We start from the raw sequence: 53,639 nt of genomic DNA, 5'->3' as shown, positions 1-53,639 counted from the left end.
ACGACCCGAAAAGCCTGCCGGCGGCGCTGGTCGCGACTAGCAACGATCACTATACACGCGCCATGGTCTCGGCGCTGCAGACGACCGGCTATTATCGCTTCGACCATGTCGCCGAGAACGCTGCCGAGGCCGAAGCGCTGATGGCCAGCGGCAGCGTCGCCTTCGTGGTGACGATCCCGTCCGATTTTGCCCGCCGGGTGGAGCGGGGCGACAACCCGCAATTGCTGATCGAAGCCGACGCGACCGACCCGGCGGTGGCGAGCGGGGCGATCTCGACGCTCGGTACGGTCGCCGCCAATGCACTGCTGCGCGAACGCGGGATGGAGGCAGCGGCGGCGGAGAATGCAAGGAGCCAGCTCGAGGTGGTGGTGCACCGGCGCTACAATCCCGAAGGCATCTCACAATACAACATCGTGCCCGGCTTGCTCGGCGTGATCCTGCAGATGACCATGGTGATGATGACCTCGATCGCGCTGACCCGCGAGACCGAACGCGGCACGATGGAAAACCTGCTCGCCATGCCGGCAAGCCCGCTCGAGATCATGCTTGGGAAGGTGCTGCCCTATCTGGTCGTCGGGGCTGTGCAGGTCGTCGTGGTGCTGATCGCGGCAAAGCTGCTGTTCTCGGTGCCCTTCATGGGATCGCTGCCGCTCCTGCTCTTCGCCATTCTCGTCTTCGTGCTGTCGCTGGTTCTGCTCGGCTACACCATCTCGACCATGGCGCGCACGCAGATGCAGGCGCTGCAGCTGACGTTTTTCTTTTTCCTGCCGTCGATCCTGCTTTCCGGCTTCATGTTCCCCTATCGCGGCATGCCGGACTGGGCGCAGATTTTTGGTGAGATTTTTCCGCTGACGCACTTTTTGCGCATCACCCGCGCGGTGATGCTGAAGGGCGCCGAATTTCCCGCTATCGCGGGTGAAATCGGCGCGCTGACGATTTTCGTCGCGCTGTTTGCCGGGGTGGCGCTGCTCCGGTTCAGGCGGACGCTGGATTAGGAATCAAACCAACTCCGACAGGACGAGCATAACCAGGAAGCCGATGGCGACGGCGATGGCGGCGGATTGCAAATAGTGGTGGCTCTCGGCCTCCGGGATGAGATCGGTGACGGTGAGATAGAACATGCCGCCCGCGCCGACGGCCAACAGAAACCCGAGGACGCCTTCGGGCAGGCCGCGCAGCAGGAACCAACCCGCCATGGCCGAGCCGAAAAGCGACGCGCCCATCAACCCCGTCCATTTCAGTGTTCTTGCCCTGTAGTCTTTTCCGCTTTCCTCGCGCGCCAGTTCGCCGATCGAGAGGGCTTCGCTGATATTATCGATGAAGATCGCCAGGCCGACGATGAGGGCGACGGTCGGGTCAATCGCGGCGCCGACGCCGATGGTAATGCCCTCGATCAGTTCTTCCACGCTGGTTGCGCCGGCAAGTACGGTGACCTCGCTGCCGAGCGGCCGGTGACGCTTATGAAACCGCTCGACGCGCTGTCTCTGCTCGGCGCGGCTTCCGGCCACGGCGCCGCGATTGACGTAAAGGTCGAGACCGTAGACGAGCGCAAAGCCGACGGCAAAACCAGCGACCCCGACCGCGAGACCCGATAGTTTCAGCGCCTTCGGCAGCATTTCAAAAGCGAAGGTTCCAAGCAGGACGCCACCGGCAAGGCCGACCGCGATGGACAGGAACAGGCTGGAGGGCCGGACGAATATGGCGATCACGCCGCCGAGCGGCGAGGCCAGCGCGGCTGCGAGCGCCACCGAAAAGACGATCAGGAACTGGCCGTCCATCCCGCTCTCCTTGTGCAGACAGGAGCAACGTGGCGCGCGCGATACGGTTGCGTCCGCGGATGACGGGTTCCCGAGCGAATCGGGGGCCGGCCGCCCGGCGCGCAACCGTTGACGCATTGGCGGACGAGGCATAGTTTAGAATCATTCTAAACTGGATCGTTCAAGTATGCTTTCGCGCGTATTCGGCTTTGGCCGCCGCTCCTTCGATTCTCTGAGCGAGCAGGAGATACTGGCGCTGGCGATTTCATCGGAAGAAGATGACGGGCGGATCTACCGCGCCTATGCCGACGGGTTGCGCGAGGATTTTCCGCAATCGGCCAAGGTGTTCGACGGCATGGCCGACGAGGAGGACGGGCACCGCAACCAGCTCATCGAACTGCACCGCAAGCGGTTCGGCGAGCGCATCCCGCTGATCCGCCGCGAGCATGTCCGTGGCTATTTCGAGCGCAAGCCGGACTGGCTGGTGCGGCCGCTCGGCATCGAGAAGGTGCGCGGCCAGGCCGAGGCGATGGAGCGGCAGGCGCAGCGCTTCTATGTGGAAGCCGCCAAGCGCGCGGAGGACGCCTCGACGCGTAAGCTGCTCGGCGACCTCGCCGTGGCCGAGCAGTCGCACGAATCGCTCGCGCGCCGCCTGGAACTGAAACATACGCCGGAGGATGTGCAGCAGGAGGAGCGGCAGAGCGAACGGCGGCAGTTCGTCCTGACCTATGTGCAGCCGGGGCTGGCCGGGCTGATGGACGGCTCGGTCTCGACGCTGGCGCCGATCTTCGCCGCCGCCTTTGCCACCCACGACACCTGGCAGACTTTTCTGGTCGGGCTCGCCGCCTCCATCGGCGCCGGCATTTCGATGGGCTTCACCGAGGTTGCCTCGGACGATGGCAGGCTCTCCGGCCGCGGCTCGCCGGTAAAGCGCGGGCTGGCGACCGGCATCATGACCACGGTCGGCGGGCTCGGCCACGCCCTGCCCTATCTCATCCCGCATTTCTGGACGGCGACGACACTCGCGGCGATCGTCGTGTTTATCGAGCTGTGGGCGATCGCCTACATCCAGAACCGCTTCATGGAGACGCCGTTCTGGCGGGCGACGTTCCAGGTGGTGCTCGGCGGCGCGCTGGTGTTCGCGGCGGGCGTTCTGATCGGGAACGCCTAGGGAGCCACCCCCGGCCGGAATCACTCGTAGCGGAACTCAGTCGAGATGCTCCATGACCAAACCTGCCGGCATCATGGACCAGGAGTGTCGCCGCGCCTCGTAAACCGAGTGTCGCGGTTCGGGAAAGCCGGGATCGGCAAAAGCGCCGACAGCGACAGCGATAACGTCCGGCATCCCGCTGAACTCCCAATAGACCGTCGACCCGCAATCCGGGCAGAAATGGAAGGTGACGGAATTGCCGCTACCCGCCACGCGGGAGAAATGGGTCGAGCGGCCTTCGATGGCAGTGATCTGGCCACGAGGGAACCGCGCCTGAACGCCAAAAACGCTTCCCGTCCGGCGCTGGCATGCCAGGCAATGGCACATTGAAATCCTGACTGGTTCGCCTTCGCACGCGAGCTGTAATTGTCCGCACCCGCAAGACGCGCGATTGGTCATGGCACATCCTTTCGGCTGCCCGGCATTTTCCGGACAGGTTGGCTGGGGAGCAGGCGTTTGGGAGCAACTGTCCTCCGAGAATGTATCTTTCGCGGCGGATTTCGGCAACTCGAGTCCTATGCGGAAGACTCACCTTCATGCGCAGCCCGGCTATCCGCTGGAACCTCCACCCGCTCGAACATGCCGTAATCGCGCACGACATGGGCTATGCGCAGGCGGTAGTCGGCAAAGACGCCGCCGCGGCCGGCCCTCTGCGCCTGCCGGTGCTCGATTGTGTTGCGCCAGGCTTTGACCGCTTCCTCGTCGCGGAAGAAGGAGAGCGACAGCACACGATCGGGGTCCGACAGGCTCTGGAAGCGCTCGATGGAGATGAAGCCATCGATCGTTTCCAGCAGGGGGCGAAGCTCGGCGGCGATGCCGAGATAAGCGTCGCGCTTGCCCGCGGCCGGCGTGACCTCGAAGATGACTGCGATCATCTTTGCACCAGACTTGCATGCGGCCCCGAAGCGAGCTTCAGAAAAATGCGGTCCTCCTTGCGGATGAACTTTTTTGCCTGCGCGAATTCGTAATTCTCCCGGCCCATCGGGTCGGCGGCGAGCCGGGCGCGATAGGCCTCGTATGCGGCCAGGTTTTCGATGTTGTAGACGCCGTAAGCGGTCGTGGCCGAACCCTCGTGCGGGGCGAAATAGCCGATCAGGTCGGCGCCGCAACGCGGGATCGCCTGTCCCCAGTTGCGGGCGTATTCCTCGAAATCGGCCTTGCCGAACGGGTCGATCTCGTAGCGGATGAAGCAGGTGATGGTCATTTTCTTTCTCCATAGAATGCGGCGACGATAGCGAGGCCGGCGATGCAGATGCTTCCATCACGGTCGAAGCATCCGGGCGATGTTTCGGGTTAGACAATTCTCACCGAGGCAAATCGTCAGCGCTTCCAGAAGGGCCGGCATTCACGCTCGACGTCGCGGCGGGTGAGGCCGATATCGTCAAGCTGCTCGTCGGTGAGTTCGGCGAGCGCGAGGCGCTGGTTGCGGCGCTCGATCACGCGATCGAGCCAGAGGATGGCGGCGTGGGCGGCGTGTAGAGATCGCCCCAACAAAGGCAGAGCGGCCGCGGCGACGTCGGCGACAGTGCGGTGGGCGGTCATGGTCGTCTCCTCTTTTTGTTGGTGGAGATTACCACTTGCCCTACGCGGACGGTTCGATTAGCGTCGAAGTATGAGAGACGGTCCCGATATATCGCGCATCGCCAATCTGGTCGGCGATCCTGCGCGCGCCAACATGCTGACGGCGCTGATGGACGGCGGCGCTCTGACCGCGAGCGAGTTGGCGCTGGAAGCCGGCGTGACCGCGCAGACTGCGAGTTCGCATCTCGGAAAGCTGATGGAAGGCGGATTGTTGTCGCTCGCAGCGCAGGGCCGGCACCGCTATTACTCGCTTGCCGGTCCCCAGGTGGCGGCGATGCTCGAATCGATCATCGGCGTGGCGGCGGCCGTCGGCCCCCAGCGGACAAGGCCCGGCCCGCGCGATGCCGTCATGCGCGAGGCGCGCATCTGCTACGACCATTTGGCTGGCGAGCACGCCGTAGCCATGCTTGACGGGTTCCTGGCGCGGGGCGTCCTGATCGCCGACGGCGACGAGATCCGGCTCGGCAAATCCGGCCCGCCGCATTTCGCTGCGGTCGGCATCGACACCGAAGCCTTTCGCAAGCAGCGCCGCCCGATCTGCCGCGCCTGCCTGGACTGGAGCGTGCGGCGATCTCACCTCGCCGGCGCGCTGGGCGCCGCCATCCTCGACAAGATCATTGCGGAGAAATGGGCAAGGCGCGAAGCCGAAAGCCGCGCCATCGTGTTTTCGCCCAAGGGCAAGATGGCGTTCGAGAAGGCGTTCTTGGCCTAAGCGACGACGCGAAAAGGCCGGCGATCCCTCGCCGGCCCTTCAGCTTCAATTTGCACCTACTCGGCAGCCTGCAGGTTGATCTTGCTTTCGGCCAGCACGGTCAGCTTCTTGTCGGTGGCCTTCTCTTCTTCGAGGTTCTCCTTCAGCACCGAGGCGCAGTCGTCGCGGCCGAGCTGCTTGGCCCATTCGACCAGCGTGCCGTAGCGCGTGATCTCGTAGTGCTCGACGGCCTGCGCGGCGGCGATCAGCGCCGCGTCGAGGACCTGCTTGTCGTCGACGTCGCCGGCGACCTCATCGGCCTCCTCGATAATGCCATCTATGGCCGGGCAGTTCACCGTCTTGGCCGGCACGCCGTGCATCTGGAAGACCTGCTCGACGCGTTGAATGTGACCCTTGGTCTCCTCCAGGTGCTTTTCAAAACCCTGCTTGAGCTGCGGGTTGGTCGCCTTGGTGATCATGTCAGGCAGCGACTTTTCGATCTGCTTCTCGGCATAGTAGATGTCCTGCAGCGTGTGCACGAAGAGATCGTCCAGCGATTTGATGTCTTTCGAAAAAAAACCCATGGCCTTGGCCCTTCCTGTTCGTGTTGATTGGGAATGCAGGCCCAGCCAAGCCGGCCTGCCAGGCGGGAGTGTCCACGCTCTGGACACCGAACGCTCGGCACTTGGCGCGGTTCCCAAATCCGGCGCTAAAATCCCTCGGCGCGAAGGAGCAAAGAAGTTCCTTCTGTAACCTCGCCCGGAAACGAAATTCATCCCGGGCGGCATCCTCGTGAAACAGGTGTGATGCAAAAGGCACAGGCGGTGGAATGTTGCGCTTTGGCGCTCAAACGCCGCGAATCAAACGCATTTCAGCCACGAACCGGGACAAATCCTGGCGAAGATTAACATCGCGTTCACGGATCATTCACGACCGGGCGCTATGGTGACATCCAATCGGAAGGGACATCCGAGGGATTTGGGACAGGGACAATGACTATCTGGAATCACATCACGAGCTATGCGTTCGCAATCCGCGAATTCGTTGCGCCGACCTACCGGCCCGAGCGCTATTATATGCGTGGCCCCGGCCCGGCTTGCGCACGTCGCCGCGGCGGCTCATTCGAAGCCCGCGCCTCGTTTCAATAATCGCTATCGCCGCATAGTTCGAGCCTAACCGGCTCGCCTGCGGCCGCCGCGACATCGCTGCATCTTTGCCATTGCCATCCGGCGTCGTAAGGTTTTGTGACCTAACATTCGGGCCGGACCCAAGTGGCAGACACCGTTCTTCCCACCCACCAGCATACGCCCGGATACGACGGCAGGCATCCGCTGATCGTCTTTGACGGCGTATGCGTCCTGTGTTCGGGCTTCGCCCGCACCGTCGTCAGACCGGATCGGGAAGAACGATTCTGCTTCACCACTGCTCAATCGGCGCTCGGCGAGGCGCTTTATCGCCGTCACGGCCTGAGAACGGATGTCTACGAAACCAATCTCGTGATCATCGACGGCGCCGCCTACACCCGGATGGACAGCTTCGTTGCAGTGATGGATGCGCTGGGCTGGCCATGGCGCGCAGCGAAAATCGTCAACATGCTGCCGCGCCGGCTCCGCGACGCGCTCTACGGGCTCATAGCGCGCAACCGCTACGCGCTGTTCGGCAAGAAGGAGAGTTGCGAAGTGCCGTCCGCCGCATTGAGAGACCGCATCATTGGCTAGGATTCTCGTTATCGGCGGCTATGGAGTCTTCGGCGGAAGGCTGACAGAACGGCTCGCAGCAGAAACGAGCGCTGAAATCCTGGTTGCCGGCCGCTCGCTGGAAAAGGCTGCCGCACATTGCCGTCGCAAAGGCGGGAAACCTGTGCGGATCGATCGCGACGGCGACATCTTCAACGAGATCGCGCTGCTTGAGCCGACGATCGTCATCGACGCCGCGGGACCATTTCAGGCCTACGGCAAAGACCGCTACCGGATCGCCGAGGCGGCGATCGCAGCGAAGGCGCACTATATCGACCTTGCCGATGATTCGGCATTCGTAGCCGGAATTGGTACGCTCGACGATAGCGCGAAAGCGGCCGGCGTCGCGGTCATCTCCGGTGCAAGCAGCGTCCCGGCAATTTCCGCCGCAGCGCTCGACGAACTTACGCAGGGGCTTTCGGCAGTCTCGCTGGCCGGCTCGGCGATCCTGCCCGGCAATCGGGTTCCGCGCGGTCTTTCCGTCCTGCGCGCCATCGTCGGGCAGGCCGGGCGACCGCTGCACGTCTGGCGGGGCGGAAATTGGACCGACACCACCGCATGGGGCGATTTGAGACGTTTCACGCTCGAGGCCCGTGGCGTCGCTCCGCTCGAAGGCCGGCTTGCAAGCGCAATCGGTGCGCCAGACCTCATCCTCTTTCCCGAACGCTACGGCGTACGCTCGGCGCTGTTTCACGCCGGGCTGGAGTTGAAAACATTGCATCTCGGCCTCTGGTTGCTGGCCTTGCCGGTTCGCTTCGGCCTTGTGCGCTCGCTCGGTCCGCTAGCTGGGCGGCTTGGACGGATGGCCGGATGGCTTGCCCGTTTCGGCTCCGACCGCGGCGGGATGGTCGCCTACGCCGTCGGCCGCGACAGCGCGGGGCGGGCGGTGGATCGGCGATGGACGCTGATCGCCGAGGCAGGCGACGGGCCGCAGGTTCCGCCGACGCCGGCTCTGCTTCTGGCGCTCAAGCTGATGAACGGCGCCGGGCTGACGGCTGGAGCCAGCCCGGCGGTTGGGTTGCTGACGCTTAGCGAGATCGAGATCGGGCTCTCGCCGTTTCGCATTCGGTTCGACCGCAGCGAAAAACCAGCCGCTCCGCTACTGGAGCGCGTGTTGCCCGAGGGCTTCGCAACGCTTCCGCAAAGCTGGTGCAGGCTCGCTGAAATCCACGACATCGACCGTTTCGAGGGTATGGCGTCGGTCGAACGGGGCGTCGGTCTATCCGCTCGTCTGATTGGCGCGCTTTTCGGTTTCCCTTCCGCCGCGCCGGCTGTTTTCGTGAGCGTGACTAAGGAAAAAACCACCTCGGGTGAAAAGTGGACCCGACGCTTTGGCACAAAATCCTTTGTCTCGCATTTGTCGCGAAAACCGGATGACGGGCCGGGCGTGCTCCGGGAACGGTTCGGGCCGTTCTCCTTCCTGCTGAGGCTGTCCGCCGAGCGCGGTCGCGTCGCCTGGCCCGTCCAAAGCGGGCGCGTCCTTGGCGTTCCCCTGCCTCGCGCACTGATGCCGAGGAGCGAAACCGTCGAATACGAGGGAGCGGATGGCAGGTTCTGCTTCGACGTTAAAATCTCGATGCCCTTGGCGGGCCTGATCGTGCGCTACCGCGGCTGGCTGGAGCCGGCCTCCCCGCCGCACGGCTTGAGCCGCACCGGCTCGCCGGCGGCCGCGCCGAGCTCGATACATTTGCCCGCCGCGCAAAGCGACCAGCCGGCACCGGTCGCGCCCGAGGCGGCAAGCACGATTTCCGGCCGCGCCGGAATTTCGGGTACATAGACCCACCAGCCATCCTTGAAGACAGCATCCGCCGGCGGCTCCATGCCCGCGCCGGACCCTTTCACCCGCGCCGCGACGATCTCGATGCCGGCGGGCGTGATGCGCCAGTCCTCCTCCCAGCGGGTTTGTTCGACCGAGTGCGTCCAGGACAGCGTGAACGCCGTCGCGGCAAAGGTGATCGTCTTGCCGGCCGCGAGGATGCAGAGGGTAGTCATTGAACGAGGCGGCGACCGTATTTCCACCGACCCCCCTCTGTCCTGCCGGACATCTCCCCCTCAAGGGGGGAGATCAGCAGCTCCGGCCTCGCCGCATTTCCTTCGATGATGGAAAGCTCCATCGTCTATGCCGTCGCGGTAACATTCCGCGCCCGCCACCAGTGCGCCCCGATGACGATCGCCGCCAGGGCGAAGCCGAGTTCGTCCGTATAGGGCAGAGCGAGCACCAGGCTGAAGGCGGCGGCGGTGGCCAGCAGCCTTTCCCAGGCGGCCATGCGCATGAACAGGAAGCCGACCACGGCCGCGCCCCACAGGCCAATGGCGAGACAGGTCTTGACGAGGATGTAAACGACCTCGACCGGATAGCCGTAGCTCGCGGCCATCGGTCCGGCGTCCTGCAGCATCAGGGCCGGTGTATAGACCGCCATGAACGGCACCACGAAGCCGGCGACGGCCAACTTGGAGGCTTGCATGGCGATCTTCATGCCCGATGTCTTGGCCATGGGCGCTGCGGCGAAGGCGGCGAGCGCCACCGGCGGCGTCAGGTCGGCCATGATGCCGAAATAGAAGACGAACATGTGGCTGACGAGCAGCGGCACGCCGAGCTCCAGGAGCGCCGGGCCGGCCAGCGACGAAGTGATGATATAGTTGGGGATGGTCGGGATGCCCATGCCGAGCACCAGGCAGGTCAGCATGGTCAGTACCAGCGACAGGAACAGATTGTTCTGGCCGATCGCGATGATGGCGCCGATGAAGGTCGAGGCGATGCCGGTGAGTGTCAGCGTACCGATGACGATGCCGACGATGGCGCAGGCAATGCCGACCGGCAGCGCGTTCTTGGCGCCTTCGGCGAGCGATTCGATGCAGATGACCAGCGTCTCGCGGCCGCCCTTGAAGAACAGGCAGGCGGCGACCAGCGCGCCGATGACCAGCGCCAGAATGTCGACGCCATATCTCATGAAGGATGCGGCGGCGAGGCCGAGCGCGATCCAGAACACCATGCGGAAGGCGAAGGGGCCGATAAGCGCCGCAAGCGGCGTGCCGAGGATGAGCACGATCGTCAGCGCCAGGCCCATCGTGCCGGCGAAGATCGGCGTGTAGCCGGCAAACAGCAGATAGACGAGGGCTGTCAGCGGCAACACCAGCGGCCAGTGTTTTTTCACCGCATCCCAGGGGTTGGGCAGCGTCGCCTTGTCCATGCCTTGCAGGGAAAACTTCCCGGATTCGAGATGCACCATCCAGAAGCAGGCGCCGAAATAAAGCGCGGCAGGCACGATCGCCGCCTTGACCACATCGGCATAAGGAACGTTCAGCGTCTCCGCCATGATGAATGCGACCGCGCCCATGACCGGCGGCATGATCTGGCCGCCCATCGACGAGGTTGCCTCGACGCCGCCGGCGAAGGCGGAGCGGAAGCCGAACCTCTTCATCAGCGGGATGGTGAACTGGCCCGAGGCCACGACATTGGCGACGCCGGAGCCGGAAATAGTGCCCATCAGCGCCGAAGACAGCACGCAGACCTGAGCCGGGCCGCCGCGCCAGGCGCCGACCAGGCCGAGCGCGAAATCGTTGAATAGCGCGATCATGCCGGCGCGTTCGAGGAAGGCGGCGAAGACCACGAAGATGAAGATATAGGCGGCCGACACGTAGACCGGCGTGCCGTATATGCCCTCGGTGCCGAAGCCGAAATGCTCGACGATCTGCGCGAAATCATAGCCGCGGTGAATGAAGGGCGGGGGCAAATAGTTGCCGAAGAAGCAGTAGGCGAGGAACAGGCCGGCGATGACGGCCAGCGGCAGGCCCATGATGCGGCGCGCGGCTTCGAAGACCAGCACGATCAGCACCGCGCCGACGACGAGGTCGGGAGTGGTGAGGAAGCCGGAGCGCTGGATGATGTCGTTGTAGAACACCCAGTTGTAGATGCCGGTGAGGAAGCCGAGGATGGCAAGCGTCCAGAACCAGGCCTTGCCGATGGGCGTCCTGGCGCGGAGCGTGGCGATGAGCGCGAAGCCGAGCAGCAGCAGGAAGCCGACATGCATGGCGCGCACCACCTGGCTCGGCAGATTGCCGTAGGCGGCGGTATAAAGTTGGAAGGCGGAGAAGGAGACGGCGATCCAGAAGACGATCCTTCCGGCGACGCCCTCGCCGAAGCCCGGCGGCAGCCCTTCGATGGGTTCCTCGACGGACGGGGACAGGACGGTGGTGGTTGTGTCGCTCATCGGGATCGCCTCAGCCTGCGGCACGAGGCACCCCCCTCTGGCCTGCCGGCCATCTCCCCCTCAAGGGGGGAGATTGGCTGTCTCGACCGCCGTATTCCTTCTGCAATGCTTACGATTGGCGGCGACATCGATGCAGGTTGATCTCCCCCCTTGAGGGGGAGATGGCCGGCAGGCCAGAGGGGGGCGCCTCTCGCCGACATACGCGCGCCGTAGGACGGGCTGCCTACTTCAGCAGCCCGGCTTCCTTGTAGTAGCGCTCGGCAGCCGGATGCAGCGGCACCGGCATGCCGGTCAGCGCGTTCTCCGCCTTGATCCCTTTGGCGGCGGCGTGGGCGGCGGTCATCTGGTCGAGGTTTTCGAACAGCAGCTTGGTCATCTGATAAGCGGTCTCGTCGGATACGCCGTCATGCGTGACGAGGAAATTGCCCACCGCGGCGGTTTCGACGTCGGCCGTCTGGCCGTCATAGGTGCCGGCCGGAATCACCACCGAAATGTAAGGCGAGCCGATCTTTTCGACATCGGCCTTGGGCACCGCCACGACATTGATAGGCAGCGAGGTTGCGAGGTCGCGGATCGAGGCGACGCCGAGGCCGGCCGACTGCAACGTTGCGTCGAGTTGGCGGTTCTTGATCAGTTCGACCGATTCGGCAAAGGGCAGATATTCGACCTTGCCGAGATCCTCGTATTTCATGCCGGCGGCGGCGAAGATGGCGCGGGCGTTGAGCTCGGTGCCCGAAGCGGGCGCGCCGACGGACAGGCTCTTGCCCTTCAGATCGGCCAGCGTCTTGATGCCGGATTCCTGGCTGGCGACGATCTGGATGTAATTGGGATAGATAGCGGCGATGCCGCGCAGTTTGTCGAGCTTGCCGGGGAAGCCGGCCTCGGTGTTGCCCTCGGCGGCAAGCTTTACCGAATCGCCGAGCGCAAACGCGATCTCGCCCTTGCCCTGCTGCAGGAGGTTAAGGTTCTCAACCGATGCCTTGGTCGCCTGGACCTGCGTGCGCGCGCCCTCGATGCCCTTGCCGTAGATTTCCGACAGGGCGACGCCGAGCGGGTAATAGACGCCGGAAGTGCCGCCAGTGAGCACATTGATGAATTCCTGCGCCTTGGCCGATACGGCGCCAAAGCCGAGCGACAGCGCAACGGCGCCGGCAGCAAGGATCTTGGTTTTCAGGTTGAGCATGCGGTTCCTCCCGGGACAGTCTTTTCATGGATCGCGCCGCCGTGACGGCGGCGCGGGCTGGGGTGACTGTTTTAGCGGCTGCGACGGAAATGCAAAGGATTTATTGGCGGGGCTCTTTCGCGCCTGCGGATGACAGAACAAGAAGGACGGAGCATTTCGTCTCCACCCCCACCCGTCGGCTACGCCGACACCCTCCCCGCAAGGGGGAGGGATGGCGCTCCCTCCTTAACCGCCAAGCCCTTCGAACAGGATCGTCGAGAGATAGCGTTCGGCGAAGGAGGGGATGACCACGACCAGGTTCTTGCCGGCGTTTTCCGGCCGCGAGCCGACGACGATTGCCGCCTGGAGGGCGGCGCCAGACGAGATGCCGACCGGCACGCCTTCCAGTCGCGCGACGAGACGGGCGTTGGCGATGGCGTCCTCGTTGGAGACCTGGACGATCTCGTCATAGACGGTCGTGTCGAGGATTTTCGGCGCGAAACCGGCGCCGATGCCCTGGATCTTGTGCGGGCCGGGCTGGCCGCCCGACAGCACCGGCGAGGCCTCAGGCTCGACGGCCACCACATGCAGCGAGGGCTTGCGCTTCTTGATGACCTGGCCGACGCCGGTGATGGTGCCGCCGGTGCCGATGCCGGAAACGAAGATGTCGACCGCGCCTTGCGTGTCGTTCCAGATCTCCTCGGCCGTGGTGGTGCGATGGATCTCGGGGTTGGCCGGGTTTTCGAACTGCTGCGGGATGACTGCGCCGGGGATCGTCTGCACCAGGTCCTCGGCTTTGGCGATGGCGCCCTTCATGCCCTTCGGCCCCTCGGTCAGCACCAGTTCCGCGCCGAGGAGCGCCAGCATCTTGCGGCGCTCGACCGACATGGTTTCGGGCATGGTCAGGATCAGCTTGTAGCCCTTGGCAGCGGCGGCGAAGGCGAGCGCGATGCCGGTATTGCCCGATGTCGGCTCGATCAGCGTGTTCTTGCCGGGCGAGATAGTGCCGGCCGCTTCCAGCGCCTCGATCATCGAGACGCCGATGCGGTCCTTGACGCTGGCGATCGGGTTGAAGAATTCTAGCTTGGCGAGGAGGTTGGCGACGATGCCCTTCTCTTTCGCGAACTTGTCCAGCCGGACCAGCGGCGTGTCGCCGATCGTTTCGGTGATCGAATTGAAGATGCGCCCACGACCCGGTACGCGCGTCGAGGTGGCCGGCTTGTTCATTGATTTCGCTCCCACAGATTTTTCGCGCTTACCATAGTCTCGCCCCTCGAAAAATCCGAGTGGGCGGCGTGCTGAAAAGGCTGCCGGTTCGGAACTCCGTTTCCCGATCCGGCATAATCAGAGAATTATTTGGCGCGCGGCTTACTATTGCCGGGATGCGATGGCGAGTGCCGCGCCTGCCATGAAGGCAGCCGCGGTGCGGTTCAGCGCCTTCAGTGCGCGCGGCGTCTTCAGGAACCAGCGCGCCTTGGCGGCAAGCGCCAGATAAGGCACCAGCACGACGAGCAGCACCACCACGGTCAATGCGGCCAGGATCACGTAGTCGGCAAGAGTGATGGTCCTCAGATCGACCAGCGTCGGCGTCAGCGCCAGATAGAAGATCATCGTCTTGGGATTTCCCAACGTGACGGTGAGCCCGGCGAGGAAGCTCGCGAAAAGCCCGCCCTTACCCTTCCGCGCCTCGACTGTTTCCGGCGTGATGCCGCTTTTCCAGAAGCTCCAAGCCAGCCAGGCCAGATAGGCGACGCCGAGCCATTTGATCACCAGGAACACAGTGCCGAAGGTCTGCGCGACCAGAGCCAGGCCGAGCACGACGGCGGTGAGATAGGTCAAATCGCCGACGACCAGCCCGAACGACATCGCCAGCGCCGAACGGAAGCCGGAGCCGAGCGCGCGGGCGACCAGCGCGGTGACGCCCGGACCGGGAATGGCGGCGGCGATGGCGAGCGCAAGGCTGTAGGCGAGAAAACCGGCAAGGGTCATGGAACGCACCTTCGATCGTATGGCGCGCTTCTATGGCACAGGCGCATCGTTTCGGAAATACGGCACCGAGCGCTCACGGGTTGGCGCACCGAAATGCGCGGCCTCTCATATGTCGGTGATGGCGTGCTCAGTTGCCGCCTGCATAAAGACCGTCGTCAAGGCGCTTTTCCAGCGCCACGAGGTCGTCCGGCAGCGGCATGCCCATCGCGCGCAGTTCGTTCAGCTTCTCGCGCAGTTGCTCATGGATTTCATGCTCGTCCTCGGGCTGGTTGATCATCCCTTCCAAAAGCAGGCTGATCTGGGCCTTGATCTGTTCGAGCGCCATGGCGGGTTCCCCATTTACTCCGGTCGCAATACTACACCGGATGCCGAGCCGCCGCCACAGGTGGCCTGTTCAGCGAAGCGGGAGACAGGCTAATCCTAGGCACTTACGGTCAGAATCAGAGCCACCAACAAGATACCGGCGCCGCCCGCGAACCAATAGGACGAGCGTTGGACGCTTTGATGATCCTTTTTCACCGCACCTCGAATCACCAGTACCAATCCCATCGCAACAAGGGCCATGCCAAGAATCGCTGCTAGCATAAAGCCGTACAAACCGCCCATCTCAGCCCTCCGATTCAATAAGGATCTGCCTGCGCGTCTTTCAGCGCAGCATACGCGAGATGAGCTGGGCGGTGTAGTCGACCATTGGAACGATGCGAGCGTAGTTCAGCCTGGTCGGGCCGATGACGCCGAGCGCGCCGACGACACGGGCATCCTTGTCACGGTAGGGCGCCACGACCAGCGAGGAGCCGGACAGCGAAAACAGCTTGTTTTCGGAGCCGATGAAGATGCGCACGCCGGAACCTGCCTCCGCGAGGTCGAGAAGCTGAACCATGCCCTCCTTGGTCTCAAGATCCTCGAAGAGATGCCGGAGCAGTTCGAGGTCGGCTTGGGCGGTGACGTTTTCCAGAAGATTGGCGCGGCCGCGCACGATCAGCCGCGACGGCAGCCCGCTTTCGGAACCGGCCCAGACGGCGAGGCCCTTTTCCACCAGATCCTGCGATAGCGTGTCCAGGGCGGCCTTTGTCTCCTCCTTAAGACGCGCAATCTCCGCCCGGGCTTCGGCAAGCGTGCGGCCGCGTATATGGGCGTTGAGGAAATTCGAGGCTTCGTGGAGCTGCGAGTTGGTGACGCCGGCCGGCAGTTCGACCACGCGGTTCTCGACGTCGCCGTTCTGCGTGACCATGACTGCCAAAGCGCGCTCGGGCTCGAGCTGGATGAACTCGATATGCTTCAGCGGCACTTCGTTCTTGGCGGCGAGCACAAGGCCGGCGCCGCGCGACATGCCCGACAGCATCTGGCTTGCCTCAGTCAGCATATGTTCGAGCGTCGCGCCGCTGCCGGACGCCTTCAGTTGCGCCTCGATGGAGCGGCGCTCCTCGTCGGAGAGGTCGCCGAGTTCCATGAAGGCGTCGACGAAGAAGCGGAGCCCCTTCTGCGTTGGCAGGCGGCCGGCTGAAATATGCGGCGCATATACGAGGCCAAGGTGCTCGAGGTCGCTCATTACATTGCGCACTGTGGCCGGCGACAGCGACGAGGGCAGCATGCGCGACAGGTTGCGCGAACCGACGGGCTCGCCGTCGAGCAGATAGGAATCGACGATGCGCCGGAAGATTTCGCGCGAGCGCGTGTCGAGCGATTGCAGATTCTGGTCCAGCAGCGGCTTCGTCATCGAAACTCCAACCTCCAGCTAAATATAGATGGGGCCGGCGGGAACACAACGGCACGCCGGCTGGCCGGTTTTCCTTTGCGCCTCGGACGGCATGAGGTTACAAGCCGCCACAAGGCTGAAACGGCCTCCAAATTCGAATTTTGAACAGAAAGTGCCTGATGCGCCCCTCAAAACGCCTATACGACGAAATGCGCGCAATATCCTTCGAGCGCAATGTCTCCAAGCACGCCGAAGGCTCGTGCCTGGTGAAATTCGGCGACACGCATGTCCTGTGCACGGCGAGCCTGGAGGAGCGCGTGCCGGGCTGGATGCGCAATTCGGGCAAGGGCTGGGTGACGGCGGAGTACGGCATGCTGCCGCGCTCGACCGGCGAGCGGATGCGCCGTGAGGCCTCGGCCGGCAAGCAGGGCGGGCGCACGCTGGAAATCCAGCGGCTGATCGGGCGATCCTTGCGCGCCGTAGTGGACCTCCAGGCGCTCGGCGAAATGCAGATCACCGTCGACTGCGACGTGATTCAGGCCGATGGCGGCACCAGGACGGCGGCGATCACCGGCGGCTGGGTGGCGCTGCATGACTGCCTGCGCTGGATGGAAGCGCGCCAGATGACGAGCGTGTCGAAAGTGCTGAAGGACCATGTCGCGGCGATCTCATGCGGCATCCATGACGGCCAGCCTGTGCTCGACCTCGACTATCTCGAGGATTCGTCGGCCGGCACCGATGCCAATTTCGTCATGACCGGCAAGGGCGGCTTCGTCGAAATCCAGGGTACGGCCGAGGGCGTGCCATTCACCGAGGAAGAATTCGCGGCGCTGATGACGCTGGCCAAGAAGGGCATTTCACGACTGGTCAGCCTGCAGCAGATGGCGGTGGGGTAGAGGCTGAAATGACGCCCTCGGCAATCCTCGAATCCGCGCTTTACGTCACCGATCTCGATGCTTCGGAAGCGTTCTATCGCGAGGTGCTGGGGCTGGAGGTGATCGCCAAGGCTGAAGGCCGCCACGTCTTCTTCCGCTGCGGAGCGGGCGTGCTCCTGCTGTTCAACGCCGAAGCGACGCGGCATGCGCCGCCGCCGGATGCCAAGCTGCCTGTGCCGCCGCACGGCGCCGTCGGCCAGGGCCATCTGTGCTTTGCCGCGACCGCGGACGAGATCGCGCGGTGGAAAGCGCATCTCGAAGCGCGGAACATCGGCATCGAAGCCGACTTCGAATGGCCCTCCTTCGGCAAGAGCTCAGGAGGCGGCCGCTCTATCTATTTCCGCGATCCGTCCGGCAATTCGCTGGAATTCGCCGAGCCGAGAATCTGGGGTATGTGATGCGGCCGCTGGAAGACAAGAAAATCGTCGTCGCCAGCCACAATGACGGCAAGCTGCGCGAATTCGCCCAATTGATGGCGCCGTTCGGCTTCGAGGCGAAAGCGGCCGCGGAACTCGGCCTGCCGGAGCCGGACGAAACCGGAACGACCTTCGAGGAGAACGCCTACATCAAGGCGTTCGCGGCCGCAAAGGCGACTGGCCTGCCGGCGCTGTCGGACGATTCCGGCCTCTGCGTCGATGCGCTGGACGGGCAACCCGGCATCTACACCGCCAACTGGGCCGAGACCCCGGAGGGCGGACGCGACTTCGCAATCGCCATGCAGCGCACCGAAATCGCGCTCCATGAAGTGGGCGCGTCGGATCCCGCGCGCCGCACCGGCAAGTTCGTAGCCGTGATCTGCCTCGCATGGCCTGATGGCTACGCCGAATATTTCCGCGGCGAGGCCGAAGGCACGCTGGTGTGGCCGCCGCGCGGCGACAAGGGCTTCGGCTACGATCCGGTGTTCCAGCCGAATGGCTACGACAAGACCTTCGGCGAGATGGACGCCGAACAGAAGCATGGCTGGAAGCCGGGCCAGGCCGAGGCGCTGTCGCACCGCGCCCGCGCCTTCCAGAAATTCGCCCGCGCCAAGCTCGGCGCGGCGTGACGGAGAGTGCGTTGACAGGCCGCGATCCGGGCTTCGGCGTTTATGTGCACTGGCCGTTCTGCGCGGCGAAATGCCCGTATTGCGACTTCAACAGCCATGTCCGCCATCAGCCGGTGGATCAGGAGCGCTTCGCCCGCGCCTTCGACACCGAACTGAAGACGATGCGCGCCCGCACCGGGCCGCGCGAGGTGAGCAGCATATTCCTCGGCGGCGGCACGCCGTCGCTGATGAAGCCCGAGACGGTGGCCGGCGTGCTGGAATCCGTGGCGCGGCACTGGACCGTGCCGGACGGCATCGAGATCACGCTGGAGGCCAATCCGTCTTCGGTCGAGGCCGAGCGCTTTCGCGGCTATCGCGCCGCCGGCGTCAACCGGGTTTCACTCGGCGTGCAGGCGCTGAACGATGCCGATCTGCGGTTCTTAGGGCGGCTTCACAATGTTTCCGAGGCGCTGAAGGCAATCGAACTCGCGCGAGAAATCTTTCCACGGCTGTCCTTCGATCTGATCTATGCGCGGCCCGGCCAGACGCCGGAGGCCTGGTCTGCCGAACTCGAACAGGCGATCGGTCACGCCGCCGACCACCTGTCGCTCTACCAGTTGACCATCGAGGAAGGCACGCGCTTCCACACGCTTCATGCGGCGGGAAAATTCGAGGTCCCCGACGGCGACCACGCCGCCGAACTCTATGCGGTCACGCAGGAGGTTACGGCGGCTCGCGGCCTGCCGGCCTACGAAATTTCCAATCACGCCAGGCCGGGCGCGGAAAGCCGGCACAACCTCACCTACTGGCGTTACGGCGAATATGTCGGCGTCGGTCCCGGCGCGCATGGCCGCTTCATCGAGAGCGGCCACCGCGTTGTGACGATCGCGGAAAAGATGCCGGAAACCTGGGCCAATCTGGTCGAGGCCAAGGGCCATGGCATTACCGGCGGCGAGCTCCTGACTCGCTCGGAAGAGGCCGACGAGTTCCTGCTGATGGGGTTGAGGCTGGCCGAAGGTATCGACCTCGCCCGCTACGAGCAGCTTTCCGGTCGGTCGCTGTCTTCGGCGCGCATGTCTATCCTGCAGGGCGAAGGACTGGTGGCGCCGGTCGGCAATTCGCGCCTGCGCGCGACCCCATCCGGCATGATCGTGCTCGACGCTGTGGTGGCCGATCTGGCGCGGTAAGCTCGGCATCGAACTGCCGAAATTCTCTTAAGCGCTTGCGACATCATTCGTTTTGCCGGCATTCTGCGGATCAAAGTCGCAAGGAGCAGCTTATGAATTCCGCTTTCGCATCCTGGCAATTCTGGGCGCTGCTCTCCGCCGCCTTCGCCGCGCTGACGGCGATTTTCGCCAAGGTCGGCGTCGAGAACGTCAATTCCGATTTCGCCACCCTGATCCGAACGGCGATCATCCTGGCGGTGCTCGGGGTGATAATTGCCGCGACACGGCAGTTTCAACCGCTCGGCAACATTTCCGTCAAGACCTGGGGATTCCTGACGCTGTCGGGCCTCGCCACCGGGGCGTCGTGGCTGTGCTATTTTCGCGCACTGAAACTCGGCAATGCCGCCCAAGTCGCGCCGATCGACAAGCTCAGCGTCGTTCTGGTCGCGGTATTCGCCGTCGTCTTTCTAGGCGAACGGCTGAGCGGCGCGAACTGGCTCGGCGTTGTGCTGATTGCAGCGGGTGCTGTGCTGATCGGCTACAAGGCGTAACTGGACGAGCCGATCTGGCCGGTAATTCTACCGCGGTGGCTTTGGGTGTTTGACGGCGGCTGCTGCCGATTTCAGCTTCTTAGACCGTTTGGCGCGGTCGGCGAGCTGATGCTCGATTTCCTCGCGGTTCGCATCCTTGTCTTTGGCGGCCTGCTCATGCGGCATCGGGTTCTTCCGGCCGGCATAATAGGGCTCGAACACATCCTGGAACTCGATACCGCTCATCTCAATCCTCCACTGACCCGGTGAAACACGGCGAAGGCGGATTGGTTCCGCAAATTCCGAGCGCCGCGGACGGCTTTTGCAACGACCGCGCCGGCATGGCAGAAGAGTGTGAAAATCAGCGGGGATAGGCGTGCAGAAAGAGGAAAAAAGCAGAGCGTTCATAGTCGGGCAGACGGAGATCGTCGCCCGTCCGCTCGAGCCCGCGCTGTATCTCGTCGCCACGCCGATCGGCAATCTCGGCGACATCACGCTGAGGGCGTTGGAGACGCTGGCCGGGGCCGACATCCTGGCCTGCGAGGATACGCGTGTGACGCGGGTGCTGCTCGACCGCTACGGCATTCGCCAGCGGCCGACGCCCTATCACGAGCACAATGCCGGCGAGGCCGGACCAAGGCTGATCGAGGCGCTGCTGGCGGGAAAAAGCGTGGCGCTGGTTTCGGACGCCGGCACGCCGCTGGTCTCGGATCCCGGGTTCCGACTCGTGGGGCAGGCGCTGGAGGCGGGCATCCGCGTCGTGCCAATACCGGGCGCCTCGGCGGTGCTGGCGGCGCTGACCGCGTCCGGCCTGCCCTCCGACGCGTTCATGTTCGCCGGCTTTCTTCCGGTCAAGGATGGGCAGCGGCGGTCGCGGCTATCGGCACTGACGGCGGTGCCGGCGACGCTGGTCTTCTTCGAATCGCCACGCCGGCTCTCCGACACGCTCGCCGCCATGGCCGATGTTTTCGGCGACAGGCCGGCCGCGGTCGGCCGCGAGCTGACCAAGACATTCGAGGAGATGCGCACAGGCACGCTTCCCGAGCTCGCGGCGCATTACGGCGAGGCGCCGACGCCGAAGGGTGAGATCGTCATCTGCGTCGGGCCACCACAGGAGGCGACAGCGGTCGATCCGCGGGATGTCGACCGCCTCCTTCTGTCGCTGGCAAAAGAAATGCCGGCGTCGAAGGCGGCGGCGGAAGCGGCGCGCATGACCGGCGGACAGAAGCCGGCGCTCTATCGCCGGCTTCTGGAACTCAAGGACAGCGCGGAGTGACCGACGCCTCGGCCAGACGCTTCAAGGCCTACCGGCGCGGCCATCGCGGCGAGTGGCTGGCGGCGCTGGCGCTGATGGCCAAGGGTTTTTGGATCGTCGAGCGGCGCTACCGCACCAAGCTCGGCGAGATCGACCTTATCGCGCGGCGCGGCGACCTGGTGCTGATCGTCGAGGTCAAGGCGCGGCCGACGCTGATGGCGGCAATGGAAGCGCTAGGGCGCGAGTCGGAGCGGCGCATAGAGGGTTGCGCCGACCTCTGGCTGTCGCGGCAACCGGATTACGGGAAATTGTCGGTGCGGTTCGACATGGTGGCGGTGCTGCCGTGGTGCTGGCCGGTGCATGTGCCGAATGCCTTTTACGGACGGAACTGAAGCACCAGATTTGCCTTGCCCTGGCGTTATCCGCGCAACATTCTCTTCGGTGTGAATGCCAGAAGGAGAGAGCGTTATGTGCCATCATTGCGTCATCGAATCCGTAAAGGCGGGCATGCTCAGCCGCCGCAATTTCTTCAAGGGAAGCTTCGCCGCCGCAGGTGCTGCGGCGCTGGCGGCGACCACCGCGCCAAGGCCGCTCTTCGCAGCCGACAATCCGGCCAAGGCGGAAGACCTAACGCACGAAATCTGGGAGAACTTCCCGACCTATTTCGGCGGCCAGCAATTTTTCGCCGAACAGAAATTCAGCTTCGCGAAAGACACGTTTAACCTCTATGAGTGGCGCATCAGCGAACATACGGGAACGCATATCGACGCGCCGCTGCATTTCACCGCCGACGGCAAGTCTGTCGCCGAACTGCCGGTGGAGGACCTGATCGCGCCGCTGGTCGTGATCGACATCCGCGCCAAAGCCGACAAGGATCCCGACGCGCGGGTGACGCCGGACGACATCCAGGCGTGGATCGCCGCCAATGGCGACCTGCCCGAAGGCGCGGTGGTGGCCATGCTGTCGGGCTGGGGCGCGCATGTCGCGACCGAAAAGTTCCGCAATGTCGGCGTTGACGGCAAGACACTGCATTTCCCCGGATTTCACGTCGAGGCGGCGCAGTTCCTGATCGAGCAGCCTTCGGTGAAGGCCATCGCGGTCGACACGCTGTCGCTCGATCATGGGCCATCGCCGGACTTCATCGTCCACAAAACGTGGCTGCCCACCGGCCGCTATGGCATCGAGGCGGTAGCCAATCTGGACAGATTGCCGACGAAGGGCGCAACGATCATGGTCGGCGCGCCGAAGATCAAGGGCGGCACCGGCGGACCGGCGCGGATTTTTGCGATGGTGTAAGCCTCGGCTTACTTTCGGGGCGTCACCCGCATCGGCAGGCCGCCCTGCGGCTGCGTCGTCAGCTTCTGCACTGGCCACGGCTTCGTCTCGGCGAGCGTGTCGAAGCGGAAGCGGGAAAGCAGGACGGCAAGCGCGATCACCGCTTCCTGCATGGCGAAACTCGCGCCGATACAGACGCGGGGCCCGGCGCCAAAAGGCAGGTATTGGTAACGGTCGATCTTCTCGCGGTTGCCGGGGTGGAAACGCTCCGGCATGAAGGCGTCGGGCTGGTCCCATAGCTTGCGGTGGCGGTGCACGGTCCACGGCATCATCAGGACGGCCGCACGCTTCGGTATGTACAGGCCCTTGTAGGTCTCCGGCTCGATCGGTTCTCGGTTGATGGAAGGCGCGGGCGGATAGAGCCGCAGCGCCTCCTCGAAGGCGGCGCGGGTGAAGGGCATGGCGTCCAGCCATTTCACCGGATCGGGCTCGCGGGCGAGCACCGCGTCGATCTCGGCCTCGACCCTGTCGCGCTCCCATTGCGCTTCGGCGAGGCAATAGATGGTCCAGCCGAGCGCGCGCGCCGTCGTCTCATGGCCGGCGCCTATGAAGGTGATGATGTTGTCTTCGATCTCGGCGCGCGACAGGCCGTCCGGACCCTCGGCGCGCAGCAGCAGCGTCAGGAAGTCCTCCGGCGCGGCCTTTGGATCGCGCGCGATCTTCTCCTTGCGCATCTCAACCGTATCGGTGACGATCTTGCGGAAATAAGCCATGGTCTTGCGGCCGCGCAGGCGGGTGAGGCGCGGCAGCCATTCCGGCGCGCGCAACAGATCGAGCGGATCGACGCGGCCCATCGTCTCAAACAGGCGGTCGATCTCGGCGTTGAAGCCGCCCGGCGTGCCGGCGATCTCGCCGGAAAACAGTGTTTCGGCAAGGATGTCGTAGGTAAGTTGCGTCATGTCGTGCGAGATGTCGGTCCTGTCGACTTCCTCGTAGCGTTCGACGAAATCGACGCTGCGATCGAGCATCGGCTTGGCGAAACCGAAAATGTGGCGCGGCGTGAAAACGGGCGCCATCGCCTTGCGCGACCGCTTCCAGACCTCGCCTTCCGCGGTCAGCAGCCCGTCGCGCAGGATCGGCCGCAGGATCATCTGGCGCACGGTCGCCATCTTGTAGTTCTTGGCATTGTCGACGAGGACGTGGCGGATGAGGCCGGGATCATTGGCGATGACCAGCGGCCCGCCGATGCCGGTCACCGAAATCCACGGCTCGTTGTAGGAGGGCTCGCCCCACAATTCGAGCGGGTTGCGGTAGACGATGCGGATCATCTCCAGCGTCGAAGGCGGTTTCGTTCGCGGCTTCGGCGCGGGCGGGATGAAGGGGGCGGGCACAGTGTCCATGGGCGGTTCCGTTGAGTCGCAATGTAGTGGCGGACGGAGTGGGCGTCCATGCGGCGTACTGATTCGGAAAGCGCCGCGACATGGCGGCCAAGGCTTCTTCCGACCATAAACCGGAGGCTGTGAGGAGGCCCAACAGGACTGCCTCGCGGATTGTTGCCGGCGAAGCGCCGGGCCGCCATCAAAACGCCTGGAAACCTTGGAAAAACCGCCTGGAACGCCTATATCTTCAGTATCTCAGCGCGCGCGATTCGGTTGCTTTTCGCGCGCTTTCTTTCGACATAGAGAAAACGGTCCTTCATGAGCGATAATTCCGAGAACGCTGCCGGCGCATCGGCCGAGTACGGTGCCGATTCCATCAAGGTTCTCAAAGGCTTGGACGCCGTTCGCAAGCGGCCTGGCATGTATATCGGCGACACTGACGACGGTTCGGGCCTGCACCACATGGTCTATGAGGTGGTCGACAACGCCATCGACGAGGCGCTGGCGGGGCACGCCACGCTGGTCACGGTGACGCTGAACCCCGACGGTTCGGTGACAGTGACCGACAATGGGCGCGGCATTCCGACCGATATCCACACCGGCGAAGGCATTTCGGCCGCCGAAGTCATCATGACGCAGCTGCATGCCGGCGGCAAATTCGACCAGAATTCCTACAAGGTTTCGGGCGGCCTGCACGGCGTCGGCGTATCGGTGGTCAATGCGCTGTCGGTCTGGCTGAAGCTGAAGATCCGCCGCAAGGGCAAGATCTTCGAGATGAGCTTCACGCATGGCGTGGCTGACGCGCCGTTGCGTGAAACCGGCGATGCGGGTGACTCGACCGGCACCGAGGTTTCCTTCATGCCGTCGAGCGAGACCTTCACCATGGTCGAGTTCGATTACGGCACGCTGGAGCACCGGCTGCGCGAACTGGCCTTTCTGAATTCCGGCGTCAGGATCATCCTGACCGACGCGCGCCACGCCGACGTGAAGACACAGGAACTGCTCTACGAAGGCGGGCTGATCGAGTTCGTCCGATACCTCGACCGCGCCAAGAAGCCGCTGATTTCGACGCCCATCGCCATCAAGGCCGAGCGCGACGGCATCACCGTGGAAGTGGCGATGTGGTGGAACGACAGCTACCACGAAAACGTGCTGGCCTTCACCAACAACATCCCGCAGCGCGACGGCGGCACGCATCTAGCGGGCTTTCGCGGCGCGCTGACGCGCCAGGTCACCGGCTATGCCGAGACCTCCGGCATCGCCAAGAAGGAGAAGGTCTCGATCACCGGCGACGACAGCCGCGAGGGACTGACCGCCGTTTTGTCGGTGAAGGTGCCCGATCCGAAATTCTCCTCGCAGACCAAGGACAAGCTGGTTTCCTCGGAAGTGCGGCCGGTGGTCGAAAGCCTCGTCAACGAGGCGCTCGGCACTTGGCTCGAGGAGCACCCGGCGGAAGCAAAGACGCTGATCGCCAAGGTGGTGGAAGCCGCGGCGGCGCGCGAGGCGGCCCGCAAGGCGCGCGAACTGACGCGGCGCAAGGGCGTGCTCGACATCACCTCGCTACCCGGCAAGCTCGCAGATTGCCAGGAGCGCGATCCGGCTAAATCCGAAATCTTCATCGTCGAGGGCGATTCCGCCGGCGGCTCGGCCAAGGGCGGGCGCTCGCGCCAGAACCAGGCCATTTTGCCGCTGCGCGGTAAGATCCTCAACGTCGAGCGCGCGCGCTTCGACAGGATGCTGTCGTCCGACATGATCGGCACGCTGATCACCGCGCTCGGCACTTCGATCGGCAAGGACGAGTTCAACGCCGATAAATTGCGCTACCACAAGATCATCATCATGACCGACGCCGACGTGGACGGCGCGCATATCAGAACGCTGCTCTTGACCTTCTTCTTTCGGCAGATGCCGGAACTGATCGAGCGCGGCCACCTCTTCATCGCGCAGCCGCCGCTCTACAAGGTGACGCGCGGCAAGAGCTCGCAATATATCAAGGACGAAGGCGCCTTCGAGGAATTCCTGATCGGCTCCGGACTGGAGGAGGCCTCGCTGACGCTGTCTTCCGGCGAAGTGCGCGCCGGCAAGGATCTGCGCGGCGCGATCGACGATGCGCTCGCCGTGCGCTCGCTGATCAACGGCCTGCACACGCGCTACAATCGCGGCGTGGTCGAGCAGGCGGCGATCGCCGGAGCGCTCAACCCGGAAATCTTCAACGATCTCGGCCGCGCCAACGAAATGGCGCGGAAAGTGGCCGAGCGGCTCGACGCCATCGCCGAAGACATTGAGCGCGGCTGGGAAGGCCGCACCGCGACCTCGAACGAGGGGCCGGGCGGTTTCATCTTCGAGCGCATGCTGCGCGGCGTGAAGGAATATGCGCATCTCGATATGGGCCTGATCAATTCGGCCGATGCACGCGCGCTGCATCGCTACTCCGATCGCCTCGGCGAGGTCTATTCGCAATCGCCGGTGCTGCGCCGCAAGGACAATGCCGAGACGATTTCGGGCCCGCTGGCGCTGCTCGACGCAGTGTTCGCCACCGGCCGCAAGGGTCTGACCATGCAGCGCTACAAGGGCCTCGGCGAGATGAACGCCGAACAGCTCTGGGAGACCACCCTCGACCCGAATGTGCGCTCGCTGCTGCAGGTCAAGGTGAACGACGCCACCGACGCCGACTCGCTGTTTTCCCGGTTGATGGGCGACGATGTCGAACCACGCCGCGATTTCATCCAGGAAAACGCACTGTCGGTGGCCAATCTGGACGTGTAGTCCGGCGTCGAACAGTTTTTCTCCAGCCTGATTGCCGGGTTGAAAGGCCGCCACCTGATATCGCAGCCGCGGAACCGCGACGCCCGCTGAACATTGCGTAGGATAGCGTTAACCTGGTTTAGGCGTATTATGGCGTCCCGCAGGCCTGCCGCCTGCGTATTGGCAATGCGAGGCACGAGAATGGCACTGCGGCCGGCATGGAAAGGCTACCTGAAGCTTTCGCTGGTGACCTGCGCTGTGGAACTGTCGAACGCCACCACGCAGAGCGGCAAGATCTCTTTCCGCACCATCAACCGGACGACCGGCAACAGGTTGAAGCGCCAGTATATCGACGGCGCCAGCGGCAAGCCTGTCGACGAGAACAGCCAGGTCAAGGGCTATGAGATCGGCGGTGACGAGTTCCTGCTGATCGAGGAGGAGGAGATCGAGGCGGTCCAGATCGAATCCTCCCATACGATGGAACTTGAGGGATTCGTCGACAAGTCCGAGATCAGGCAGATCTACCTCGATACGCCCTATTATCTGTCGCCGGCCGACAAGGTTTCGGAGGAAGCGTTCGCCGTCATCCGCGAGGCGCTTGCCGCCAAGAAAATGGCTGGGCTGGCGCGCATAGTGCTCTATCGCCGCGAGCGGCCGGTGCTGATCGAACCCTTCGGCAAGGGCATGCTGGTCACGACGCTGCGCTACCAGAACACAGTGCGCAAGCCGGACGAAATCTTCGACGATCTTAAGGGTGTGAAGCTTGACGAGGACATGGTCGAACTGGCGGCCGACATCGTCGACAAGAAGAAGGCGAAATTCGATCCGGCCAAGTTCGAGGACCATTACGAAACCGCGCTGATCGAGCTCGTCCGCTCCAAGAAGGCCGGTAAGAAAATACAGAAAGCGAAGCCGGAGACGAAACCCTCCAACGTCGTCAATCTCTTCGACGCGCTGAGAAAAAGCCTGGCCGAGGACGCCGGCAAATCGGACGACAAGCCGGGGCCGCGCAAGAAGTCCGACGGACCGGACAAGGAGAAGTCCGAAAAGGCCAAGCCGAAATCTTCCTCGAAGAGCAAGTCGGCATAGGTTGAGCGAACCCGTGCGGCGCTGTTGCCGCCGCGGCAAAATTTCCAACTAAGCCGGAACCAAATCCGCCCTCGCCCGCTTTTTCCCGACTACCGGGAGATACACGATGGACAGGCTGATCAAATTGTTTCTGGCGTTGATAGGCGCACGCTGGTTTCCGCACTGGCCGCCCGAAACCGCCGATTTCAGGCCCGTGAAGAGGCGCTGAACATGGTGCGCACGCTCTCCATTCTCTTCGCGGGCTGGGTGGTCAACCGCGTGACGGCGGAAAGCCGGGTACGGCATCCGATCGCGCTTCTGCCGCCGCCCGGCCGGAAGCGGCAAGGACGCCAGCAGGGAGAACGAGAAAGGCATCCGCAATGACGATGGCAGATCAGGACAAGCCAGGTCGATCCGGCAATCCACCTGAAGAAGACGTGCCGGAGGTGGTAGAGGACGATGCGCCGGTCGTGGAAGAGGATTGGGAACGCGTCGATGTGGCGGAGGCTGAGGCAGGCGCCGACGAAGAGGATGTCTTCGCATCGGAAGAGGTGGAAATAGTCCCCGAGGAGACGGATCTTTCGCCGGAGGAGGACGACGACAACCCCTATCAGGAGAGCGACGAGGCCCTGCCCGATGACGAGGAAGAAACCGCGATACGCCACGATCTCGTGGACAGGGACGAGGGCGAGCGCTTCGGCGATTGACCTGTGGTTATAGCCGCCCTTTTAAAGGCGGATTCTTGTGCAATACGGGAACCAACAGGTCCCCTCCGCTGTTGAGAGACGGGTGCGGATGGTGCTCTCGGGAGGGTACGCCAAATGAAGAAACTGATAAGCAGCTTTCTGGCTGAAATGCAGCCTCTATGGCTGAAGCAGCGCCAGCAGAACGCAATCGGCCGCCGCGTTGAACGGCCCGAACAGGCCGAAGATATCATCCGCGCCAATCCGTGGGTCCCGTTCCAGAAACGCGAGCCCGGCCGGCAGATGCAGCGAGACGCGCGCGGGGCGCAGACCCGCCACCACTGAGGCCCAAATCAAGGAGCGGACCGGCTGGGCCTGCCGCATCAATGACCAGGCCGGCCAACGCATTCTCTCCGTGGATTTTGAAGATATCGTCCTCAACCGCGCGGACGACGATGCCGGCACTGGGCTTCCGCAAGCCCGCTAAAACGACCCTGATTCCCCCGTTCTGCCGCTAAAATACCCGCAAAACCGCAGTTCCAGCGCGCCGCGGGAACCAACTTGCCTGCTGCTTGTTGGTTTCGAGCGTTGTTTCGATGCATTCGAAGGGGAGAGACTGCAATGCACGGCATCATCTATCTCGTCGGCCTTGTCGTGGTCATTCTCGCAGTGCTGTCGCTGTTCGGGCTGCGCTGAGCGGTTGTGCGCATCCGGAAGCTCTCGCTCGCCGGCTGCTTCCGGCAAACATTTCCGAAGAGACCTTCGGTGGCCACTTCCGACTCTCCCCTGATATCGGTCGGCGGCGTGCAAGCCGACGAAACTTCCTACGTCGACTGGTCGGCGACCTTTGCCGGCGCAATATTCGCCACCGCCATCTCGTTTGTCCTGCTGACATTTGGCTCGGCGCTCGGCCTGTCGTTCGCCTCGCCCTATGAAGGCAGCGGCATGTCGCTGTTCTGGTTCGCGATCGTCGCCGGGCTATGGCTGCTCTGGGTCCAGATTTCCAGCTTCATCGCCGGCGGCTACCTCACCGGCCGGTTGCGCCGGCGCAAGCATGACGCGACCGAAGACGAATCCGACATTCGCGACGGCTCGCACGGGCTGATCGTATGGGCGCTTGGCGCCCTGATCGGCGCGTTCATCGCGGTGTCTGGCATAAGCGGCGTGGCGAGCACCGCCGCCACTTCGATGAGCACCATCGCGGCGGGTGCGGCAGGCGGTTCGGGCGCCGCGGCCGAAGGCGAAGACCCGCTGTCGGGCGCGTACGACCTGCTGGTCGACAGGTTCCTTCGGTCGGGCAATCCGGCTGCACCGCCGATCAGCGCCGAAGCGCGCGACGAAATAGGCCGTGTGCTCACCACCGCCGTATCAGACGGCGCGCTGAATGATGGCGACCGGCAATATCTGACGGCAACCATCGCCGCCCGCGCCGGCCTGGACAAGACTCAGGCGCAGCAACGCGTCGATGCGCTGCTGGCCGATGCGCAGGCGGCTGAAGCGGAAGCGAGGCAGGCGGCCGAAACGGCGCGCAAAGTGGCGATGATCGCGGCCTTCGTCACCGCCGCCTCGTTTCTGGTCAGCGCGGTCGGCGCCTATTACGGCGCGACGCTGGGCGGCAACCACCGTGACAACAAGATCGTGTTCGCCGACTGGCGCCGCCCCTGGTAGTTCGCGTCGGGCGGGAGAATCGGTCGTGCCCCTCGCCGGGCGCGGCCCATTCTGGCTTCAGAGCCTGCCGGCGTAGCCGCCCAGAAACGCGGTCAGATTGTCGCCGAGCGCGTCGCAGAGATAGCCGCCTTCCTGGACAATGACAGTGGGCAAGCGAAGCCCCGCGATCGCTTCGGCAATCCGCGAAAATCCCGGCGTCGTCACCGACAGTCCGCCGAAGGGATCGCCTTCGAAGGCGTCGAGCCCGAGCGCCACCACCAACGCGTCGGGCGCAAAGGCGCGGATGCGCCGGAAAGCGGTGTCGAGAGCCGCCAGGAATTCCACGTCGCCGGATTTGCGGGCCAGCGGCAGGTTCAGATTGTAGCCGAGGCCCGGTCCCTCGCCGCGCTCGTCGGCATGGCCCCAGAAGAACGGATAGAAGCGGACCGGATCGGCATGGATCGACACGGTCAGCACGTCCGGCCGGGCGTAGAAGATGCCCTGCGTGCCGTTACCGTGATGCAGGTCGACATCGAGGATCGCCACGCGGACTGCCTGCCTGCGCAGATGTTGCGCGGCAACCGCCGAATTGTTGATGAAGCAGAAGCCGCCGGCGACATCGGCGAAGGCATGATGGCCGGGCGGGCGGCACAGCGCATAGGCAGCCGGCGCGCCGGACATCACCGCCTCGGCTGCCTCGACCGCCGACCATGCGCTCCAGCAGGCGCTTTCAAAAGTTTCGGCCGAGATCGGGCAGGCGGTATCGGCCATATGGTAGCCGGCCTGCCCGACGGCCGATGCCGGATAAGTGCCGGCGCGGGCGATCGGATGGATGTTGGGGATCACCTCGGCAGAGGCGCCTTCGATGCGCCGCCATCGCTCGAAGATGTTTCCGAGGAACTCCAGATATTCCGGCGTGTGGACCGCGGCGATCGGCGCGAGGCCGAAATTGCGCGGCCGGACGATTTCGCATCCCGCGGCGCGCGCGCCGGCAAGCAGCCGCTCGACCCGTTCGGGCTTTTCCGGATTGGGCTGCGAAGCGCCGCTGGACAAAAACGCCTTCGGGTCGTGGCGCTTCTGTTCGTCGGCAAAGAAGGCTTTCATGATGTTTCCCCTTCATGATCGCCGGCATCGGCGAGAGCGTCGAAATCCTCGCGGTAGGCGGCGTGTATCTGCTCGGCACCGGACAGGCGAAGCCCGAGACGCTCGTAAAATGCCTGCGCCCGGAGATTGCCGGAGTCGACGGAAAGGCGGATGTAGCGGCCGCCACGCGCTCGCGTAACCGCGGCCAGCCGTTTCAACAGCTTCTCGCCGACGCCAAGCCCGCGAAATTCCTTCGCCACGAACAGGTCCTGCACATAGACGCCGGGGCGCCCCTGCCAGGTCGAGAAGCTCGGGAAGAAAAGGCACAGGCCGGCGAAGACGCCCTCGACTTCGGCAATCAGCGCCTCGAACGCCGGGTTCGGACCGAAACCGAAGCGGCGTATGTCGTTCGGCGTGCTTTTCACCTTGTGCAACTCGTCGACCGCCTCGGCGATGCCGAGGATCGCCGCATGGATTGTCTCGGCGTCGTCTATGGTCGCGGGGCGGATGCTGATGTGATCGCGGCTGGTCATGACGCCTAAAACGCCACCCGGTCGCCGCCCTTGAGCGCCAGCATCTCGCGCGCTTCGACGGGCGTCGCGATCTCCAGCGACAGCGCCTCTAATATCGTGCGGATGCGGCGGACCTGATCGGCGTTGGACTTCGCCAGGTCGCGGCCGTCATAGAGGCTGTCCTCCAGCCCGACGCGGACATTGCCGCCCATTGCCGCGGCCATGGTGATCATCGGCATCTGCCTGCGGCCCGCGGCCAGAACGGAAAAACTGTAGCTGTCGCCGAACAACTTGTCGGCGATGCGCTTCATATGGGTGAGGTTTTCGGGATCGGCGCCGATGCCGCCGAGAACGCCGAACACGAACTGAATGAACAGCGGCCCGGAAACCAGGCCGCGATCGCGGAAATGAGCCAGCGAATAGAGGTGGCCGACATCGTAGCACTCGAATTCGAAGCGCGTGCCGCAGCCCTGGCCGATGCGCGACAGGATCGCTTCGATGTCCGCAAAACTGTTCTTGAAGATGGTCCCGCGCGTCGCTTCGAGAAGCTGCGGCTCCCAGTCGTGCTTCCATTCGGTCTGACGTTCGAGCGCCGGGAACAGCGCGAAATTCATCGAGCCCATGTTGAGCGAGCACATTTCGGGCTCGGCGCGCACCGAAATTGCCAGGCGCTCGTCGAGCGACATCAGCGACGAGCCGCCGGTCGAGATGTTGATGACCGCGTCGGTCGCTTGCTTGATGCACGGCAGGAACTGCATGAACACGTCCGGATCGGCGGTTGGCCGACCGTCCTTCGGGTCCCGGGCGTGGAGATGCAGGATCGACGCGCCGGCTTCCGCGGCCGCAATCGCCTCGGCGGCGATCTGGTCCGGCGTCACCGGCAGGTAAGGCGACATAGACGGCGTGTGCACCGATCCCGTGACAGCGCAGGTGATGACGACTTTCTTCCGGGGCTTTCTGTTCTCGGCCATAGCGCGCTCCCGTCAGCCGTTCACGGGAAGATCGAGTTCGGTCGCCAGTGCTGCGAGCGAATCATCGAGGACGCCGACCATCTCGCCGACCTGCTCGGCCGTTATGATGAGCGGCGGAGCCAGCATGAAATTGTCCGCCTCGACGCCGTCGCCGCGGATACGCCGCGAGTAGATGATCATCCCGCGCTCATAAGCGAGATCCACCAGGCGTTGATTGGCTTTCCTCGCCGGGGGCAGCGGCGCCAATGTCTCGGGATTAGCGACGAGGTCGGCGCCAAGCAGGAGCCCTTTGCCGCGTACATTGGCGATGAAGGGGTAGCGCTCGGCAAGCGCTTCCAACTCATGTTTCAGGAGATCGCCCATCGCCGCGGCATTGGCGATGCAGCCCAGCCGCTCCATCTCGTCGAGCACGGCTAGCCCCGCCGCGCAGGAGAGTGGATTGCCGGCATAGGTATAGCCGTGCTGGAATCCGCCGGAATCGAGCACCGGCCCGACCAGGCGACGGGAAGCGGCCATGGCGCCGAGCGGCGCGTAGCCGGAGCCGATGCCTTTAGACATGGCTATGATGTCGGGCCGGCAGTTCCAATGCTCGCCGCCGAGGTACTTGCCTGTGCGCCCGGCGCCGGTCATCACCTCGTCATGGATCAGCAGGATGCAATATTTGTCGCAAATCTTGCGGATGCGCGGAAAATAGCTGTCGGGCGGCACGAGGGCTGCGGTGGCCGCGCCGCCGATCGGCTCCATGATGAAGGCGAGCACGCTTTCCGGCCCCTCGGCGAGGATCTTCTCCTCCAGCATGTCGGCATAGCGCAGGCCGCGCTGCTCCATGGAAAGATTGTCGCGGTCGCGATAGGCGGTCGGCGGCGGGATCTTGGGCATAGTGCGCGTCTGCGGCGCGAACGTCTCGGTCAGCGCCAGATCGCCAGTCACGGCGAGCGAGCCGGCGGTTCCGCCATGATAGGAAGGAAAGCGCGAAATGACCTTCCAGCGGCTCTCTTGGCCTGTCGCAACCGCCCACTGCCGAGCAAGCTTGATCGCCGACTCCACGGCCTCCGAGCCGCCTGAAACGAAAAAAATCCGGTCGAGATCGCCGGGCATCTTTGCCGCCAAGCGCCGGGCAAGCTCCTCCGCCGGCTCGTTCTCGAAATGCAGCCGATAGGCGAAGGTGACGCGGTCCATCTGCCGCTTCATGGCGTCGAGCACATTGCGGTTGCCGTGGCCGATATTCACCACCATCGCGCCGCTCGACCCGTCGATCATACGCTTGCCGTTCTGGTCCCAGAGGTAGATGCCCTCGGCGCGGTCGACCAGCGGGCGGCGCAGGCGGGTCATGTAGAAGAGATTGGACGGGCGGCGGCTTTCGCCAGCGTCGGAAACCTGCGTCATAAGCGGCTTTGACATGATGTGCGCGTGCCCTGGTTCAGCGATCGAGGAAACGGTCTAGCACATTGGCGGTGACGCGCTCGACCATTGCGTCGCGTCTCAAAAGCCCGGCGACCCATTCGCAGCTTCCGGCGTGGAAAACCTCGCCTTTGCCCTTCGGGAAATTAACAATCATGCCGTTGCTGTAGCGGACCTTTTCCAGGTTCTCGTCGCTGGCGTCGCCGTAAAGCGTCTCGGCGATGAAGCGGCCGTCCTCGTCGCCGAAGAACTGATCCTCCGGCTGCAGGAAATCCGCCTCCTCGACCTGGCTCGCCATGCCCATCGCCAGAATCTTGAGTCCTTCCGGCGCGCCGCTGGCGGCCGTGGGATATGGTCGGCCGTTGCGGATCTCGTAGTCGAGCCCGTCGACTTCGTAGCCGTACACATGGCTGTCGGCGCCCAGCAGATCGCCGTAGAACAATCCCGTGCCGGCGAACGCCCAATGCTCCGGCCGATAGACGGGAAAGCCGCGCACGCCGCGCGGCGCACATCCGCCCCAGCCGGCATAGACCCCCTTGGTGGAGTTGAGGCCGAAGGTCAGCGCTCCCGGCCGGCCGATTTCGGGCGCCTCCCAGGAATTGGTGGCGCGCGTCACGTCACCGCCGAAATAGGCGGGGTCTTCGGCGCGAGCACGGTATTTGTAGCAGACCTGCCGGCGGCCCCCGTCTTCCAGCCTGGTCTGCCACATGAAATTGCCGGCGAAGCGGGCGGCGCGGCCGCCGCGCTCGACATAGGCGTCGACGGCGTCCCGCATCTCCCAGGTCCAGTATTCGTCATGGCCGACAAAGACGACGCAATCGTATCCGTCCAGGATTTCGGGGGTGAAATGCATGTCGTGCTGGCTGGCGAGGTCGATCGCATAGCCGGCGCGCTCGGCCCAGCGGAAAAAGTGACTGTCGTAACTCGCCCAGCCCGCCGAGGCATATTTCTTGGAATGGCCGGTGGCGAGCGCCCATTCCATATGAGGATAGCGCGGCACGGTCTTCGGCGGCATCGACAGTTCGAGCGGCACGCGCGGCGCGCTGGGCGGCAGCACAACGAAGCCGCGGCACCACGGGCGCTGCGTCGAGACCATGCGGGCATATTCGTTGTGGTTGGGGCCGGTGATGCCGTCATAGGCGTTCGAACCGCCCCAAGTGTTGTAGGCGAGCCAGGTGCCGGTGGCGGCGACCTGCAGGATGCGGCGCTGCTTTGGGCCTGGATGGGGGCGAACGATGCATAAATGATGGCAGCGGATCGGATCGCCGTTCCGGCCTTCGGCCGTCAGCGTGATGCGGTATGCGCCGGACGGCCAGCTTTCCTCGACGCGGAATTCGAAGGACGCCTGCCAGCCGCAACCTTCGACCGAGCACTGGTCCGGCGTATCCTGCCAGCGCGCCGAAAGGTTTCGCTGCGACAGAACCGGCGTCTCGACTCCACCGTCGCGCGTGATTTCCAAGTCGAAGCGCGGCGCGGTTGAACTGACATGCAGCGCCGCGGTCTCCCCCGGCGCGTAGGAAAAGCGATTGGTGTAGCACCAGATCTCGCCGCGCTCGCCATCCATGCCTGGATGTTCGTAATAGCAGCCGCGCACGGCGAAGCGGCGCTGTTCAGGCGTCAGGCCGAAGTCGGGGAATGCGCTCGGGGTTGGCATTGTGGTTCCGCTATCCGGCGCTTCAGCTTTCGGCATATCAATCCCGAACGCAGCATCGCGTCCCATTGGCGATTACGCAACCTGATCGCGCGCCGGTAGATACAGATCGCGCCAAGGACAGAGGCAGGTGATCATACCTCGATCGTCTTTAGACGCTCGGCGATCAGCGCCGCCAGCCTTTCGGCGACTTCGTCCTTGCTCATTTCCGGCCATTCCTCGACGCCAGCTTTCGACACGATCCTGACCCGGTTGCGGTCGCCGCCCATTACGCCGCCTTCAGGCGAGACATCGTTGGCGACGATGATGTCCGCGCCCTTTTTCCCGAGCTTGGCCTTGGCGTTCTCCAGCACGTTCTGAGTTTCGGCGGCGAAGCCGATCACCAGCCATGGCCGCTTCCGGTGATGGCCGACGCCAGCTAGAATGTCAGGATTCTCCACCATCTGGAGCGCCGGAGGCCCCTCGCTTGCGACTTTCTTGATCTTTTCGCCAGCCGAATTTTCCGTGCGCCAGTCGGCGACGGCGGCGACCATCACTGCGGCGTCCGCCGGCAGCAGCTTTTCCACCGCGTCGCGCATCTCGCGCGCTGTTTCGACATGCAGCGTATCGACGCCGGCCGGATCGGCGATCGTTACCGGCCCGGAGACGAGATGCACGTCGGCGCCTAGCCGCGCCAGCGCCGCCGCTATGGCGTGGCCCTGCTTGCCCGACGAACGGTTGGCAATGTAGCGCACCGGATCGATAGGCTCGCGGGTGGGGCCGGATGTGACGATTATTTTTCTCCCCGCCAACGGTTTTGGCCGCCGGTCGAGCAGCGCCTCGATGGCGGCGACGATCTCCAGCGGCTCGGCCATGCGGCCTTCGCCCGCCTCGTTGCGTTCCGCCATTTCTCCTTTGGCCGGGCCGACGAAGCCGACACCGTCTTTTTCCAGCGTGGCGCGGTTGCGGCGGGTCGCCGGATGCGCCCACATTTTCGGGTTCATCGCCGGCACCATCAGCACCTTCTTGTCCGTCGCAAGCATCACCGTCGATGCCAGATCGTTGGCCTGTCCACCGGCGAACTTTGCCATCAGATCGGCCGTGGCGGGCGCGACGACCAGCAGATCAGCCTCGCGCGACAAGCGGATGTGGCCGACGTCGTGCTCGTCCTGGCGATCGAAAAGCTCGGTGAAGACGTGGTCGGCGGTCAATGCCCCTACCGAAAGCGGCGTGACGAATTCCCGCGCGGCGGCGGTCATGATGCAGCGCACGGAAGCGCCGCGCTCGCGCAGACGGCGGATCAGATCGAGGCTCTTATAAGCCGCGATGCCGCCGCCGATGATGAGCAGAATGCGCTTGCCGGAAAGGTTCATGCGGGGCCTGTCAATCAGGCCGGCTTCAGCGCCGGTTCGATATCGGTATGGCTGAAATCGTTGCCCTTGAAAAGGAGAGGCAGATTGCGCGTCTTTGCCAGAGCATAGGAAAAACAGTCGCCCATATTGAGGCCGGCCCTATGCTTAGTGCCACGGCCGTAACGAGCATATGCAAATGTGGCAGCTTGTAGGTTTTCGACATCGAAAGCTACGATCTCAAGCTCTAATTTTGATACAAGCGCTTCCAGCCGATATGTTCCATCGAAAATGCGGCCGCGGACCATAACGCAATTCGCTTCGTGCAAAGTTGCCGTGCTGACGAGTGCGAGCGGCGCGCTATAGCAGGCGATGGCGAATTCCTCGTTGTCTTCTTCCTCATTCAGGATTGAAACCAGCGCAGAGGTATCGACAACCAGGCTGCTCACAACAATCCCTCATCCCACATTTCGTCGCTGATCTTCTTGAGATCGAACGGCTCTGTCGGCTTCCTGCCGAGCGCGAGAATTTCTTCGATCGTCGCTTTTTTTTGCTTTTTTTGGCTGTCCAGACTTTTTGCCAGCCGCTCACGCGCTTCCTGTTCCATCGACACGCCGCGTTCGGCGGCGCGCCTACGGAGTTCGCGCTTCACGTTTTCATCGAGATTGCGGATAGTGAGGGTACCCATGGCTCTGCTCCTGTGTTCGCAAATATAGCCCACACAAACTCTGACTTCAATGCTAGCAATGCTAGCATTGAAGTCAGAGAAGCCGCCATGCAATCCAAACCAGCGTCAGTGCTATTACCCAGAGCGCTACGCGGCCGGAACGAGTGTGGCGGGCCTCGGCCTTGCCGATGGCGTTGGCGGTCGCCGGATCGAAGCGCAGGCCGTGTTCGGCCATCAGGTCGATCTCGCGCGACAGACGCTCGGTGCGGGCGGCGAGATCGGGCGCCTGCCGGGCGAGCGCCATAAGGGCATTGGCCCCATCGCGCGCGTCCGTCAGCATGCCGCGCGGCCCGAGATTGTCCTTGATCCAGTGTCCGACCACCGGCTCGGCCGTCTTCCACATGTTGAAGGCGGGGTCGAGCGTGCGCGCCACGCCCTCGACCACCACCATGGTCTTCTGCAGCAGCACCAGTTCGGGCCGGGTCGCCATGTCGAAGATCTCGGTCACCTCGAACAGCAGCGACAGGAGCCGCGCCATGGAAATGGTTTCGGCGGGCTGGCCATGGATCGGCTCGCCGATCGCCCGGATGGCCTGGGCGAAGGCTGCGACGTTGTAGTGGCGAGGCACATAGCCGGCCTCGAAATGCACCTCGGCGACGCGGAAATAGTCACGGATGATGAAGCCGTACAGGATTTCCGCCAGGAAACGCCGCTCCTTCTTGTCAAGGCGGCCGGCTATGCCGAGATCGACCGCAACGATGGTGCCGTCGTCCTCGACGAACAGGTTTCCCGGATGCATGTCGGCATGGAAGAAGCCGTCGCGCAGCGTGTGGCGCAGGAAGGACTGGACCAGGTTCGCCGCGATCAGCTTCAGGTCGTGACCGGCGGCGCGCAGCCCCTCCAAGTCGTTCATCTTGATGCCGTCGATCCACTCCATGGTGAGCACGTCGCGGCCGGTGCGCTCCCAATCCACGGACGGCACACGGAAACCGGGGTCGTTCTTGGTATTTTCGCCGAGTTCGGAAAGGGCGGCGGCCTCGAGCCGCAAATCCATCTCGATCTTGGTGGTTTCGGCGAGCGTCTGCGTGACTTCGACGGGTCGCAGGCGGCGGGTATAGGGGATGTAGCGTTCTTGCAGCCTGGCAGCGAGGAAGAAGCTCTCGAGATCGCGGAAGAAGGCCTTGCGCACGCCGGGCCGTATCACCTTCACGGCGACCATCGACACGTCGTCGCTGTGGGTGACCTCGGCCCAGTGAACCTGAGCGATAGAGGCGGCGGCGACGGGATCGCCCAGACGGGCGTAAAGGTCGCCAACGGTCCGGCCGAGCGAGGCTTCGATCGCGGCGACGGATTGCTCGTGCGGAAAGGTCCGCATGCGATCCTGCAGGAGCGCGAGATCGACAGCTATGTCGTTGCCGACGACGTCCGGCCGGGTCGCCAGAAACTGGCCGAGCTTGACATAGGACGGGCCAAGCCGCGCGACCGCCTGCGCCAGCCTTTCGGAGCGGCCGCGGCCGATGGCGCGCCTGCGCGTGAGCAGTCGCGCCACCCGCCAGCCTAACCTAGGCAGGCCGTATAGCTCATCGCCCGGCAAGGCCGCGATCACGCCCTCGCGGGTCAATATCCAGCCAGCCCACGCAAGCCGGAACGCCGCTCCGAGACTGCTCATGCAGATGCGTCCGTCACAGCTTCCAGCCCGAATGCAGCGCCGCGATGCCGCCGGAATAATTGCGCCATGTCACGCGGTCGAAGCCCGCGTGCGAGATCATAGAAGCGAAGTTTTCCTGGTTGGGGAATTTGCGGATCGATTCGACCAGATAGGCGTAAGGTTCGCCGTCGCCGGCGATGACCTGGCCGATGCGCGGAATGGCGTTGAACGACCACGCTTCGTAAATGCGGTCGAGCAGCGGCATCTCGACCTCGGAAAATTCCAGGCAGAGGAAGCGGCCGCCCGGCTTCAGGACACGGAACGCTTCCGACAAGGCGACCTCGATACGCGGCACGTTGCGGATGCCGAAGGCGATCGTATAGGCGTCGAACGTCTCGTCGGCGAAAGGCAGTTCCTCGGCATTGGCCTCGACGAAATCGGTGTTGGCTTCCAGTCCGCGCTTTGTTGCGCGCTCGCGGCCGACGGCAAGCATGGAGCCGTTGATGTCCAGCACCGTCGCATGGGCATTGCAGTGCGAGGCGTCGATGATGCGGAAGGCGATGTCGCCGGTGCCGCCGGCGACGTCCAGCACTTTCCAGCCCCGCCGCTTCGGCGGATTGAGCCAGGAGACCAGTGCGTCCTTCCAAAGTCGGTGCAGGCCACCCGACATCAGATCGTTCATCAGGTCATAGCGACCGGCAACGCGATGAAACACATCGTTTACCAGCGTCTGCTTTTCGCCGGCGCCGACATCCTTGAAGCCGTAAGAGGTTTCCATACCGCCGGCGGCCGTTGTGCGCTGCTCTGACATTTATTTGATCCGCCATAAAATCGGCCGGACCATAGCCGATCGGAATACGGGGCGCTATTGTTTAACGCCGCGATGAACAGCCGCTCTCGGGACGTCAAAGCACAGGGACCAACGTATGCCTTTGAAAGCCGAACTGCACTGCCACATCGAAGGTGCGGCAGCACCCGAACTCGTGATCAGGCAGGCGCAGAAATACGGCAAGGACGTCTCTCCCTACATCCAGAACGGCTCCTTCGTCTGGCATGATTTCACCAGCTTTCTGAAGGCTTACGACTTCGCCGCCGACCTGTTCCGCACCGAAGACGACTATGCGCGGCTCTCCGAGCATTACCTGACCAGCCTGGCGCGCGACGGCGCGATCTATTCGGAAATCTTCACCTCGCCCGACCATGCGAGCAAGGCCGGCCTGTCGCCGAAAGCCTATACCGACGCGCTCGGCGAAGGGATGGCGCGGGCCAAGGCCAAGACCGGCATTGAAGGCCGCATGATCGTCACCGGAGTGCGGCATGTCGGCCTCGAATCGATCGAAGCGGCGGCGCGTTTCGCCGCCAGATGCGGTCATCCCCTGGTGACCGGCTTCGGCGTTGCCGGCGACGAGCGGAACGGCGACATCGAAGATTACGTGCGCGCCTTCGAGATCGCCCGCGAAGCCGGGCTCGGTATCACCATCCATGCCGGCGAATTTGGCGGCTGGGAGAGCGTGCAGGCCGCGCTCGACCACATCCGCCCGTCGCGCATCGGCCATGGGGTGCGCGCCATCGAAAATCCGGATCTGGTCAAGCGCATCGCCGCCGAGGGCGTGGTGCTGGAATGCTGTCCCGGTTCGAACATCGCGCTTAAAGTATTCGACAGCTATGCCGAGCATCCATTCCCCGCTTTGCGGGCCGCCGGCTGCAAGGTCACAATCAATTCCGACGACCCGCCCTATTTCTGGACGACGCTGAAACACGAATACGACATTGCGGCAGAGCATTTCGGCATGAGCGACAAGGATCTCACGGCGGTGACGCGCACCGCGATCGAGGCGGCCTTCGTGGACAGGAAGACCAAGGCGCAGCTTCTTTCGAGGCTGAACACCGGCCAGCGCTGAGCGCCATCGACAAATCTGTGGTCGGGGCGGGACGGGGCGTTTCTTGCCGGCAGCGCAGCCTATAGTATTGCACGGCAGCCGGAACTCAGGAGTAAGCACTATGGGCGTTACCGTCGTCGACCACCCGCTTGTCCAGCACAAGCTCACCATCATGCGAGACAAGGAAACGTCGACCGCCAGCTTTCGCCGCCTGCTGCGCGAAATCTCGCTGCTGCTCGGATACGAGGTGACCCGCGACCTGGAACTGACCACGAAAACGATCGAGACGCCGATCGAGACGATGGAGGCGCCGATCCTCGAGGGCAAGAAGCTGGTCTTCGCTTCGGTGCTGCGCGCCGGCAACGGGCTGCTCGAAGGCCTGCTCGACTTGGTGCCGGCGGCGCGCGTCGCCCATATCGGCCTCTACCGCGACCACGAGACGCTGGAGGCGATCGAATATTTCTTCAAGGCGCCGAGCGACCTTGCCGACCGGCTGGTGATCGTCGTCGATCCGATGCTGGCCACCGCCAATTCGGCGATCGCGGCGATCGAGAAGCTGAAGGGCCGCGGCGCCACCAATCTGCGCTATCTCTGCCTGCTGGCCGCCCCGGAAGGCATAGAGCGCTTCACCAAGGCCCATCCGGACGTCCCGGTCTATACCGCCGCGATCGACCGCCATCTCAACGAAAAGGGTTATATCGTGCCGGGCCTGGGCGACGCCGGCGACCGGCTCTACGGGACGAAGTAGGCAAGGGCGCTGGTTGCACAAACGTTACCATATATGATATGAGGATCGTCGAATACGTCGACCTTCGCGATCGAAGCCCGTTTGCGTCCTGGTTCGAGGACCTCGACGCAGCGGCCGCTGTCAAGATCACAGTTGCTCTGGTCCGTGTCGAGCGAGGCAATTTTTCCAATGTCAAAGGTGTTGGAGACGGCGTGCTGGAATACCGGATCGATTTCGGACCCTGGATACCGCATCTATTTCGGCAGAGAGGGCGATGAACTGGTGATCTTGCTCGGGGGAGGAACCAAGCGGCGTCAGCAAAAATGACATTGAGGACGCCAAGGAAAACTGGCGAATTTACAAGGAACGAAGGAAAAAACGCTAATATGCCCCTGACTCGCAGCTTCAAGGATACCATCAAGGCTCGGGCGGCGACGGATTCCGCATTCCGTTCAGCATTGTTGACCGAGGCCATCGATCTCCTGCTGTCCGGTGATGTCGGGACCGGAAAGGCGGTGCTTCGCGACTACATCAATGCGACTGTCGGCTTCGAGGATCTGGCCGAAGAAGTTGGAACTCCCTCCAAGAGCCTGATGCGCATGTTCAGCGCCAAGGGAAATCCCCGGGCTGACAACCTGTTTTCCGTCATCAGCAGCCTTCAGCAACTGACTGGTGTGCACTTGGCCGTGCGGCCCGCTTCCCGGCAAGTTAACCATTCCTGACAAGCAGTAAATCCCGGTTCTGGAAAGCTTGACGCTTCCCGTTAAAGGCATGGTCATGGTTCCGGCGCAGAATGTGCCCGAACCAGGGCGCGACCATGCTGCGGCAACTCATCATCCTCGGCGTCTGCGCCGGCATATCGGTGCTGATCCCCATCGCCTATCAGGCCAACCCGCAGGCGTTTCATGCCTTGCTGCGGCCGCGCGCGAGAGGCGATAGCCAGGAACACGCCACACCTGCCGCGATCAATACGGTGCGACCGAAGACGCCCGCCCAGCCTGAAACTCTTACCGGAAGGAAGGTGCGGCTCGCGGCCGACGAGCGGGGGCATTTCCTGGCCGACTTCAAGCTCAACGGCCGCAGAGTCGAGGCGCTGGTCGATACCGGCGCGACCACGGTCGCGATCAACGCCTCCACGGCGCGGCGCATCGGGCTTTCCCTGAAAAGCTCCGATTTCCGGCATTCCGTCAACACCGCCAACGGCCAGACCCGGGCGGCGGCCGTGATGATAGACCGCATCGAGATCGGTCGCATCCATGTCGAGAACATCGAAGCCGCGGTGCTTGACGACAAGGCGCTGTCGGGCACGCTGATCGGCATGAGCTTTCTCAAGCGGCTGGGTAAATTCGAGGTGGAGAACGGGACGCTGCTTCTGGTGCAGTGAGGCCGGCTACACTCGTGCGCCGATGCGCCTGACCACCGCCTTCTGCATCGGCGGCTTTGTTTCGCCGAGCGTATAGGCCGACTGGATCGCGGCCGCCGCCTCTTCCGCGTCGGCCTCGGATCTCGCATGGACCAGCGCAAGCGCCTCGCCGGCCTTCACCTCGGCGCCGACCGGGAGCAGCCGGGTGATGCCGACCGAATGATTGATACTGTCTTCCGGCCGTGTGCGGCCGCCGCCGAGCGTGACGACGGCAAGGCCGATTTCGCGGGTCGCCACACCTGCGACGTAGCCGCTCTTCTGAGCGCTGACGGCGCGTTCGACCTTGGCCTTTGGCAGATAGCGCCGGCACTTTTCGACGAAATCCACCGGTCCGCCGAGTTCGGCCACCATGCGCGAAAACACCTCTGCCGCCTTGCCGCCCTGCAGCGCCCGGGCGGCGCGATCCATCCCTTCCCGGTTGGATCCGGCAATGCCGGCGGCCTGCAGCATCTCGGCGGCGAGCGCCAGGGTTACTTCCTCCAGCCGTCCGTCGCGATAGCGGCCGGTCAGGAAGTCAACAGCGTTCTCGACCTCGACGGCATTGCCGGCGGCCGACGCCAGCGGCTCGTTCATGCCGGTGATCAGCGCCGAGGTTTTCAGCCCCGCGCCATTGGCCACCTCGACAAGGCTGGTGGCGAGCGCGGTCGCATCGCGCGACTTCGCCATAAAGGCGCCGTTGCCGAGCTTCACATCAAGCACCAGCGACTGCAGGCCGGCGGCGAGTTTTTTGGACAGGATCGACGCGGTGATCAGCGGCACGGATTCCACCGTCGCGGTGACGTCACGAATGGCGTAGAGCCGCTTGTCGGCGGGAGCGAGATCGGCGGTTTGGCCGATGATGGCGCAGCCGGCCGACAGCACCGTTTTGCGGAACAGCTTTATGTCCGGCTGGGTCTTGTAGCCGGGGATCGAATCCATTTTGTCCAACGTGCCGCCGGTGTGGCCGAGGCCGCGGCCGGAAATCATCGGCACATAGGCGCCGCAGGCCGCCACGATCGGCGCCAACATCAGCGAGACATTGTCGCCAACGCCGCCGGTCGAATGCTTGTCGGTGACCGGGCCCGGCAGGTCGGACCAGTCCAGCACTTCGCCGGAATCGCGCATGGCGAGCGTCAGTGCGACCGCCTCGTCGCGGCTCATGCCGTTGAAGAATATAGCCATCGCCAGCGCCGCCGCCTGGCCCTCGGAAACCGCGCCGGAGGTCACGCCGGCAATGAAGCCGGCGATCTCCTCGGCGGAGAGCGGCTGGTCGTCACGCTTGCGGCGGATGATTTCCTGGGGGAGCATTTTTCTCCCTCAGTCCGACAACTCTGAAGATTGGCGCTCGACGTTGCCGGACATCTCCCCCACAAGGGGGGAGATTGGCAGCTTCTGCGCAACCTCTCGATCTAAAACCCTGGAGGGTAGCGAAACCGAAGATGACAGCCGATCTCCCCCCTTGTGGGGGAGATGTCCGGCAGGACAGAGGGGGGCGCGAAGGAGTGCGGCGGCCTGACCTTCTTTCAAAGCCCTACCCATCCACCAGCCCCTCCGCAAACATATGCTTCAGCACCGTCGCCAACCGCGCGCCACCGATGGGCGCCATGTCCTTGGTCTCCTGATGCGACAGCTCGGCGCCGGTCATGCCGGCGGCGAGATTGGTGATGACGGATGCCGCCGCGACGCGCAGGCCAAGGAAGCGGGCGAGGATGACCTCCGGCACGGTCGACATGCCTACCGCCGTCGCGCCCATCACGCGGGCCATGCGGATCTCGGCCGGCGTTTCGAAGGAAGGACCGGAAAACCACATATAAACGCCCTTGTGGAGCTTCGTGCCGGTCGCCTGCGCCGCTTTTTCGAAGGCTGCACGCAGGCCCGCATCGTACGCCTCGGTAAGGCCGACGAAGCGGCGGTCGGTCGGCTCGCCGAACAGCGGGTTGGAGCCCGCGAAATTGATGTGGTCGGTGATCAGCATGACCGAGCCCGGCGGCATGTCGGGATCGACGGAGCCGGCGGCGTTGGTGAGGATAAGCTTGGTCACGCCTATGCCCGCCAGCGTCTCCAGCGCCGGGCGCATGGCGGCGGCATTGCCATGCTCGTAGTAATGCGCGCGGCCGGCGAGCATCAGCACCGGCGTTCCGGCTAAATTGCCGGCGACGACTTCGCCGGCATGGCCGGTGACGCCGCTCGCCGGAAAGCCGGGCAACTCGGCATAGGGAATGCGGACCGCGTTCTCCACCTCGCCGGCCAGCCCGCCAAGGCCGGAGCCAAGCACCAGCGCAATCGACGGCATCCGCCCATCCAGCCTTTCGACAAGCCGGCCAACCGCTTCGTTCATTTCAAAATCCCACCCTCGAACCCATAGGGGAGCATCGCGCCCATGGTCACGGTTTCGACCACGCCGGCGTCGTCGCAGAGATAGAGTTTCGCATCCGCGCCCGCGAATTCGGCGAGCCGCTGGCGGCAGCCGCCGCACGGCGTGATCCTCGCCATGCGCTCGGCTACCACTGCGATCTCGGCAATCTCGCCGCCGCCGCCCATGATGTAATGGCCAAGCGCCGTCGTCTCGGCGCACCAACCCTCCGGATAGGAGGCCACCTCGATGTTGCAGCCTGAGAAAACTCTCCCATCGGTGGTGCGGATCGCCGCGCCAACCGGGAATTTCGAATAGGGCGCATAGGCATTGGCCATGGCGGCCTTCGCCGCCAGGAAGAGATCATGAGGCATGGCAAGTAACGCTCGGTAAGTCATTCCACAAGATGCCCCCTCCACCGCCTTCGGCGGTCCCCCTCCCCCGTAAACGGGGGAGGATCAGCGGCGACGCCGGTTCCTCCCCTGCGAAGCGGGGGAGGGGGACCATGCGAAGCATGGTGGAGGGGGCGAAGAGCGAGCGATGAAGCGACATTATCGCTCCTTCACATAAGGCACGCCGCCGGCGCGCGGCGGAATCGCCTTGCCGATGAAGCCGGCGAGCAGAATGACTGTCAGGATGAAAGGCAGCGCGTTGATAAGCTGCACCGGCACCTTGCCGATCACCGGCCAGGGCAGGCCTTGAAAGCGGATCGAGGCCGCTTCGAGAAAGCCGAACAACAGGCAGGCGAACATCGCCGGCACAGGCTTCCATTTGGCGAAGATGAGCGCTGCCAGCGCAATGAAACCCTTGCCGGCGGTCATGTCTTTCACGAAGCCGGCATTCTGAGCGATCGACAGGTACGCGCCGGCCATGCCCGTAAGAACGCCTGTGAAGATGACCGCTCGGTAGCGCAGCCAGGTCACCGAAATGCCAGCCGTATCGACCGCCGCCGGGTTTTCGCCGACAGCGCGCAGCCTAAGGCCGAAGCGGGTGCGGAACAGCACCCACCAGGTGAACGGCACCATCAGGAAGGCGACATAGACCAGCAGCGAATGGCCCGAGATCAGCTCGGAATAGACCGGCCCGAGCACCGGCACGCCGCGCACCGCGTCGGCCCCCGGCAGCGTGATCGCCCCGAAGCGCGCGTCCCCGGAAAGCGACGGCGTGCGCCCGCCCTGCCGGAACCATGCCTGGCCGAGGATGATGGTCGATCCGGCGGCGATGAAATTGATGGCGACGCCGGAGACGATTTGGTTGCCGCGATGGGTGATCGAAGCGAAGCCGTGCACCAGCGCGAAGAACACGGCGGTGACAACGGCGGCTCCCAGGCCGAGCCAGGCCGAGCCTGTAACCGCGGCCGCCGAGGCGCTGGCAAAGGCGCCGGCCAGCATCTTGCCCTCGAGCCCGATGTCGAAGACGCCGGCCCGCTCCGAATAGAGCCCGGCCAGGCAGGCGAGCAGCAGCGGCACGGAGACGCGAATGGTCGCGTCGAAAATCTGCAGCATCACGTCGACGAATGCCATCTCAGGCGCCCTCCCCCTTCGGTGCCGCGACCCCGACCGATCGCGGGCTGAACGAGGCGAATACCGCCTGGATGGGCGCGCGGAACATGTGCTCCAACGCGCCGGCAAACAGGATGACGAGACCCTGGATGATGACGATCATGTCGCGCGAGATGTTGGGCATCTCGAAGGCGAGTTCGGCGCCACCCTGATAGAGCACGCCGAACAGTATCGCCGCCGGCACGATGCCGGCCGGGTGGGAGCGCCCCATCAGCGCCACAGCAATGCCGACGAAGCCGGCGCCCGCGACGAAATCCAGCGCGACGCGATGCTGGTCGCCCATGATCGGGTTGAGCGCCATCATGCCGGCCAGGCCGCCGGAGATCATCATGGCGATTATGATGATGCGGCTCTCCGAAATGCCGGCATAGCGCGCCGCCTTGGGGCTGAAGCCGAAAGTGCGCATCTCGTAGCCGAGCTTGGTGCGCCAGATCAGCACCCAGACGGCGAACGCCATCAGCAGCGCCAGCAGGAAGGAGATATTAAGCGGCGCGGAACGCACGGCCAGGCCGAGTGATTCAAGCAGCCAGCCCATTTTCGGCAGTTGCGCGCCGTCGAAGAAGTCGCGCGTCTGCGGCGCCATCGATCCAGCGGGCTTCAACACGTCGACCAGCAGGTAAACCATCGCGCTGGCTGCGATGAAATTGAACATGATGGTGGTGATGACGATGTGGGAGCCGCGCTTGGCCTGCAGATAGGCCGGGATGAGCGCCCACAGCGCGCCGACCGCCGCAGCAGCAATGATGGCCAGCGGAAATGTCAGCCACCAGGGCAGGACCGCATCGAAGGTGAGGCAGACCAGCGCTACGCCGAGGCCGGCAATATAGGCCTGTCCCTCGCCGCCAATGTTGAACAGGCCGGCGTGGAATGCCACGGCGACGGCCAGGCCGGTGAAGATGAAATTGGTGGCGTAGTAGAGCGTGTAGGCGATGTTCTGGCCGCTGCCGAATGCGCCGTCGATCAGGATGACGGCGGCGCTCAGCGGATTTTCGCCGACGAGCAACACGACGATGCCGGCGACGAGGAAGGCGACCAGCAGATTGATGACCGGGATCAGCCCGTAATCGGCCCAGCCCGGGAGTTTTGCGTAAGGCACGCTCATGGCAGGGCCTCGATGACCGTTCTTGCGTCGGAAATTTTTGCGTACTCCTTATCGAGGATGGCCAGCGTCAGCGCGTGCACATCCTCGGCCGGCCAATGCCTGCCGCGCCGGTCGGTGCGGTCAATGCTCGCCACCGCGTCTTCAGGGATGACCACCTCGAAGCCAAGATTGCCGGCCATGCGGGCGGTCGCCTCGACCGAATTTTCGAGGAGCACGCCGGTGAGGACCAATTGACTGACCTGCAACTCGTCGAGCAGCTCCATCAGGTCGGTGCCGATGAAGGCGCTGTTGGTGCGCTTGTCGACGACCGGCTCGCCCGGCTGAGGCGCGACCTCCGGCTTGAACTCGTTGCCGCGCGTGCCCGGCCGGTAGGGCGAGGCGGCGTCGGTTGAATCGTGACGGATATGGACGATCGGCAAGCGCCGCTCGCGCCATGCCGCCAGCAACTCGCCGATAGTCTCCTCCATTTCGGGCTGGCCTCGCCGGCCCCATTTCGGGTCGTCGATCGCGTTCTGCACGTCGATGACGAGAAGCGCCGGCGTCGTCATTCCGCGGCCTCCTGGCGCTCAACGCCGGCCATCAGCAGGCCAAGCTCGCCTTCCGTCGCGTCCGCGCCGCGCTCGCCGACGACCCGGCCGGCAAACATCACCAGGATGCGGTCCGACAGCGAGCGTATCTCGTCGAGTTCGACCGAGATCAACAGCACTGCCTTGCCGTGGTCGCGCATGGCGATGAGGCGCTTGTGGATGAATTCGATGGCGCCGACGTCGACGCCGCGCGTCGGCTGGCCGACGATCAGCACGCCGGGGTCTTGTTCCATTTCCCGCGCCAGCACGATCTTCTGCTGGTTGCCGCCGGAGAAATTGGCGGTCTTCAGCCGCGGATTGCCGGGCCGGATGTCGTATTTCGCGATCTTCTCCTCGGCGTCCTTCTGGATCGCCTCGATGTTCAGGAACGGGCCGTTCAGATATTGCGGCTTGTCGTGATAACCGAGGATCGAATTCTCGTTCTCCTCGAAGGCCAGCACCAGTCCGACATGGTGGCGGTCCTCCGGCACGTGGGCAAGGCCGCGGTCGCGCAATTCGCCGGGATCGGCAAAGCCGGTCACGTCGATCGGCTTGCCGTCCAGTTCGACGCGGCCCGAAACGGCTCGGCGAATGCCTGAAATCGCCTCGATGAGCTCCGACTGGCCATTGCCGGCGACGCCGGCAATGCCGACGATCTCGCCGCCGCGCACGTCGAACGAGACGTCGTCGACCATGGTGACGCCGCGCGAATCCTTGACCGTCAGGTTCTTCACCTGAAGCTTGACTGCGCCCGGCTTCGCCTCGCCCTTGTCGACCCTGAGCAGAACGCGCCGCCCGACCATCAGTTCGGCGAGTTCCTCGACGGTCGTCCTCGCGGTCTGGCGGGTCGCGACCATCGCGCCCTGCCGCATGACCGAAACGTTGTCGGTGATCGCCATGATCTCGCGCAGCTTATGGGTGATGAGCACGATCGTCTTGCCCTCGTCCTTCAGCTTCTGAAGGATGCGGAACAGGTGATCGGCCTCCGGCGGAGTCAAGACGCCGGTCGGCTCGTCGAGGATGAGAATATCGGCGCTGCGGTAGAGAGCCTTGAGGATTTCGACGCGCTGCTGCAGGCCAACCGGCAATTCCTCGATCAGCGCATCCGGATCGACCTCGAGGCCGTATTCCTTTTCCAGTCGCACCAGTTCGGATCGCGCCTTGGAAATGCTGGTTTTCAGCAGCGCTTCGCCCTCGGCCCCCAGAATGATGTTTTCGATGACCGAAAAATTCTCGACCAGCATGAAATGCTGGTGGACCATGCCTATGCCGGCGGCAATCGCGTCGTTCGGCGTCTTGATCACCGCCGGCTTGCCGCCGACGCGAATCTCGCCGCTGTCGGCCTGGTAGAAGCCGTAGAGGATCGACATCAGCGTCGACTTGCCGGCGCCGTTCTCGCCGACGATGCCGTGAATGGTGCCGCGCTGGATTTCGAGATTGATGTCCCGGTTGGCCCGGACCGCGCCGAAGCTCTTATTGATGCCGACAAGCTCGATTGCGGCCTCCGCCATGCGACGTCCCACCTCTTGTTGTTTTTATCGCTTGGTCAAAAACTAGCATGCCGGATTTGCTGTGCCAATCGCCACGCGGATTGGACCACTCTCGACAAATCCCGGTGCGCTTGTCAATTTCCCAAGGCCGGCGGAACGCTATATCAATCAGCTATCCAGCGATTTGCGCGCTTCGCCGCGACGCTTTAGCAGAATGAGGTGTTCCGATGACGACGCCCGGTGACCGGCTGACGACGCTTGAAATCCGCGCCGCTGAACAGGAAAAGACGATAGACGAGCTTTCGGCCCAGATCGTCGATCAGTGGAAGGAGATCGAGCGCCTGCAGAAGACGCTGGAAGCGCTGGCGACGCGCTTTCTGGCGCTTGAGGAGCAGGCCGCGCCCGAGGCGCCGGCGACCAGGCCGCCGCACTGGTAAAGATCGAACCCGATTCTTGCCCGAAGGAAAGCCCCCTTTACGGGCGGGCTCGCGAGCCGCATGATCGCCGGCGGAGGGCAGCCATGATCGACGAAGGCGATCGCCTGGCGCGGGCCGGCCATTACGTGCTCGGCTTGATGGATGACGAGGAGCGCGAGCGCGCCGAACGCGATCTTGAGCGCGACGGCGTATTTCGCGAAGCCGTGTTGCGACTGGCCGAACGGATGCATGTGCTGGATGCCGGCCCAGCGCCGGACAGCAGATGGCGCGCGATCTCGGAGCGTATCGCCGAAATGCCGCAAATGCACGGCGTGGCGCCCGCCGTGGCCTTGACGGCGGCGCAGCAAATCGCCGGCCAAGCTGCCATCCGCCGCGTCGGCCTGCATTCCATCCCGGGCTGGCGCGCAGCACTCATGGCCGCATGCCTGATCGCGGCCTTCGCGCTCGGCTATGTTGCTGGAGCGTCCAGCGCTTCTGGGACTCCCGAATCCGCCGAACGAGCCGGGCCTTGAATGGCCTCCAGATCGGCTTGCTCCCAAAAGCCCCTCAACACCGCACCGCGCTAATCAAAGCAGCGGCTCGAGGGCCTGTGGGTTGCAATACCAAAAAGGATTATGCGGCGAGGCCATTCGGAGAAGGCGCAGCGTTTGCTTGCCCGCGACAGGTTCGTCCAGGTAACGCGGGAGGAAACCATGAGTAAGTTGATACGTATCCTTACCCTTTCGACTGCAGTAGCGCTGCTGGCTTCATTCGCAGCACCCTTCGCTATCGATGTTGCCCAAGCCAGTTCCGACGGCACTGGCGACGGTGATGGTGATGGTGACGGCGATGGTGACGGCGATGGCGATGGCGACGGCGATGGCGATGGCGACGGCGACGGCGATGGCGACGGCGATGGCGATGGCGATGGCGACGGCGACGGCGATGGCGATGGCGACGGCGATGGCGATGGCGACGGCGATGGCGATGGCGATGGCGGCGGCGATGGCGATGGCGATGGCGGCGGTAACGGCAAGGGTCCGCAAGGTAATAACGGCCGCGGGAATGGTGGGGGCGACGGTGTCCCCGGCAGGTCAGGTTTCAGTGACAACGATCGTTGATCCTGGGAAATTCAGGGGACGGTAGTTCGGAGAACTGGCGCCTGCTACACCCTGAAGCCGAGCACAAGCGCGGCCCGCGCACGATTTAAACAAGCGCGGGCCAACAACGCGCAGCTAGGCGTTCGCCAGCAATACCAAAGCGCCGCCTAGCCGGGATTGTCGGCCGAGGGCTCCCACAATTCGACAGGATTGCCTTCCGGGTCATGGATGCGGCAGAAGCGCCCGGCTTCCGAATCCCACTCCGCGCGGGTCTCCACCGCGATGCCCGCCGCCTTGAGATCGGCCATCATCGCATCGAGATCGTCGACGCGGAAATTGATCAGCCATTGCTGCCCGGCTCTGCCGAAGTAGTCGGTGTTTTCCGCAAACGGCGTGAACACGGTCGGCCCCTCCTGCTGCCGCCATACGGTTTTCGCGATGTCGTCTATGCCGAGATGCGTCTCGTACCAGGCGGCGAGCGCCTTCGGATCGCGCGCCCGGAAGAAAAAGCCGCCTATGCCGGTCACCTTGGCCATTGTCGCTCTCCTGCCTTTGCGCCGGAATCACCGGACGACGAACGGCCTCTTGGTTCGTCCGATCAGCAGCGGAACGAGGCTCACGATCCCGGCCGCCGAGGACAGCGCCAAAAACCAGCCGAAGCCCGGCCAGCCATAGCTCTCGATAACCTGGCCGGCAAGCGGCGGGCCGAATACCGTGCCGATGCCGCCGGCCTGGCAGACAAGGCCGATGGCGATGGCGGCCGCCGGCTCCGCATTTCTCCGGCATCAATGTTTCCGGATGACGCCGCCCGATCGCGCCGCCCACAAAAAAGCCGCCGGCGCGAGGCCGGCGGCTTTCATTTCCTAAGATCAGGGATCAATACGGGCAGGAATTGTCCGACATATAGTCGTGGACCTTGACGGTTCCGGCGATGATGTCGGCCTTGGCCTTTTCGGCCGCCGCTTTCATCTCCTCGGTCACGAGGTCCTTGTTGTTCTCGTCCATGGCGTAGTCGACGCCGCCTTCCTTGAGGCCGAGATCGTTGATGCCGGCGGTGAAGCTGTCGTTCTTGGCGTCCATGAAGGCGTTGTAGACCGCGACATCGACCCGCTTGACCATGGAGGTCAGGATCTTGCCCGGCTGCAGGCCGTTCTGGTTGCTGTCGACGCCGATGCCGAGCTTGCCCGCGTCAGCCGCCGCCTGAAGCACGCCGACGCCGGTTCCGCCGGCTGCTGCGTAGACCACGTCAGCGCCCTGGTCGATCTGCGACTTGGCGATCTCGCCGCCCTTGGTCGGGTCGTTCCAGGCGGCCGGCGTGTCGCCGGTCATGTTCTGGATGACGTCGGTCGCGCCGGCAGCCTTGGCGCCGCCGACATAGCCGCAGCCGAAGCGGCGGATCAGCGGAATGTCCATGCCGCCGACGAAGCCGACTTTCTTGGTCTCGGAGGCCATTGCCGCCATGACGCCGACGACATAGGAGCCTTCCTGCTCCTTGTAGACGACCGAGCGGATGTTCGGCTTGTCGACGACCATGTCGATGATGGCGAATTTGGTATCCGGGAAATCGCCCGAGACTTTTTCCAGCGCCGCGGCCCAGGAGAAGCCGGCCATGACGATCGGGTTGTTGCCGTCCTCGGCAAACTTGCGCAGCGCCTGTTCGCGCTGGGCGTCATTCTGGATTTCGAAGTCGCGGTATTCGATGCCGGTTTCGGTCTTGAACTTCTCGGCGCCGTTATAGGCCGATTCGTTGAAGGATTTGTCGAACTTGCCGCCGAGATCGTAGATGATCGCGGGCTTGATGTCCGCGGCGAATGCCGGGAAGGACATTGCTGTTGCAGCCAGAAGGCCCAGAACAATACGCTTCATGTGATCCACACCCTGTAGGTTGTTTTTCGTTGGATGCCGCGTCAAGCTCGTTCCCCGGGCGCTTCGCGGCATATGGCGCAGGCCTCCGCCCCCGCTCGGCAGCCACTCTTGCACGGCGAAAAACAAATTTCACGCGGAATCTTGACCGTTTGGAAAAGGCCCGCGGCAAACAGG

61 protein-coding genes and 1 pseudogene (1 of these 62 running past the window's edge) are annotated in these 53,639 nt (G+C 64.0%); 26 read left to right on the top strand and 36 right to left on the bottom strand.

The annotated features are described in order from the left end of the window. Positions 1-995 carry the 3' portion of an ABC transporter permease gene (locus G6N73_RS21440; RefSeq protein ID WP_165031321.1) on the top strand. Its footprint begins 157 nt before the window's first position, so only the last 995 of its 1,152 coding nucleotides appear in the window; its start codon lies off the left edge, out of view; the stop codon is at positions 993-995. Positions 996-998: 3 nt separating this feature from the next. Here G6N73_RS21440 and G6N73_RS21435 read toward each other — a convergent pair whose 3' ends face one another. Next, positions 999-1,778 (bottom strand): ZIP family metal transporter, encoded by a 780-nt coding sequence (locus G6N73_RS21435; RefSeq protein WP_165031319.1) that lies wholly within the window; start codon positions 1,776-1,778, stop codon positions 999-1,001. A gap of 166 nt (positions 1,779-1,944) precedes the next feature. Here G6N73_RS21435 and mbfA point away from each other — a divergent pair, with 166 nt between their 5' ends. After that, positions 1,945-2,928: an iron exporter MbfA gene (gene mbfA / locus G6N73_RS21430; RefSeq protein ID WP_165031317.1), complete on the top strand. Its 984-nt coding sequence runs from the start codon at positions 1,945-1,947 to the stop codon at positions 2,926-2,928. A gap of 36 nt (positions 2,929-2,964) precedes the next feature. Here the strand turns inward: mbfA and G6N73_RS21425 are convergent, their stop codons facing one another. From G6N73_RS21425 to G6N73_RS21410, 4 genes are all read right to left on the bottom strand, one after another. Beyond that, positions 2,965-3,366, bottom strand: a complete 402-nt coding sequence (locus tag G6N73_RS21425; protein ID WP_165031315.1) for a GFA family protein — start codon at positions 3,364-3,366, stop codon at positions 2,965-2,967. A 116-nt stretch (positions 3,367-3,482) separates the two neighbouring features. Beyond that, positions 3,483-3,842 (bottom strand): antibiotic biosynthesis monooxygenase family protein, encoded by a 360-nt coding sequence (locus G6N73_RS21420; protein ID WP_165031313.1) that lies wholly within the window; start codon positions 3,840-3,842, stop codon positions 3,483-3,485. Next, positions 3,839-4,171 (bottom strand): NIPSNAP family protein, encoded by a 333-nt coding sequence (locus G6N73_RS21415; protein WP_165031311.1) that lies wholly within the window; start codon positions 4,169-4,171, stop codon positions 3,839-3,841. Before G6N73_RS21415 ends, G6N73_RS21420 begins: the two co-directional genes overlap by 4 nt. Before the next feature lie 116 nt (positions 4,172-4,287). Further along, positions 4,288-4,509, bottom strand: coding sequence for a DUF1127 domain-containing protein (locus G6N73_RS21410; RefSeq protein ID WP_165031309.1), 222 nt, complete (start codon positions 4,507-4,509; stop codon positions 4,288-4,290). 70 nt (positions 4,510-4,579) lie between these two features. Between G6N73_RS21410 and G6N73_RS21405 the strand changes: the two genes are divergently transcribed. Further along, complete coding sequence (locus G6N73_RS21405; RefSeq protein ID WP_165031307.1) at positions 4,580-5,260, top strand: ArsR/SmtB family transcription factor; 681 nt, start codon at positions 4,580-4,582, stop codon at positions 5,258-5,260. A 56-nt stretch (positions 5,261-5,316) separates the two neighbouring features. On the opposite strand, the gene G6N73_RS21400 is transcribed toward G6N73_RS21405, so the two are convergent. After that, a complete protein-coding gene (locus G6N73_RS21400) occupies positions 5,317-5,823 on the bottom strand; it encodes a YciE/YciF ferroxidase family protein (RefSeq protein ID WP_165031305.1) in 507 nt (168 codons plus the stop codon). A 687-nt stretch (positions 5,824-6,510) separates the two neighbouring features. Here G6N73_RS21400 and G6N73_RS21395 point away from each other — a divergent pair. Both G6N73_RS21395 and G6N73_RS21390 read left to right on the top strand, forming a co-directional pair. After that, positions 6,511-6,957 carry a DCC1-like thiol-disulfide oxidoreductase family protein gene (locus G6N73_RS21395; RefSeq protein ID WP_165031303.1) on the top strand — a complete coding sequence of 149 codons (447 nt, stop codon included), beginning with the start codon at positions 6,511-6,513 and terminating at the stop codon, positions 6,955-6,957. Further along, positions 6,950-8,533 (top strand): annotated as a pseudogene (locus G6N73_RS21390) (DUF4166 domain-containing protein); the annotation flags it as partial. The gene G6N73_RS21395 and the pseudogene G6N73_RS21390, both read left to right, overlap by 8 nt. A 44-nt stretch (positions 8,534-8,577) precedes the next feature. Here the strand turns inward: G6N73_RS21390 and G6N73_RS37060 are convergent. The 8 genes from G6N73_RS37060 to hrcA all read right to left on the bottom strand — a co-directional run bounded on the left by G6N73_RS37060 (position 8,578) and on the right by hrcA (position 16,054). Further along, positions 8,578-8,967: a DUF1850 domain-containing protein gene (locus G6N73_RS37060; RefSeq protein ID WP_165031299.1), complete on the bottom strand. Its 390-nt coding sequence runs from the start codon at positions 8,965-8,967 to the stop codon at positions 8,578-8,580. Between the two features lie 125 nt (positions 8,968-9,092). Beyond that, positions 9,093-11,186 carry a TRAP transporter permease gene (locus G6N73_RS21380; RefSeq protein WP_165031297.1) on the bottom strand — a complete coding sequence of 698 codons (2,094 nt, stop codon included), beginning with the start codon at positions 11,184-11,186 and terminating at the stop codon, positions 9,093-9,095. 223 nt (positions 11,187-11,409) lie between these two features. Further along, complete coding sequence (locus G6N73_RS21375; protein WP_165031295.1) at positions 11,410-12,369, bottom strand: TAXI family TRAP transporter solute-binding subunit; 960 nt, start codon at positions 12,367-12,369, stop codon at positions 11,410-11,412. Between the two features lie 225 nt (positions 12,370-12,594). Continuing rightward, positions 12,595-13,575: a cysteine synthase A gene (gene cysK, locus G6N73_RS21370; RefSeq protein WP_165031293.1), complete on the bottom strand. Its 981-nt coding sequence runs from the start codon at positions 13,573-13,575 to the stop codon at positions 12,595-12,597. Between the two features lie 144 nt (positions 13,576-13,719). Further along, positions 13,720-14,337: a LysE family translocator gene (locus tag G6N73_RS21365; RefSeq protein WP_165031291.1), complete on the bottom strand. Its 618-nt coding sequence runs from the start codon at positions 14,335-14,337 to the stop codon at positions 13,720-13,722. 127 nt (positions 14,338-14,464) lie between these two features. Further along, complete coding sequence (locus G6N73_RS21360; protein ID WP_165031288.1) at positions 14,465-14,662, bottom strand: hypothetical protein; 198 nt, start codon at positions 14,660-14,662, stop codon at positions 14,465-14,467. Positions 14,663-14,757: 95 nt separating this feature from the next. After that, entirely contained in the window at positions 14,758-14,943 is a 186-nt protein-coding gene (locus G6N73_RS21355; RefSeq protein WP_165031286.1) for a hypothetical protein, read from the bottom strand. A gap of 40 nt (positions 14,944-14,983) precedes the next feature. Beyond that, positions 14,984-16,054: a heat-inducible transcriptional repressor HrcA gene (gene hrcA, locus G6N73_RS21350; RefSeq protein WP_165031284.1), complete on the bottom strand. Its 1,071-nt coding sequence runs from the start codon at positions 16,052-16,054 to the stop codon at positions 14,984-14,986. A 158-nt stretch (positions 16,055-16,212) separates the two neighbouring features. Here hrcA and rph point away from each other — a divergent pair, with 158 nt between their 5' ends. The 5 genes from rph to G6N73_RS21325 all read left to right on the top strand — a co-directional run bounded on the left by rph (position 16,213) and on the right by G6N73_RS21325 (position 19,709). After that, entirely contained in the window at positions 16,213-16,929 is a 717-nt protein-coding gene (gene rph / locus G6N73_RS21345) for a ribonuclease PH (protein WP_165031282.1), read from the top strand. An 8-nt stretch (positions 16,930-16,937) separates the two neighbouring features. Beyond that, a complete protein-coding gene (locus G6N73_RS21340; RefSeq protein WP_165031280.1) occupies positions 16,938-17,366 on the top strand; it encodes a VOC family protein in 429 nt (142 codons plus the stop codon). Next, positions 17,366-18,013 carry an RdgB/HAM1 family non-canonical purine NTP pyrophosphatase gene (gene rdgB, locus G6N73_RS21335; RefSeq protein WP_165031278.1) on the top strand — a complete coding sequence of 216 codons (648 nt, stop codon included), beginning with the start codon at positions 17,366-17,368 and terminating at the stop codon, positions 18,011-18,013. Before G6N73_RS21340 ends, rdgB begins: the two co-directional genes overlap by 1 nt. Before the next feature lie 11 nt (positions 18,014-18,024). Further along, a complete protein-coding gene (gene hemW, locus G6N73_RS21330) occupies positions 18,025-19,179 on the top strand; it encodes a radical SAM family heme chaperone HemW (RefSeq protein WP_165031276.1) in 1,155 nt (384 codons plus the stop codon). Positions 19,180-19,271: 92 nt separating this feature from the next. Next, positions 19,272-19,709 carry an EamA family transporter gene (locus tag G6N73_RS21325; RefSeq protein WP_165031274.1) on the top strand — a complete coding sequence of 146 codons (438 nt, stop codon included), beginning with the start codon at positions 19,272-19,274 and terminating at the stop codon, positions 19,707-19,709. 27 nt (positions 19,710-19,736) lie between these two features. On the opposite strand, the gene G6N73_RS21320 is transcribed toward G6N73_RS21325, so the two are convergent. After that, a complete protein-coding gene (locus G6N73_RS21320) occupies positions 19,737-19,934 on the bottom strand; it encodes a hypothetical protein (protein ID WP_165031272.1) in 198 nt (65 codons plus the stop codon). 130 nt (positions 19,935-20,064) lie between these two features. Here G6N73_RS21320 and rsmI point away from each other — a divergent pair, with 130 nt between their 5' ends. The 3 genes from rsmI to G6N73_RS21305 all read left to right on the top strand — a co-directional run bounded on the left by rsmI (position 20,065) and on the right by G6N73_RS21305 (position 22,239). After that, positions 20,065-20,964 carry a 16S rRNA (cytidine(1402)-2'-O)-methyltransferase gene (gene rsmI, locus G6N73_RS21315; protein ID WP_165031270.1) on the top strand — a complete coding sequence of 300 codons (900 nt, stop codon included), beginning with the start codon at positions 20,065-20,067 and terminating at the stop codon, positions 20,962-20,964. After that, the gene (locus tag G6N73_RS21310; protein WP_165031268.1) at positions 20,961-21,335 is read left to right on the top strand and encodes a YraN family protein; all 375 of its coding nucleotides are present in this window, start codon (positions 20,961-20,963) and stop codon (positions 21,333-21,335) included. The genes rsmI and G6N73_RS21310 overlap by 4 nt, the downstream gene beginning before the upstream one ends. Positions 21,336-21,411: 76 nt before the next feature. Continuing rightward, complete coding sequence (locus G6N73_RS21305) at positions 21,412-22,239, top strand: cyclase family protein (RefSeq protein WP_165031266.1); 828 nt, start codon at positions 21,412-21,414, stop codon at positions 22,237-22,239. An 8-nt stretch (positions 22,240-22,247) separates the two neighbouring features. Here the strand turns inward: G6N73_RS21305 and G6N73_RS21300 are convergent, their stop codons facing one another. Next, positions 22,248-23,618, bottom strand: a complete 1,371-nt coding sequence (locus tag G6N73_RS21300) for a cytochrome P450 (protein WP_165031264.1) — start codon at positions 23,616-23,618, stop codon at positions 22,248-22,250. A gap of 80 nt (positions 23,619-23,698) precedes the next feature. Here G6N73_RS21300 and G6N73_RS21295 point away from each other — a divergent pair, with 80 nt between their 5' ends. The 7 genes from G6N73_RS21295 to G6N73_RS21265 all read left to right on the top strand — a co-directional run bounded on the left by G6N73_RS21295 (position 23,699) and on the right by G6N73_RS21265 (position 29,761). Continuing rightward, positions 23,699-23,926, top strand: coding sequence for a hypothetical protein (locus tag G6N73_RS21295; RefSeq protein WP_165031262.1), 228 nt, complete (start codon positions 23,699-23,701; stop codon positions 23,924-23,926). Continuing rightward, entirely contained in the window at positions 23,916-26,363 is a 2,448-nt protein-coding gene (gene gyrB / locus G6N73_RS21290) for a DNA topoisomerase (ATP-hydrolyzing) subunit B (RefSeq protein ID WP_165031259.1), read from the top strand. Before G6N73_RS21295 ends, gyrB begins: the two co-directional genes overlap by 11 nt. Positions 26,364-26,543: 180 nt before the next feature. After that, entirely contained in the window at positions 26,544-27,431 is an 888-nt protein-coding gene (ku, locus tag G6N73_RS21285) for a non-homologous end joining protein Ku (protein WP_165031257.1), read from the top strand. A 210-nt stretch (positions 27,432-27,641) separates the two neighbouring features. Beyond that, complete coding sequence (locus tag G6N73_RS21280) at positions 27,642-27,794, top strand: hypothetical protein (protein ID WP_165031255.1); 153 nt, start codon at positions 27,642-27,644, stop codon at positions 27,792-27,794. Continuing rightward, positions 27,791-28,117 (top strand): hypothetical protein, encoded by a 327-nt coding sequence (locus G6N73_RS21275; protein ID WP_246252367.1) that lies wholly within the window; start codon positions 27,791-27,793, stop codon positions 28,115-28,117. Before G6N73_RS21280 ends, G6N73_RS21275 begins: the two co-directional genes overlap by 4 nt. A gap of 114 nt (positions 28,118-28,231) precedes the next feature. Continuing rightward, the gene (locus G6N73_RS21270) at positions 28,232-28,438 is read left to right on the top strand and encodes a hypothetical protein (RefSeq protein WP_165031253.1); all 207 of its coding nucleotides are present in this window, start codon (positions 28,232-28,234) and stop codon (positions 28,436-28,438) included. A gap of 420 nt (positions 28,439-28,858) precedes the next feature. After that, positions 28,859-29,761 carry a hypothetical protein gene (locus G6N73_RS21265; RefSeq protein WP_165031251.1) on the top strand — a complete coding sequence of 301 codons (903 nt, stop codon included), beginning with the start codon at positions 28,859-28,861 and terminating at the stop codon, positions 29,759-29,761. Between the two features lie 57 nt (positions 29,762-29,818). Here G6N73_RS21265 and G6N73_RS21260 read toward each other — a convergent pair whose 3' ends face one another. From G6N73_RS21260 to ubiE, 10 genes are all read right to left on the bottom strand, one after another. Further along, entirely contained in the window at positions 29,819-30,844 is a 1,026-nt protein-coding gene (locus G6N73_RS21260; RefSeq protein WP_165031249.1) for a histone deacetylase family protein, read from the bottom strand. Further along, a complete protein-coding gene (locus G6N73_RS21255) occupies positions 30,841-31,356 on the bottom strand; it encodes a GNAT family N-acetyltransferase (RefSeq protein ID WP_165031247.1) in 516 nt (171 codons plus the stop codon). Before G6N73_RS21255 ends, G6N73_RS21260 begins: the two co-directional genes overlap by 4 nt. Before the next feature lie 5 nt (positions 31,357-31,361). Continuing rightward, positions 31,362-32,306, bottom strand: a complete 945-nt coding sequence (kce, locus tag G6N73_RS21250) for a 3,5-dioxohexanoate:acetyl-CoA acetone transferase (RefSeq protein WP_165031245.1) — start codon at positions 32,304-32,306, stop codon at positions 31,362-31,364. A gap of 12 nt (positions 32,307-32,318) precedes the next feature. Beyond that, positions 32,319-33,707, bottom strand: coding sequence for an aminotransferase family protein (locus G6N73_RS21245; protein WP_165031243.1), 1,389 nt, complete (start codon positions 33,705-33,707; stop codon positions 32,319-32,321). Between the two features lie 19 nt (positions 33,708-33,726). Then, positions 33,727-35,361 (bottom strand): N,N-dimethylformamidase beta subunit family domain-containing protein, encoded by a 1,635-nt coding sequence (locus G6N73_RS21240; protein ID WP_165031241.1) that lies wholly within the window; start codon positions 35,359-35,361, stop codon positions 33,727-33,729. Positions 35,362-35,492: 131 nt separating this feature from the next. Continuing rightward, positions 35,493-36,710 (bottom strand): bifunctional phosphopantothenoylcysteine decarboxylase/phosphopantothenate--cysteine ligase CoaBC, encoded by a 1,218-nt coding sequence (gene coaBC / locus G6N73_RS21235; protein WP_165031239.1) that lies wholly within the window; start codon positions 36,708-36,710, stop codon positions 35,493-35,495. Between the two features lie 14 nt (positions 36,711-36,724). Continuing rightward, positions 36,725-37,135 carry a PIN domain-containing protein gene (locus G6N73_RS21230; protein ID WP_165031237.1) on the bottom strand — a complete coding sequence of 137 codons (411 nt, stop codon included), beginning with the start codon at positions 37,133-37,135 and terminating at the stop codon, positions 36,725-36,727. Further along, positions 37,132-37,338 carry a hypothetical protein gene (locus tag G6N73_RS21225; protein WP_343044689.1) on the bottom strand — a complete coding sequence of 69 codons (207 nt, stop codon included), beginning with the start codon at positions 37,336-37,338 and terminating at the stop codon, positions 37,132-37,134. The genes G6N73_RS21230 and G6N73_RS21225 overlap by 4 nt, the downstream gene beginning before the upstream one ends. 109 nt (positions 37,339-37,447) lie before the next feature. Continuing rightward, positions 37,448-39,022 carry a 2-polyprenylphenol 6-hydroxylase gene (gene ubiB / locus G6N73_RS21220; protein WP_165031235.1) on the bottom strand — a complete coding sequence of 525 codons (1,575 nt, stop codon included), beginning with the start codon at positions 39,020-39,022 and terminating at the stop codon, positions 37,448-37,450. Positions 39,023-39,035: 13 nt separating this feature from the next. Then, a complete protein-coding gene (gene ubiE, locus G6N73_RS21215; protein ID WP_165031233.1) occupies positions 39,036-39,812 on the bottom strand; it encodes a bifunctional demethylmenaquinone methyltransferase/2-methoxy-6-polyprenyl-1,4-benzoquinol methylase UbiE in 777 nt (258 codons plus the stop codon). A gap of 115 nt (positions 39,813-39,927) precedes the next feature. Here ubiE and G6N73_RS21210 point away from each other — a divergent pair, with 115 nt between their 5' ends. The 4 genes from G6N73_RS21210 (at position 39,928) to G6N73_RS21190 (ending at position 42,992) form a co-directional block, all read left to right on the top strand. Next, positions 39,928-40,902, top strand: coding sequence for an adenosine deaminase (locus G6N73_RS21210; protein ID WP_165031231.1), 975 nt, complete (start codon positions 39,928-39,930; stop codon positions 40,900-40,902). Positions 40,903-41,002: 100 nt separating this feature from the next. Next, positions 41,003-41,629 (top strand): uracil phosphoribosyltransferase, encoded by a 627-nt coding sequence (gene upp / locus G6N73_RS21205; protein WP_165031229.1) that lies wholly within the window; start codon positions 41,003-41,005, stop codon positions 41,627-41,629. A gap of 365 nt (positions 41,630-41,994) precedes the next feature. Next, positions 41,995-42,330 carry a helix-turn-helix domain-containing transcriptional regulator gene (locus G6N73_RS21195; protein ID WP_165031223.1) on the top strand — a complete coding sequence of 112 codons (336 nt, stop codon included), beginning with the start codon at positions 41,995-41,997 and terminating at the stop codon, positions 42,328-42,330. Positions 42,331-42,425: 95 nt separating this feature from the next. Further along, on the top strand, positions 42,426-42,992 hold the full coding sequence (locus G6N73_RS21190; protein WP_165031221.1) for a TIGR02281 family clan AA aspartic protease: 567 nt from the start codon (positions 42,426-42,428) through the stop codon (positions 42,990-42,992). A gap of 6 nt (positions 42,993-42,998) precedes the next feature. On the opposite strand, the gene deoA is transcribed toward G6N73_RS21190, so the two are convergent. From deoA to G6N73_RS21155, 7 genes are all read right to left on the bottom strand, one after another. Then, positions 42,999-44,318, bottom strand: coding sequence for a thymidine phosphorylase (deoA, locus tag G6N73_RS21185; protein WP_165031219.1), 1,320 nt, complete (start codon positions 44,316-44,318; stop codon positions 42,999-43,001). A gap of 223 nt (positions 44,319-44,541) precedes the next feature. Further along, positions 44,542-45,348: a purine-nucleoside phosphorylase gene (locus G6N73_RS21180; RefSeq protein WP_165031217.1), complete on the bottom strand. Its 807-nt coding sequence runs from the start codon at positions 45,346-45,348 to the stop codon at positions 44,542-44,544. Continuing rightward, positions 45,345-45,737: a cytidine deaminase gene (gene cdd / locus G6N73_RS21175; RefSeq protein ID WP_165031216.1), complete on the bottom strand. Its 393-nt coding sequence runs from the start codon at positions 45,735-45,737 to the stop codon at positions 45,345-45,347. The genes G6N73_RS21180 and cdd overlap by 4 nt, the downstream gene beginning before the upstream one ends. Before the next feature lie 177 nt (positions 45,738-45,914). After that, complete coding sequence (locus tag G6N73_RS21170) at positions 45,915-46,886, bottom strand: ABC transporter permease (RefSeq protein WP_165031215.1); 972 nt, start codon at positions 46,884-46,886, stop codon at positions 45,915-45,917. A gap of 1 nt (position 46,887) precedes the next feature. After that, the gene (locus tag G6N73_RS21165; RefSeq protein ID WP_165031214.1) at positions 46,888-48,027 is read right to left on the bottom strand and encodes an ABC transporter permease; all 1,140 of its coding nucleotides are present in this window, start codon (positions 48,025-48,027) and stop codon (positions 46,888-46,890) included. Beyond that, a complete protein-coding gene (locus tag G6N73_RS21160; protein WP_165031212.1) occupies positions 48,024-48,575 on the bottom strand; it encodes a cysteine hydrolase family protein in 552 nt (183 codons plus the stop codon). Before G6N73_RS21160 ends, G6N73_RS21165 begins: the two co-directional genes overlap by 4 nt. Continuing rightward, positions 48,572-50,104, bottom strand: coding sequence for an ABC transporter ATP-binding protein (locus G6N73_RS21155; protein WP_165031210.1), 1,533 nt, complete (start codon positions 50,102-50,104; stop codon positions 48,572-48,574). The genes G6N73_RS21160 and G6N73_RS21155 overlap by 4 nt, the downstream gene beginning before the upstream one ends. A 206-nt stretch (positions 50,105-50,310) precedes the next feature. Between G6N73_RS21155 and G6N73_RS21150 the strand changes: the two genes are divergently transcribed. Continuing rightward, positions 50,311-50,520 carry a SlyX family protein gene (locus tag G6N73_RS21150; protein ID WP_165031208.1) on the top strand — a complete coding sequence of 70 codons (210 nt, stop codon included), beginning with the start codon at positions 50,311-50,313 and terminating at the stop codon, positions 50,518-50,520. Between the two features lie 83 nt (positions 50,521-50,603). Beyond that, complete coding sequence (locus tag G6N73_RS21145; protein ID WP_165031205.1) at positions 50,604-51,032, top strand: hypothetical protein; 429 nt, start codon at positions 50,604-50,606, stop codon at positions 51,030-51,032. 234 nt (positions 51,033-51,266) lie between these two features. Here the strand turns inward: G6N73_RS21145 and G6N73_RS36380 are convergent, their stop codons facing one another. The 3 genes from G6N73_RS36380 to G6N73_RS21130 form a co-directional block, all read right to left on the bottom strand. Beyond that, on the bottom strand, positions 51,267-51,545 hold the full coding sequence (locus tag G6N73_RS36380; RefSeq protein WP_206079001.1) for a hypothetical protein: 279 nt from the start codon (positions 51,543-51,545) through the stop codon (positions 51,267-51,269). A gap of 221 nt (positions 51,546-51,766) precedes the next feature. Continuing rightward, complete coding sequence (locus G6N73_RS21135; RefSeq protein ID WP_165031203.1) at positions 51,767-52,135, bottom strand: VOC family protein; 369 nt, start codon at positions 52,133-52,135, stop codon at positions 51,767-51,769. Positions 52,136-52,475: 340 nt separating this feature from the next. Next, on the bottom strand, positions 52,476-53,465 hold the full coding sequence (locus G6N73_RS21130) for a BMP family lipoprotein (protein ID WP_165031201.1): 990 nt from the start codon (positions 53,463-53,465) through the stop codon (positions 52,476-52,478). Positions 53,466-53,639: the final 174 nt, after the last annotated feature.

The sequence above is a fragment of the Allomesorhizobium camelthorni genome (assembly GCF_011045125.1).
GTDB lineage: Bacteria > Pseudomonadota > Alphaproteobacteria > Rhizobiales > Rhizobiaceae > Allomesorhizobium > Allomesorhizobium camelthorni.
Note: the sequence above shows the minus strand (reverse complement) of the source record. Positions and strands in the feature narration are given on the sequence as shown.

Excerpts from the sequence above, each read along its gene's own strand:
- G6N73_RS21365 (WP_165031291.1), bottom strand. The coding sequence starts at position 14,337 with ATGACCCTTGCCGGTTTTCTCGCCTACAGCCTTGCGCTCGCCATCGCC.
- G6N73_RS21425 (WP_165031315.1), bottom strand. The coding sequence starts at position 3,366 with ATGACCAATCGCGCGTCTTGCGGGTGCGGACAATTACAGCTCGCGTGC.
- G6N73_RS21155 (WP_165031210.1), bottom strand. The coding sequence starts at position 50,104 with ATGGCGGAGGCCGCAATCGAGCTTGTCGGCATCAATAAGAGCTTCGGC.
- ku (WP_165031257.1), top strand. The coding sequence starts at position 26,544 with ATGGCACTGCGGCCGGCATGGAAAGGCTACCTGAAGCTTTCGCTGGTG.
- rph (WP_165031282.1), top strand. The coding sequence starts at position 16,213 with ATGCGCCCCTCAAAACGCCTATACGACGAAATGCGCGCAATATCCTTC.
- G6N73_RS21135 (WP_165031203.1), bottom strand. The coding sequence starts at position 52,135 with ATGGCCAAGGTGACCGGCATAGGCGGCTTTTTCTTCCGGGCGCGCGAT.
- G6N73_RS21435 (WP_165031319.1), bottom strand. The coding sequence starts at position 1,778 with ATGGACGGCCAGTTCCTGATCGTCTTTTCGGTGGCGCTCGCAGCCGCG.
- cysK (WP_165031293.1), bottom strand. The coding sequence starts at position 13,575 with ATGAACAAGCCGGCCACCTCGACGCGCGTACCGGGTCGTGGGCGCATC.
- G6N73_RS21275 (WP_246252367.1), top strand. The coding sequence starts at position 27,791 with ATGACGATGGCAGATCAGGACAAGCCAGGTCGATCCGGCAATCCACCT.
- G6N73_RS21270 (WP_165031253.1), top strand. The coding sequence starts at position 28,232 with ATGAAGAAACTGATAAGCAGCTTTCTGGCTGAAATGCAGCCTCTATGG.
- G6N73_RS21180 (WP_165031217.1), bottom strand. The coding sequence starts at position 45,348 with ATGAACGAAGCGGTTGGCCGGCTTGTCGAAAGGCTGGATGGGCGGATG.
- G6N73_RS21130 (WP_165031201.1), bottom strand. The coding sequence starts at position 53,465 with ATGAAGCGTATTGTTCTGGGCCTTCTGGCTGCAACAGCAATGTCCTTC.
- G6N73_RS21325 (WP_165031274.1), top strand. The coding sequence starts at position 19,272 with ATGAATTCCGCTTTCGCATCCTGGCAATTCTGGGCGCTGCTCTCCGCC.
- G6N73_RS21305 (WP_165031266.1), top strand. The coding sequence starts at position 21,412 with ATGTGCCATCATTGCGTCATCGAATCCGTAAAGGCGGGCATGCTCAGC.
- G6N73_RS21405 (WP_165031307.1), top strand. The coding sequence starts at position 4,580 with ATGAGAGACGGTCCCGATATATCGCGCATCGCCAATCTGGTCGGCGAT.
- G6N73_RS21145 (WP_165031205.1), top strand. The coding sequence starts at position 50,604 with ATGATCGACGAAGGCGATCGCCTGGCGCGGGCCGGCCATTACGTGCTC.
- G6N73_RS21375 (WP_165031295.1), bottom strand. The coding sequence starts at position 12,369 with ATGCTCAACCTGAAAACCAAGATCCTTGCTGCCGGCGCCGTTGCGCTG.
- G6N73_RS21300 (WP_165031264.1), bottom strand. The coding sequence starts at position 23,618 with ATGGACACTGTGCCCGCCCCCTTCATCCCGCCCGCGCCGAAGCCGCGA.
- G6N73_RS21210 (WP_165031231.1), top strand. The coding sequence starts at position 39,928 with ATGCCTTTGAAAGCCGAACTGCACTGCCACATCGAAGGTGCGGCAGCA.
- G6N73_RS21360 (WP_165031288.1), bottom strand. The coding sequence starts at position 14,662 with ATGGCGCTCGAACAGATCAAGGCCCAGATCAGCCTGCTTTTGGAAGGG.
- G6N73_RS21160 (WP_165031212.1), bottom strand. The coding sequence starts at position 48,575 with ATGACGACGCCGGCGCTTCTCGTCATCGACGTGCAGAACGCGATCGAC.
- G6N73_RS21245 (WP_165031243.1), bottom strand. The coding sequence starts at position 33,707 with ATGTCAAAGCCGCTTATGACGCAGGTTTCCGACGCTGGCGAAAGCCGC.
- gyrB (WP_165031259.1), top strand. The coding sequence starts at position 23,916 with ATGAGCGATAATTCCGAGAACGCTGCCGGCGCATCGGCCGAGTACGGT.
- kce (WP_165031245.1), bottom strand. The coding sequence starts at position 32,306 with ATGGCCGAGAACAGAAAGCCCCGGAAGAAAGTCGTCATCACCTGCGCT.
- G6N73_RS21240 (WP_165031241.1), bottom strand. The coding sequence starts at position 35,361 with ATGCCAACCCCGAGCGCATTCCCCGACTTCGGCCTGACGCCTGAACAG.
- G6N73_RS21355 (WP_165031286.1), bottom strand. The coding sequence starts at position 14,943 with ATGGGCGGTTTGTACGGCTTTATGCTAGCAGCGATTCTTGGCATGGCC.
- G6N73_RS21190 (WP_165031221.1), top strand. The coding sequence starts at position 42,426 with ATGCTGCGGCAACTCATCATCCTCGGCGTCTGCGCCGGCATATCGGTG.
- upp (WP_165031229.1), top strand. The coding sequence starts at position 41,003 with ATGGGCGTTACCGTCGTCGACCACCCGCTTGTCCAGCACAAGCTCACC.
- G6N73_RS21415 (WP_165031311.1), bottom strand. The coding sequence starts at position 4,171 with ATGACCATCACCTGCTTCATCCGCTACGAGATCGACCCGTTCGGCAAG.
- G6N73_RS21400 (WP_165031305.1), bottom strand. The coding sequence starts at position 5,823 with ATGGGTTTTTTTTCGAAAGACATCAAATCGCTGGACGATCTCTTCGTG.
- cdd (WP_165031216.1), bottom strand. The coding sequence starts at position 45,737 with ATGCCTCATGATCTCTTCCTGGCGGCGAAGGCCGCCATGGCCAATGCC.
- deoA (WP_165031219.1), bottom strand. The coding sequence starts at position 44,318 with ATGCTCCCCCAGGAAATCATCCGCCGCAAGCGTGACGACCAGCCGCTC.
- G6N73_RS21150 (WP_165031208.1), top strand. The coding sequence starts at position 50,311 with ATGACGACGCCCGGTGACCGGCTGACGACGCTTGAAATCCGCGCCGCT.
- G6N73_RS21280 (WP_165031255.1), top strand. The coding sequence starts at position 27,642 with ATGGTGCGCACGCTCTCCATTCTCTTCGCGGGCTGGGTGGTCAACCGC.
- rdgB (WP_165031278.1), top strand. The coding sequence starts at position 17,366 with ATGCGGCCGCTGGAAGACAAGAAAATCGTCGTCGCCAGCCACAATGAC.
- mbfA (WP_165031317.1), top strand. The coding sequence starts at position 1,945 with ATGCTTTCGCGCGTATTCGGCTTTGGCCGCCGCTCCTTCGATTCTCTG.
- G6N73_RS21295 (WP_165031262.1), top strand. The coding sequence starts at position 23,699 with ATGGCGGCCAAGGCTTCTTCCGACCATAAACCGGAGGCTGTGAGGAGG.
- G6N73_RS21340 (WP_165031280.1), top strand. The coding sequence starts at position 16,938 with ATGACGCCCTCGGCAATCCTCGAATCCGCGCTTTACGTCACCGATCTC.
- ubiE (WP_165031233.1), bottom strand. The coding sequence starts at position 39,812 with ATGTCAGAGCAGCGCACAACGGCCGCCGGCGGTATGGAAACCTCTTAC.
- hrcA (WP_165031284.1), bottom strand. The coding sequence starts at position 16,054 with ATGACGAAGCCGCTGCTGGACCAGAATCTGCAATCGCTCGACACGCGC.
- G6N73_RS21380 (WP_165031297.1), bottom strand. The coding sequence starts at position 11,186 with ATGAGCGACACAACCACCACCGTCCTGTCCCCGTCCGTCGAGGAACCC.
- G6N73_RS21165 (WP_165031214.1), bottom strand. The coding sequence starts at position 48,027 with ATGAGCGTGCCTTACGCAAAACTCCCGGGCTGGGCCGATTACGGGCTG.
- G6N73_RS21410 (WP_165031309.1), bottom strand. The coding sequence starts at position 4,509 with ATGACCGCCCACCGCACTGTCGCCGACGTCGCCGCGGCCGCTCTGCCT.
- coaBC (WP_165031239.1), bottom strand. The coding sequence starts at position 36,710 with ATGAACCTTTCCGGCAAGCGCATTCTGCTCATCATCGGCGGCGGCATC.
- G6N73_RS37060 (WP_165031299.1), bottom strand. The coding sequence starts at position 8,967 with ATGACTACCCTCTGCATCCTCGCGGCCGGCAAGACGATCACCTTTGCC.
- ubiB (WP_165031235.1), bottom strand. The coding sequence starts at position 39,022 with ATGAGCAGTCTCGGAGCGGCGTTCCGGCTTGCGTGGGCTGGCTGGATA.
- G6N73_RS21420 (WP_165031313.1), bottom strand. The coding sequence starts at position 3,842 with ATGATCGCAGTCATCTTCGAGGTCACGCCGGCCGCGGGCAAGCGCGAC.
- G6N73_RS21255 (WP_165031247.1), bottom strand. The coding sequence starts at position 31,356 with ATGACCAGCCGCGATCACATCAGCATCCGCCCCGCGACCATAGACGAC.
- G6N73_RS21260 (WP_165031249.1), bottom strand. The coding sequence starts at position 30,844 with ATGAAAGCCTTCTTTGCCGACGAACAGAAGCGCCACGACCCGAAGGCG.
- G6N73_RS21320 (WP_165031272.1), bottom strand. The coding sequence starts at position 19,934 with ATGAGCGGTATCGAGTTCCAGGATGTGTTCGAGCCCTATTATGCCGGC.
- G6N73_RS21195 (WP_165031223.1), top strand. The coding sequence starts at position 41,995 with ATGCCCCTGACTCGCAGCTTCAAGGATACCATCAAGGCTCGGGCGGCG.
- G6N73_RS21170 (WP_165031215.1), bottom strand. The coding sequence starts at position 46,886 with ATGGCATTCGTCGACGTGATGCTGCAGATTTTCGACGCGACCATTCGC.